The sequence below is a fragment of the uncultured Desulfobulbus sp. genome, from assembly GCF_963662935.2.
Lineage (GTDB): Bacteria > Desulfobacterota > Desulfobulbia > Desulfobulbales > Desulfobulbaceae > Desulfobulbus.
The window spans coordinates 518,496-576,166 of record NZ_CAXXTL010000003.1 but is presented as its reverse complement, the minus strand read 5'-3'; the positions used below and the strand labels follow the sequence as shown (position 1 = coordinate 576,166).

Sequence of the window (57,671 nt, the reverse complement as noted above, 5' to 3'; positions counted from 1 at the left end):
GTCCTCGGGTGGCTGTGGTGAGTACCACCGGAATGGATGTCGATCTCCATCTCGGCCAGGCCGCAACCATCCTCATCTATGGTCCCAGGGCTGACGGTCTCACCTGTCTGCTCGAAACCCGTCAAGCTCCGGAACCAGGCAGCGGTGAGTCCCGATGGGAGCAGTTGGCTGATACGCTCCACGATTGTTTTGCTCTGCTGGCCGCCAGCGCTGGCGGGCGGCCTCGGGAAATGCTCGGTGCCAAGGGCATCCGTGTCATCTTGACCGAAGAGAATATCGAGGGCACGGTGGATGTGCTCTATGGCGGCGGCAAAAAACAGAAATGTAAAAAATGATGGTTTCGTAAAAAGTCTATTTCTGTCATTTCGACGAGCACAGCGAGGAGAAATCTCATAATAATTCTAGAGATTTCTCGCTGCGCTCGAAATGAAAAAACGTAGAATTCTTCCTTTTTGCGAGTTCATTAACAATAACACAGAGAATCAGGTGGAGGGGAGGGGCTGTTGGCGTTGTGGATTTTTTCTGGAGAGTCCATTGGGTTGCCTTCTCACCCATCAAAATGATGATAAACTACACAACTTCTACATAAGTTATTTAAAGGAACAAACATCATGGCTATCCCCGAAAGACAGATACTGGTTTGTCAGAGTTTTCGCTCTAAAGGCGATCCTAAAGGCATTTGCCACAAACAGACCGACGGATTCCTCCAATACATCGAAGAAGAAATTCTCGATCGCGGCCTGGATATGCAGGTGGTGGCCACCGGCTGCCTCAAACAGTGCGAATCCGGACCAATCATGGTGGTGCAACCGGAAAACTGGTGGTTCAAGGGCGTGACCAGCACCGAGATCATCGACGCCATTCTCGACGGCCTCGAAGACGGTGAGCCGGCAGCCGAGTATCTTATCGAATAGAATAGGAAAAATCCCTATGCCCATCATGCGCAAGGCCAGGCATGAAGATGTGGATCAGCTGGTGACGCTGCTTCGGCTTCTTTTTTCGATTGAAGAGGATTTCAGCTTCGATGAGGCCAAGCAGCGGCGGGGGTTGGTGATGCTGCTGCACAATGACCGGGGCTGCATCCTGGTGGCCGAAGTCATCGGACGGGTCATCGGCATGTGCACCGGCCAGTTGGTGATTTCTACAGCCGAGGGTGGACCGGCGGTTGTGGTAGAGGATATGGTGGTCGATCCTGCGCACCGTCGCCGCGGCGTGGGGCGGTCTTTAATGAAGGCCATGGCCGGATGGGCTGCGGAACAGGAGGCAACCCGCCTGCAACTCCTGGCCGATAAAAATAATTCGCCAGCCCTGTCTTTTTACGAGGGGATAGGCTGGCAACCAACGGCCCTAATCTGCCTGCGGCAATACAGTTAATTTGGCATCCGAGATTTGCGTCTCGCCGCCGTACTATTGGAGAAACTCATGGCCAATTTGCTCCATCCCGCCCTGGTGGGCTTTGCCGACATCCGGCCCCAGGCAATAGACGACTGGCAACAGTACAAGCTGGAGGGGCGGCAATATCTCAATCTGGCGGAAACCGCCCATCGCAAAAAGAACAAGACGTTCACCACCGAGATCCTCTACAATCTCATCGCCATGGCCATTGAAAAATTGGTGATGAGCGGACTGATGGAGATTGGGCGCCTGCCCTTCAACCACACCATGCATGACCTGGTGGAGGCAATGGAACAGTGGATGCCGGAAACTATTCGGGGCTTGGAAGAGTCGATCCGCAACCTGGATAGTTACCAGGAAATCTGCGACCCCTATGCCTGCAGCATCAAGATGCCAACCATGGCCGAAATCGAAACCATGCTCATCCTGACCAGGCAACTGGAACAGCGGCTCGAGGCTTCAACTGCCTGAGGGTCTTTATTCGCATTTGCATTCAACATGTCCTCGTCAACATGTATATTTCACGCGGTCACAATCATTGGATTTGTCATTCCGAACGCATGTGAGGAATCCCGAGATTTCCCCTCGCTGTGCTCGTCGAAATGAGATCCGAGTAGATGCAACAATTCAGGATTCACATCGTGGGCCATGCCCGCGAACAAGGTTCAGTCTTGCGCAGCAATCTCTCCCATCCAAGACACAGGCTTTTCCGACTGTGGCTTTTATATGACAGAATGAGACTTTTTACGAAACCATCAAACTTCTATTTTCTATAAATTAAGTCTGGATAGAGTGTTGCCGCGCAATCGGGACAAATCCCATGGCTGAATTCTACATCGGCATGATCCCGGATGTAGATTTCAATTTGTTGCCAGTACCCATTGTCATTGCGAATTTTTTTACATGACGCGCAGATAGGCAACATGCCGCTGAGTTGCTTGATATCGAGGAGTGCCTGTTCCAGCTCCGTATTGGTCGATTCCAGATTGTTTTTCGTCGCAGTCAGTTGGGAGTTAAGCTGTTCCAATTCCTGATTTCGGTGGTGCAGTTCTTCTTGTGATCGAATTCGCTTCGTTATTTCCTGTTGGAGTTGGGCATTAAGCTGTTTCTCTTTTTCTTTTTCCGTCGATAAAACCGAATTCAGAGTCTCGTTGTGAATGCTCAGTAAAAGTCCGCGTAAGCTGGCGTTATGCATCATCTTGCCTGTTTGAAAAAGAATGGCGGCGAAGACAAACCCCAGGAACCCCAGGACCGTGAAGACCAGCCCTCCTTCTGCAAGCAGTCGAAGGGAGAGCGGGACCGCCGTCAGGACGAGATAGGAAATATAGGCAGGGGGCCAGGTGCAATACTTGGCAACGGCCGAAGCGGCTAATGCCACGATACAGATGGGCCAGATCACCTGATGCACGGGCGAATTTTCGGGCCACAAAAATAAGGGCGGCAAAGCCCACATCACACCGGATGCGACCACACCCGCGACATGCATTCTTGCCCACCAATAAATGGGCGCACCTAACGGCGCCTTGCGTTGGAAGGCGGCCACCAGAAATCCACGTGCGAGGCTGAGCACAACCAGTGTGCCGGACCACAGCAACAGTTTCCACTGGGGAACAACGTGCCAAAGAACAACGCACACTGAAACCATGATAACCATGATACCGGCCAGGCCACCCCAGGTTTGCCCATACAATTGCTGAATCTGTGCCTCCTGAACCTTGAGGACAACTTCAGCGCTTTCTTCGCTTTCCCATTTCTCAGTTGTTTTGTTCATTTCTGTGTTCTTGTTCCCAACAGTGAGCGAGTCAAGCCTGGAGTAGCCTGGTTCTAGCCCTGATGGTTGATATTTTGGTCAATGAAAAAAAACGACCGGAGTTTCCGGCAAAAGTCCTGGAATACCCACAAAAAGCTCAGGTCCGACAAATTGAGTGCTTTGCTGGTTTGACATGCCTCATCCCTGTTCGAGGGAGGTGTCGAGCCACAATGTCATACTTTTGCAAAAGACTCAACTGCCTAAAGCAAGGAGAGTGAGGTGAATGTTCCAGGATGGAGAACTGGACAAGCGTCAGAGAGGCAATCCGGAGATGATTTTCACGGGTGTGCCGAATACCATCCGCTGCGCCGCATCGATCCCGACAATCTCGGCGGCGGCTTGCATTCCAGAAGAGAGAAGGGGTTTGCGCCAAGTGGCAGAATGGGCATCGGTTGCAATGACGTCCACTACTCCGGCGCGCAGTAAGTGTTGTGCACACTGCTGGGATTCCTTACCGAATTCACCGGTCAAACTGCCAGCCGTCACCTGCACATAAATATCGTCACCGAGCAAATCCAAGAGTAATTTTGGATTGGCGCTGATTGACGGGTTGCGTTCAGGGTGGGTGATGATGGGTTTGTAGCCGTTGACGATAAATTGATACAGGATATCGTCGGCGTTTTTTGGGAGTTGTGTGTGGGGAAAATCAACCATGATATATTCGGTGTCGTTGATGGTAAAACCTTGCACATCTGTGGGCTTGAAGACAACGGAAACATCTGCTCCCCGCATGATGGAAAGGGGAATTTTCTCCTTGCGCAGCAGATGATTCAACCAGGCCACTCTCCTGGTGATCTCTGCAGGATCATAGAGTTTCTCGTTGAGATGCGGCGTAGCCACGATTCCGGCAACGCCGTCGGCCGCCGCCATCCTGGCCATGGCCATGGATTCGTCAAAGGTTTTCGGACCATCGTCAATGTCCGGTAGGATGTGGCAATGTATGTCGATCATGGAATAATTGGATCTGAGGTGGTCGTCCCCCAAATAGAACAATCTGGCTGCATGCGGGTTATTGAATAAGGTTGAAGGCGTCGGAAGGAGACAGCATGGAGATGCGCGATAGGGTCTCGTCCGCTTTCCGTTTCGATTCCGGATCATTCTGTGTCCGTAACACGCTCCAGACCGTCTTTAAGGCATGAAGCGCCATATCAGGATCCCACTCTTCCAGGCGATACGCATCATAATCCTTCATCAGCTCGCAGATATGCGGAATAGCCAGTTTCTCCATGCCGGAAAGCGTCAGCAACTGAACCATTGACAGCCGCCAGAGGTAACGTTCACGCCCCGACCTGCTGGCCTGCAGTAATGTCTGCATTTGGGAGAGCCCTTCCCCTTGTTTGCCGCTGTTCATTAACGCACGGCAGCAGGAAAATTCTGCCGCAACTTTTAAAGCGAGATCATCGCCACTGGCGGGTATCTCCACCTGACTTGCCGCACCTCCACTGCTGTCCAGAGTGCGCAGCCAGCTCTTGGTTTGACTATCGGCAAAAGGGGTACCGTCGCTGAAGGTGTAGTTCTCTATTTCACCGAAATGGCGTGTAAATCGGGCTGTTTCTTCCTCGACAACCTGCTTTCCGTCTCTGAACACTTCTCCCATCATGCCCAGCGCTTCTGCCACCAAGCGGTTCATGTCGAGCCAAAAGGGGTAGCGGCGGATAGTATAACACCCACTCTTTACCACTCCCCCCCAGTTATCGGCGCCTTTCATGGCGGCAAGCGAATTGGTTATCTGACGATCCGGCGGTGGAATGAGCGTTCTTTTGTCGGTTGCGGGCGGGAGTTTACTGATTTCGAACCAGGCAGAGAGGAGGTTGAGGCGATACCATGCCGGTTCCGGAGTTGGGCCGGCAAGCATGAAATCCACAAGCAGGTAATTTTTTTCTATCACCGATGCCAGCAGGCTGTTGGCATCATTTTGATTCGTCAGGGTGTGTAACGAAAATGAAGCAGCGGATAGTGCCTGCGGTTGCGACTGTTGTTCAGATTGCTTTGGCAGAGACTGCTGCTCACTTTTTGTAGCGGGTTGCGCTGTCGGCTGTGGCGCTGTTTCGGACGATTCAGGTTGTGCCTCGGTTTCCACCGGAAGGGCTCGGACAAATTCCAGTATTCTTCGCAGCGAAGGGGCATCAGGGCATTTTTCGGAGATTTGGTCGTACAGCGCCTCAACCGTGGCGGAAAGTTCCTGTTGTGTTTCCGTTGAAATCGGGGCTGGATCGGTGACTTCCCCTAACAATGCCTCCGTCCGCTCCACCCACCAGCCCAGAGCCTGGGCGCGTCCACGCATGCGCTTGACCGGGGGAAACATGTTCTCCCAGAATTCATGCATCAGGTCATTGAGGAGGACCAGACCGTTCAAAAGTCCCTGCGGCACCCCTTCGGTCCGCAGCAAAGCGAAAGCCAGATAACTGGCAACGAGAATATCCTTGGATCTGGTTTCCAGGATATTCGTGGCTATTTCAACGACTTTCTTCCAGTTGACTCCACCTGAACCTGCCGATGGCTTGGCGTCGATTTCAGCCTGCAGGGTCTCGAAAAGAGGGTCATACCGGATGTCATCCCCAGCAGTGTTGGTACTATTGATGGGAGAACGCCCCAGGTCGCGGATAATCATAGAGGCCTTAATGCTGACATGTCGTTATAATTGGCGGAACAGCCACCGGGTCATTTTCGGGCAGATTCAGCAGCTCATGGTGTCCCTCGAAAAGATATTGAATCCGTATCTGGCGAACGTTCATTGCCCTGAGGTCATTTCCATTCCTAGGAAAATCCTCGGGAGTAAAGGTGCGCTCACCGTTTTTGAAGTCGGAGAGGAAAGTGATAAAGCTCAGGCCGCCGCTGTACTTCCGCTCCAAGTCTAAGGCTCCGAGTTTAATGCGCAAAATCGTTTCGTCACAATCTTTAAAATTCCATTTGAACAATTTCTGCACCGGGTAATTCATGTTGTTGAGCGATTGGAGATCATCTCCGCAGGCAAGACTCAGAAAGGCCGATTCCGGTTTATGGGTCGCCTCCTTGTTGACGTGAATCGGATAAGCCTTGATTTTGACAATATAGCTCTCCTTGGGATCTTGGCGGCTCAGATTTCCTCGGTTGAGGAAATCGATGAACTGTGGGTTGAATGCAACCCGCTGTCCCCTGACTGATGTCGGTTGGTATCCTTGCGGACCGCCTCTGATAAACGGCGCAGCCGGCCCTTTGACAAATTTCAATACAATGCCCTGCGGTCCGAACAGCAGTTGCTGCAACGAAGATTCTCCGACCGCACTGGTTTCAGCCAAAACCTGAGATTCCCACTGTTCCTGTAACGAACAGGCCGCCTTCCTCGAGGCAATTATGGTAAAGAAATCGAGAGACGAGTTAATTATGTCCCAGTAAATTTTATCATCTCCCACATGACGCATCTGGGCCTGAAATGATTTAAAGGTTTCCTGAACCTTGGAAAACGGCGACGGTGCCAAGCCACCGGGCTCGGTGCTCGAAGGCATTGCTGCTGCGGAACCAGCGTTGGAAAACATATCAACTGCCAGGCGCATAGTAGTTGCATCGGTATTGATCCCCTTGGCCATATCCTGGAGAGCTTTTCGAAAATCCCCATAGGCATTGACCTCATCAAGGAAGGACTTGGTTTTATCCTTGTTGGGCAGTTCCATTTTTTTATCAGCCAAATCTTTGAGGAGATTCTTGCTCTTTTCCACCACTGCATCTGCGGCTTTACTGAAACCGTCAGCCTGCTTGTTAAAGTCGTTTTCACCCACCCGCACGCGAATTCGTTCATGTTCTCTTGCAAGTTTCAACCAGGGGGGAGTATTTTTTCCCTCTGCAAAGGGCTCAAGCTCCTTGACCATTCTTTCGATGAAAAGTTCGGCGGGGATTTTGTCGATGCCGATTGCGGCTGCCTGCACGTGCATCTCTTGATTTGAAGAAAAGATGGAAGCGCCTTGGGAAAAGTCCCGAGCAAAATTTTCCCAGACGGTGATGTACTGATGCTCATAATCGGCATTAAACAATCTGATTTGCTCATCCAGCGTTGAAGATTGGGACATCACTGAGTAAATCTGGCCTATAAAGCCATCCAATTTCTTTTTTCCGGCTATGGTGAAACAGGGCTCGATAAAGATGTCGTTGATATCTCCACTCCCTTCCCAAAACGAGCGCAAGGTGATGCGATTATCGACTTCGATACTGTCGATCCATTCCATAACCCAACTCAGATCATATTGCCCGGAACGTCCCGTAAGGATTTTACTCAGCTGCATCGACAGTTTTTGCTTGTTGATGGCGGCAGGTGTCAGATCGTCCTGCCAAGCGGAATAGTACAGGTAGATATCCTGGTATTGCCGTGCCAGTTCCGGAGTAACCCTGCTGTCCAGCAGCACAAGAAAAGCGCCTGATGGTGCCGGTAGTTTTTTCATATATTCCAGATCTTTCTTTTCCAGTCGGGCGTTTACAAACTGTAATCGGCTGACGATATTGGCAATATAGGAACCGCGTTCTCTACCGGGTGTTTCGGGAGTAATTTTTGCTATATTCGCATCTAACTTTGCACTGATAGTTTTATCGTAAAAGAACTGACTGAACATGTTGCAGTAATTATCTTTAAGCTGGGTCACGGCCAACTCGCTCTGGGTCAGTCCGAATCGGGGCACCCACCAGTGTCTGTTGCTCTCTTCCATGATAAGGATGATGGTCCGGAACCGGTCCAGGATCAAAATATCTTCCAGGATGCTCCCGGTCAGATACGTTGGCGCCTTGAATTCGGCCACATACTCGTTGATGACATGCCGGTTCAGCATGTACGAGGTACTCGCAAGACCCAGTCCGCCGCCAAGAATCGCCAACCAGGCGATCATCCCGAGCCCCCAGTTGACGCGGAAATGTCGCACCGTTGCCCGGAGGGAGGTATGCAGCCAGCGATCAGCTGTCAGCACCCCGTCAAAAAAATCGAACAGAAACAGACTCCGCTTGGTTCCGGGAAGGACGTCCGTTAAGAGGAAATCTGAACGAGCGTTTCTAGTGGCTGGCGCATCCAATGTGTAGGGCGCTGATCCAAGAGGAGGTTCCTTTTCCTGCAGCGAATCGGCATGCGCAGATTCCAGGCATTGAATGGAACGGGAAACAGGTGTTCCGCTCTGCTGGGCGCTGGAAAAAAATATCCCCCGCATGAGAGGCGATTCTTGATAGGGGTTCGCTCTGAATATCCCCTGCATGAAATTTTCAAGCCCCTGTTGTACCTTGCGAATCTCCTCAGGAAGGAGCAACAGGCCGGCACTGTTCCCCTGAACCTTGTCCAGCAGCATGAACCTCATATCCCTGAGCCGCTCGCAGATATTGTCCAGCGTCAGGCGAATCACATCGTTGATCGGTCGGGTGCAATCATCGTTGATGACCCCCATCGGCTGCTTGAAGAACGATTCGGGGAGGTTCTTCGCCATCTGCTCCATGCCGTAAATCTGATCGCATTTTGTCACCAGAATGTAGACCGGAAACTTGGCGCCTAAAACCCGCATAAGCTCGTCAACCCGCAGCCTGAGAGCACGTCCTTCTTCCGCCAGGGTGTCACCGTCCGCCTCTAAGAGTTGGTCTGCGGCAACTGTAATCACCAAGCCATTGAGCGGTTCCTTTCTGCGAGCTGCCAGGAGCAGGGTGAGCAGACGCTGCCACTCGTCGTGGTCAGCGGTGTCTAGGGCAGGGCTTGCATATTTTCCGGCAGTGTCCAGGATGATGGCGTGTTCGGTAAACCACCAGTCGCAAAAACGGGTTCCAGAACCGGCCGGATTCATAACCTCGGGGAAAGGGGAGGGGAGCCTTGCGCTCCGAATTGCCGAAGTTTTGCCGCTGCCACGCGTCCCCAGCATCATGTACCAGGGCAGCACATACAGGGGATCACCCTTTTTGGCCAAATGCGATTCTTTTAGAAGAGAGAGTGAATCAGCCCACTGCCGTTCAAGGCTCAGAAGATGTTCAACAGAACTGTTGTTGGCAACATCCGTGAGCGGCTTTTTCTGTTCAATCACCTGTTTGACGAACTGTTTTTCCCGGCGCCTGATCAGGAGTTTTTTCAGACCATACCATCCGAGAACAAGCCCTATGGCGAGAAGGATCAGCGAAGCCCCGCTCCAGAGTGGCCACTCCTTGATGTACGTCATCCAAAATGCCCCGAAAAGGACGCCGATCACAGCTGTACAGATGAACAGAAATTTGCAGATTTTGAGCAGAAGATTCATGCTATTTGGACTCCAGATGGATCATTTTTTCAACCATGCCATCAAGCAGAGTGCTGTACGAATAATAGGTCAGGGTGAGGAAAACAAGCGGAGCCAGGATCATGAACAAGGTGACGAACGAGAAGGCAACGCGGGGCAGAGCACGTCGGCGGGGCGCTGATTTTTTGGGGTACGATGCAGGAAAAAATTGCTCCTGATTGCCGGGTGTGAGCAGGGTGTGTTCCCTTTTGAGCCGTGAAAACTCTCTTTGTTTGATCGTTTCCAGTTCGCTTGCCATCTCTGGCGAGAAATAGCGCCCCTTGAAGCCAAGGGCCAGACAGTGGTGAAAAACTTCGCGCACCTGGAGCTCGGACTCGCTCAGGTTATCCATTCTCGTATAGAATTCTTCTCCAGCCCTGTTGGTGGAGTAGAACGCCCGCTGCAGCAATTCCCCCAGCCAGAGGTCGGACTCTGGCAGGTTTGAGTTGAGTATGGCCTCGTCTATCCAGGCGCAGACTGCAAAACGGGCTTCGTTGTACTCCTGGGGTGCAAAACCGGCATGATCCGCTCTTTTTCCACTTTCATCCAGCAATCTGTGGATGATTTTATTTGCCTGCGGCAGGGCGACAGACGCATCGCTACCGGTGCCGACCATGTGGGCGGTGTATGCAAGAGGTTTTAAGAAGCAGTCGATGAGCCGCATACTATCTCCTGATGACCATGAGTTCTACTTTGAGGTCTTTGGGCGCGCCCTCCCAGTGCATGGCAAGGCTCTGTTCGTTGACAACAGACTCCCATTGCTTGTCGGTCTCGTTCAGCCGGAAGAAAGAGCTGTTGGAACTGCTCAGTGCTTCGCGTGGGGGTTGGGCCAGAAAACTGAGTTCAATCCCGGCCAGTGCTCTTTTGGTAATGGTCGGCAGGTAGGACAGGGAAGTGACCCGGGCGAGGTGGGCAAGTGATTCAAAGATCTGTTTCAGATCCAGTGACGTCCACAGCACCAGATAATAGTGATTGCGCGGTTGAAAAATATCCTGGCTCAGTTTTTCCGCTCTAAAGATGTCGCCATCACGCTCCAGCGGGATGATGTACTCAGGGCCGGAAACAAAATCAGACAAGGCTATTTCTATGGCATTTTGCACACGACTGAAACAGTCCCACAGAGCTGTGTGGTTGTAAGGCGGCACTGTTTCGCCCGTCAATATTTCTCCCATGACGTCAATGGAAGTGGAAAAGGTCGAGAGTTCCGCCACCAACTGCCTCAGCGCCAAATAGGCGTTATATGGGTTGGCGGTTCCGGATTCGCACATCTGTGAAAGCACCGGAATGTGACGGTTCAGGCAAGAGAGCGCCATGAGATAGGAAATGTAGCGAGATTCCGACTCGCCGGTCTCCAGGTTTTTCAGTCTTTTATACCCTTCGAGTTGTCGTCCCCTTGCGGCCAGCCGATCGCGAATATCCCGCACCATGGCAAACAAACGGTCTGAGGAGCGCAACGACAAGACAGGAGGAATGAAACCGGGCAGCAACCGCACTCGCTCGGTTATTCTCTCCAGTCTGGCGATCGGAATGATTTCGTAATTGTCCAGCAGGGCCTTTTCGGTTTCCCAGAACAGTCTGAGTTGATACTGCATCCCCTGCACCTGCGCCGTCTGTCCGTTGAGATAGAGATCCCGCACTTCTTCCGGAGCCGAGGCAGTGATAAAACGAGTTTTGATATCGGCAAGTCCCCGCATTTCTTCAACAACAGTCACGTTGGGCTCCATCTGGCTCATGGTGCGCAGGCCAAGATAGATCGTGATCGGTTTGTCCCAGTTTTCCCAGGCATCAACAAACGAGCGCGGCTCTAGAACCGCGTTGCCGGGGAAAAGTGCATAAACCCCGCTGGGGAAGAGGAATTTTCCACTCAGGATTTCAAATGACATCGTGGAAAGCGCCGACTCCTGGATGTTCATTTCGGCAACACCCCAGAAATACGGTTGCAAGAATTCCCATAAAGGAGAAAGGCGTGATTCCTGAAAAAGGTCATTGAGCTGCAAATGCTGGGGCTGCAGGAAAAGCCCGTGTCGCCAAAAGAGTGGCCGAGTGAATTCCATATTAATTGCTCCCGTACTGTTGGATCATGTTCCGTCCAGCAAAGATGTTAATATTGAGCGTCCCGGGTGAAGCGAGCACCTCCTGCTTGCCTGGGGTTACCTGAACAGGGACCTCGAACAGTCGCGTTACCTGATCGGGATCGGATTGGAAGTAACCGGCCACAATACCGACAAAACGGCTGTTTTCAGCCCGGTCGATCCTGATGACCCGCTCTTCTCCCGGCTGGAAGAAAAATTGATCGAACGAAGTCACGGAAGGATCAAAGCGGTGCGCTGCCATGATTTCAGTGAGTTTTTCGCGATTGACGCCATAGCTCAGGTACACACTGGGGTCGCTCATTTGGTAGACAGCGACCGCCAGGGTGTGTGGTTCGTCGTCATAATAGTTGAGCGTAGCATCCGCCTTGAAGCGGATTTCGATAGCCTTGGCGGCAAACGTCCACTTCACCTGGGGCACGGGATAATTTTTCTTGAGCTCCTCATTGGCTATTCTGGCTTTTTCATTAGCCTCCTTGGCTGCTTCCAGGGGTGTGAGCGGTGGGGGGGTTGGTTTGTCGGCAAACCATGAGCAGCTTGAGACAACCAGCATCTGCAACAGTAATAGGGCAAAGAATATGAGCCGCATGAATTACTTATTGTACCCCACAGTGCAGAAGGTGCTGTACAGAAAATAGTTATGGACAGTGTACTGGATGGTATCCGGTTTCTGCACCAGAGTGCTCTCTCCAAAAGGGCCCATTCCGAGGAAATACGAGGCGCACTGTTCTTCCACCTTGTGCATGATGGAGGTATCAATCGGTCCGGTTCCGGTTATTGTTTGCGTGCAGCTGACCGCAAGAAAAAGCAGGGGCAACACTGCTGCAATACACATTTTTTTCATGCTCTTCTCCTTTGGTCTGCGGTGAATGCTATCACCAATCCACACCCCTGGTCAGGAGATAATCTTTAGCCTCTTGCAGGTTCATGCGAGCGGCGGCCTTAATATCTGTCATTCCCGGTTCTACAATATTGAGCTGCGTTCTGAGCAACCCGCGGCTGTAATAGGCCCGTGCAAAATCTGGCTTGATGTCGATAACTTTGGTGTAGTCGGAGATTGCCGCAGGAATATTGCCGGATTGTTCGCTCAAGGAGCCTCGCCCGAAATAGGCATCGGCCAGGCGGCCATCGAGTTCGATCGCGCGCTTGTAGTCGGCCTGGGCCTGTTCCGTTTGGCCGACTTGCTGGTTTGCCAGGCCACGATTTGCAAAAACCTCGGCACTTTGGGGGGCAAGTTCGGATGCCGTGTTGAAATCCTCGAGAGCCGGCCGGTATTTACCTGAAGCCAGATAGGATAACCCGCGATTATAATACATGAAGAACGGTTGAAACGATCCCGCCACTTGATGGAGTTGCACATCGGGATACCGATAACGATACGAGGACGTGCTCTGATCCGGCTTGATCAGACCGAGCGCGAGGCTGTAGTCGCTGATGGCCTGATCGTAATTGCCGCTTTTCTGGTAGGCGTATCCCCGGTTGCTGAATATCGGTGCATAGTTGGGGTCAAGGCGGGCTGCCTTGTTAAAATCGTCTATGGCCTGGCGGTATCCGCCGTTCTGCATATTGGAATAACCCCGATTAAAATAGTCCTGCGGGTTGTCTGCCCGTAACTCAAGGGAGCGGCTGAAGTCCAGAGCAGAATCACGGTAGCTCCCCATCATCTGCAGCGCCTTTCCCCGGTTGGAATACACAACCCCATCCTTACCGGCGGTTTCGATGGCCTTGCTGAAATGGGTGATTGCTTCCCGGTATTTTCCCTGCTTTACCTGAAAAATTCCGGCCTCCAGAGAGGCAGTGCCAGACACGACCGTCCCGGATGAAAGCACCGTGTCGAAATCCTTAGCCGCGCAGGTATCGTCTCCCTTGGCGGCGCAACTGACTGCACGGCCGAGATACGCCTGGTAATAGGTTGGGTTGGCGGCAATGGCGTCGGAATAATCTTTGATGGCGCTGTCGTAATCGCCCGCTTGAAAGAAGGCGGCGCCTCTGCCGGTCAGGTATTCCACATTGCCAGGGTCGTACTCGATGGCCTGGGTGTAATCTTTGATTGCGTCCGCCGGATTGCCAAGCTTCAGATTCGCTCTGCCGCGGGCCGCCAAGGCCAGCGGATATCGGTGGTCCAGGCTGATTGCCTTTGAAAAATCCTTTGAGGCATTCAGCGTGTTGACCTCTTCAAGAACGAGCCCGCGCTGGTAGTGAAAATCAGCCCGGGTTGAATCGGCCTTAATGGCTTTCCCATACTCGACGAGCGAGTTGTTGAGCTCTTTCAGCTTGAAATGGGCATTGCCGAGATTGGCATGTATGGTTGCCGGGTCATACCCCGCGTCCAGCGCTTTGGTAAAATCGGCGATTGCCGCCTCCGGCTTTCCCGATTGAACCAGCACAATACCCCTGCCAAACAGCAGCCCCGCTTTTTCCGGCTGTTCCTCCTGGGAGGACGGTGAAAAAGATCCTGGAGCGGCTCCTTCTTTTTCCGCAAGCACCGCCAAGGCCCGGTCGTAGTCCGCCAGCGCTTTCTGATAGTCGCCGGTTTTCAAATACGAGGCCCCACGGTTATGGTACGCTTCGATCCGATTTGGATCCATGGCGATAAGTGTACTGAAGCGGGTAATGGCTTCGGCATAGTCTTTCTGGTTGTAACTGTCGATTCCTTTGCGGAACAGGTCCCTCATCGCGTTGCTGCGGATCATCAGAGCCAAGGCGCGGGTCGCCGGCGTGACGCCGTCCGCGTGGGTGCTGGCGGAGATCAGCGTCTCCCCGCTCTCGGTATCCAGAAATCGAGCGGAAAGTATGGCAATGGCCTCTTCGCTGTCTGCGGTTGCGTTCTGGAGGCAACTATATGAGCCCACGACAACAACACGAGCACCGAGGCTTTTTCCCAGACGGGCAAGTTGAGTATCGGACGGAATGTTCACAAGGTTTATCTTCGCTTTTGCCGCAGCCTGTTTCACTTTCTCCGGGCTCAGCACCGAAAAACCGATTGCGGTCAGATTGGCGGCAAAACGGCTGGTGATCAGATCATTTGCGCTCTTTTGTTCGGAGTTGACCAAAGGGAGCAGGGCCACAACCTGACCCGGATGGTATGTATAATTCAGGCTAAATGTCACCAGAGAATCGTGGCCGCGCAAGGTGCTGTCGCGGGCGCAGGAAGTCAGCAGAAGTACTGTGAATATAAGGAGAAAAAGCCTGGTCATATGGACTGGCACAGTTACCACATCACCACATGAAAGTAAATTCAATGTTCTTGCCGCAGGACTCCCTGTGTCTCAGCATTACATCGAGAAGAACACGACCTTGAGCGTCACTGCTGACCACCTCGAAAGTGATGGCGCCGGCAGGCAGCACCCCTTTGAGGCGGGGATGTCGGGAAAACACCTCGTTTAAGACGCCCGCCAGGTGATCCGGCTCGCTGCTGGGTCCGGATTTTTGGCGCAAATCAATAAGGGTGTGGATGATTGTTGAGAGGATCAATGGCGCCAGCATTGACTCCCCCTTGATGGTCACGGCTTCCGCCAAGTGAATGCCTTTGCCGCGCGACAGCACCAGCGGGAGCAAACCGCTCGCCGCCATCTGGCGGGTGCGGTCGCCGGTGATGGCGGTTTCAAGCGGCGTCCAGCCCGCAATGTCAGCATCCTGGACGCGCAGCAGTTGAGAAGCAATGCCCAGCGGGCTACCGGTTCTCGCATGCGATTGCATCAGAAGTGCGGCAACCCCCCAGACAGGGGCCAGGAAGTTCGGCTTGCTTTGCCTGAACAGTTCGGATGACACGTCGCCATGACTGGAAGGGGTCAATGAAAAACGGTTGCACGCGGCTATCGTCCAGAAGGCTGCGGGCTGGGCACGGAGCGCCTTCCATTGAGCAAAGGAAAAGCCCTCCAAATGATGGGGCAGATAGGGGAGATGCTCCAGGCCGGACCAAGCGTCCAGGTGAAAAAAATCCGGGCCAAACCAGCAGATTGCCGGTGACATCTGCCGTTCAGCCAGATTGGCGGCAGCCTCCAGCAGCAGTATGCCGACCGGGGTCGCATCAAACGGCGCATCCAGCACAAGAAGATCCGGCGGGTCATCGTCCAGCAGTTGTCCGCTTGATGCCAGCACTTCAGCCGCATTTCCCCGGGTCACCGGCACCAGGGCAAGGCGAAGCTGCTCCGCACCGGCCGCCTCGAATAGCAGGGCAACACCCTGCCACGCCGCTTCCATCCGCCGGAAATCGTCATCGGCGGAAATCCGGGTCAGAACCCCGGCGATAATCGCATCAGCCTCATTCCCCTCTGTATCAGCCCGCCTGGTGCTTTCCTCCCTATCTCCAGGAAGATCGACCATGTCGAGAATGCTGTCGAGGGTTGTTGCCGCTGCAGTTGACTGTGCCTGCGCAGATACGCGGCTTCCATCCCTCAGCGCCCTGAGCCATGGGGTCCTCTCCACCATGGCATCAGGGGCGAAATCTGCCAGCGAGGTGAATTCCAGCAGTATCCCCGCTTCAGGGGAAAGTGATTTGGGCAGCGGAATATACAGTGAAGGGCGGAGTAGGGCCAATCCGTGATCGGCGGATTGAATCGGGAGAGGTTGCGTGGCGGCCGTGTTTGCAGCCATTTCCGCAGGAAGAAACGGAGCAAAGGCGACAATAGAAAAAGGGTGCTCAGGTATCTGCATTGGGTGGATTTCCAGGGACCGCATCAGACGAGCCGCACTGTAAACAACTCCGGCTCGTCACCCTCCGGAAACGCCCCAAACACCAGTGCCTCCGGCATACCCTTGACCTTGGCATAATAGGATGTTCCGTTCGGCACTTCATTCTGCACCGCCCAGGCGATACATTCCCGCTCGCCGAGCGTGAGCTGGATACCCTGCATCGGATAGTTCAGTACAGTATTCTTCGGCAACGTGCTCGCCGGGCCCACCGCCTGAAAGCTGATCTCGCCGCCACAGGTCCCAAAGATGACCCCTTTCCACCCTCCTTGCGCCGGCCCGATCTCAAACCATTGCCCCACCTGCTGATCCCCCGTAATATCGATACGGTAGTCATGCCGGCGGGGAGGGGCGGGCACACTGGTTTTGGCGACAATTTTTGCGCACAGGGCCGGCTCGTCAAGCGTCAGCAGGTGGGCGCCGGCAAGCGGAGTGGGGAGGTCGGTACTCTTTGCCGCGGCTCCGCAGGAGATGAGGAAAAGAGGAAGGCCAGGGCGGCGAGCGGCGACGGAGAGCGCGAGCAGCGACAGGCCATAACGCACGGAAGCTTTGGCCAGTTCTTCAGGTGGCGCCACCACCAACCAGCCTGCCAGCGCCGGATTGATCAGCATGTCCCGTGAATCCTGCCAGCCCATGCGTTCGATGTTGTCATTCCAGAGAGAACCGGCGACGTCGAAACCGTACGGCCCAAGCTTGGCGCTGACCGCCGAGGGGATGCTCCGATCAGAGCTCAGGGAAGTGAGCCAGAGCTGTTTTTTCATGCAGGTATCCTCTTTCTTGTTGTATGTGGGTTTATCTCGTGCACAGCATGGGTGTCCGGAGCTCCAAAAAACATCAACTCATGATCATTACCTTGGTTTGGCTGGGGGCGCAGTTGAGGCCGACCGTGTTGCCTTCGTTGAGCTTCATGGTGTCGGTCAAGCGCACCGCCGGATTGCCTTCGATCTTGACTTTCATGCTGGCCATGATGTATTCCGCCGCCCCCATGATCTTGGCGGAGACCACGCCGCCACCGCCGGAAGCACCGGGCTGGTCGCCGTTGGTGGGCTCTGTCTTGGAGGCCTTGGTCAGCGCCAGCGCCCCGACGATGAACACCTTGGTCGCCGTTGGCGTGGCGGATGAAGGCACACCGATATCGGGATAGGGGATCGGTGACACCGCCGGTCCGACGACGGTATTACAGACATCCGGGGCGGTTATGTTCTGCATTCCGCCTGCAATGGTTGTAGCAAACATTCCTTTCTCCTGTTTCTGGTTCCATCATCCCAGGTGTATTTTGTCGCCGTCGATCTTGACTCCATGTCGGGCCACCAGCGAGGCGTCACCGGCCTTCAGATCAAGGCGATTTCCCGCGCTGATGTTGATCTGACCGGCCTTGGTGCTGTCCGTCCGTGCCACCCAGCGGAAACAGTCCTTGACTCTCTGGGTAATCCGCTCCGCAACAGTGTCTATGGTTGCGGCCACCAGCGACAGTTTCCCTGCCTTGAGGGCGGCAACACAGGCGGTCAGTGACAGCTCGGCAAAGGACGCCTCGCCCCGCAGCCCTTGCAGCTTGATCGCCGGGGCTGCAATGCTTGCCGCTGCTGTTCCGACAACATCGACCGTCTCGCCGGCAAGCCGCAAGGCTCCGTCCGAGGCGCAGAGGGTTGTGTCGCCAGGCAGCATGACGCGACCGGCATGGCCGCAACGCTCGAGAACGGTCAGGATGTACGTCCCTGCCGCCAGGTTGCGGACAATCAGCACGGTGTCGTTCACCTCCGGCTCCAACAGACATCCGGCGGCCTTTTTGCCCCGCAGCGTCCGGGCGCCGGTTGTCACCAGCAGGAATTCGCTGTTGTCCCTTTGGATGACCCGCGCGGTGTCGATGGTTGCTCCGCTTGGCTCCAAATCGGGCATGCCCGGCGTCTCGGGATGCCTGAACATGAGTACATTGTTCCTGTCAGCCATTATTTGTCTCCTGTTGGATGTTGAGCGGCGACACCCAGTTCTCCCCTTTGGCCAGTTCCTGGTCGGTTTCCCTGGCGCCCTGCATCTTGGTGCCGGCAAGTCTGGCTTCAGAGAAATTTGCCCGGTGGAGATTGGCCACGGACAGGTCCGCTTCGGAAAAATCGGCGCCGGTGACGACCGCCCGGGAAAAATTTGTATAGGCCAGCTTTGCGCCGATTAATACTGCCTTCTTCAGCGAGGCGCCGACAAAGAGCGATTTTTCCAGGCAGGCATGCGCAAACCCGGCTCCATCGAGAACAGCCCCGGAGAAGTTGGCCATTGTCAACACAGCTCCGGAAAAGTCGGCCTTCTCTGCTCGAGCATCGATAAACCCCGCAAAGCTGCCTTGTGCTCCAGTAAATTTTGCCCCGTTCAGGTTGGCGCCCGTAAACCGGCACTTGGACAGGTCTGTTCCAGAAAAATCAGCCTCTTGCAGCGAGGCCTGCTCGAAGACAGCGAGTGTCAGCCTGCATCCGGGAAACTTCACTCTATCCAGAGCAGTAGCGGTAAAGATGGCGCTGGTGAGATTGTTGTCATTGAAGAGGGCGCCGAGCAGGGGGGTGGCGATCACTGTGAATCGTTCCAGGTTGGCTTGGTTGAAGTCGAGTTTTCTGGTCTCGCACTGGACCAAGGTTGCATTGTAAAGACTTGCACCGACAAACAGGGTGTCGGCCAGACGGCACGAGGCAAAAGAGGCGTTGGTGCACTCTGTGCTGTTGAGCAGTGCGCCGCTGAAGTCGCACTCCCGGAACTGGCTACCGACGAGGCTGGAACCCGACAAGTCTGCCCCCCGTAGGGAAACCCTACTGAATTGTTTGTCGGACAGATCGAGACCTGTCAGGGATAAGCCGGACAGATCCAGATCTACAATGTACTGGTTGCAGTGCAAGAATTGGAGCGTTTCATCGCTCTTCAACATTCGCGTTCCTTTCTTTCCATTTTTCTTTGGCCCGGAGGGTGTCAGGATATGATTGTCACTATTGTAATTTAATAATTGCCCCCGCCTGTATAGATACAGACGACAGGAATTGAAAATTACCTGTATTGGCGCTTACTGTACATTGATTGGTGTTAAGATCTAATTTTGCAAAATCGCCGGTTGTGTTCAGTTTTACTTGATCTGCATTCATAGTCAATTTCGATGCTGCAGCTGTCAGCTCGATGTTTCCGGCGACAACCGTTTGCTTGATGTTTCCGGTAGTAACCTTTTGCTCGATGTTACCGGTGATAACCTCTTGCTCGATGTTTCCGGTGGTAACCGTTTGATCGATATCACCTGTTGTCACATTTTGTCCGATATTACCGGTAATCACTCTTTGTGTGACATTCCCCTCGCCAACATTTAGCTTAATTTTGCCAGCGTCCACTTCCATCTGGATATCTCCAGTGGTCACTGTTTGCTCAATATTTCCGGTAATCACTACTTGTTCGATACTGCCGAGGCTCACCTTTTGCTCAATATTACCGGCAGTTACTTTTTCTTCGATCCCGGTTGTGCCAAGCTCAATGGTTGAATTGTACAAAACTTTATCGGCAGCTTTGCATAACGCAGAGTTGGCATAAAGAGAAAGGGCCACATCCAGTGCCATGAGTATCTCGTTTATGCTGGTGATTGTGGCTGTGTTTGCCTTTGACGCCTTGCCCATTGCGGCAGCAGCAACCGTTGTGGCGGCAGTGAGGGCGAGCATGGCCGTTGCCGCGGCCCAGATTGGGGGGGATGTGCCACCAGCCTTAACCAAAACCGAATTTTGCCCGGTCAACTCATTATCTTTGCAGATTGAATAGACATCGCCCCAGTATAAATCCACTGTGTTGGCAACCGTCATATCCATCTTGGTGCCAAGAAAAACTTCCATAGCCGAACCGGCGGTGATGGAGGTTTCCGAGCCAAGCATAATATCGTTTGCTATTCCAACCGTGACCTCGGTACATTCCCCCAAAGTCAACGAATTCTCCCAGGCACTGGTTATTTCTATCCCTGCTCCGGTATAGATAGAAACGCCGGAATTTGCTTCCTCCTCTTCTTGTTCGGATTTTTCTGTCTCCAGCTCAGTATTGATTTCGTTAATCTGGTTCTGTAGTTCCTGGTTTGTTGGCGGTTCTGTCTCACTCGTCTCACTGACAAGGCCCAACCGGAACGAGGTGTTGCTTTTCGGCGTCTGCAGCAACATCCCTTCGCTGCCTTGCTGATCCTCCATATGCAGTTTGTTGCCGCCGGCCGTGGTGATCCGGCTCTGGGTGGCATTTGCCGAATTGACTGGGCTCGGGGTGATCGGATTGGGCACGGCAGCGGCAATAATCGGCCGGTCCGGGTCGCCGTCAACAAAGGTCAGCAGCACCTCGGTCCCCTTATGCAACGGGAAGTGCATGCCATGGTTTTCACCGGCATAGGGCTGCGCCATCCGCAGCCAGGAGGAGGCCTTGCCGCCCATGGTATTGTTCAGGTCGAAGGGCAGGACCACCTTGTACCGCCCCTGATTATCGACCTCGGCATATTGCCCGCTTCCGGCCGCATCAATGTGGGCGTTCATCGTGCCGGGAACACGGGGCTTTTCAGTGACCCGCTCAGGCCGAAACTGGCTGCTGGAACTGATCGCGGTGAAACTGTTGTGGTAGGCCGAAAATCGCTCGCGGCTGGAGCCGGCTACACCCAGCCCGGAGGTGAAGAGGAAGGTCTGGTCGCCATTGTGGGTCAGATCGGTGGTCAGATAGGTGTCGTTAAAATCAGCGCGATTATGGCCAGCCAGTTGAAAAAGGTATCCCGGCCGCAGGTAGGGGATCAGGCTCTCTCCTTGAAAAAGCCGTGCCCTGCACATAAGCGCCTCGGCGCGCATCTTCGCCAACTGGGCGCCTTCCTCGGGTGTCGAGAAATGCTCGCCGTAGATAAAGACGTCGCCAAAGCCCCGTTCGGAAACCACATGTTCCACGGACAGTTCCAGCGAGGGCTTGCGATAGTTGTAATCCTTCAACAGCACCTTTGCCGGCAGCATCTTCTGGCTGCAGACCAGCGATTTGACCACCTCCTCGCGGGACGCTTCATCCAGTCCGGAAGGCTGCGAGTAGAACATCTTCGTCCCCTCGGCCATGACCGAGTGGAGCAGGGCCGTATCGGTGATGATGAGCTTCTCGCACTCCGCGCCCTGCTCAAAATAATAATAGATGCCCTCCCGCTCCATCAGGCGAGAAATGAAGCTGAAGTGGCTCTCGTTGTACTGACAGATATATTCATGCGGCTGATATTGGCCGGTCAGTCGCAATTCATAGTCAAGGCTGGTGAGGCCGCCGTCTTGCAGGGCAGCTTCGATGATCTGCGGGATGGTCTTGTCGAGAAAGATCTGGTTGTGGTGCGTCAGGGTCTGACGCCAGAACGCCGGGGTCAGGACGGCACGGTAATGGGTGAGCCCCTGGGCGGTTTCCATCTGTTCAAAAGCCGACAACATGCCGTTGAAAACGATGTTGCCGTCGTCGCGCAGAATCGAGAGGGCAGCGCGGGATTGAATCACGCCTTCAAGATCAATCCCGTCGTTGTCCGACACCAGGGTCACATCAAAATGATAGAGCTTTGAAAGCCCTTCCGTTCCGGTAAAACTGACCACGTCAAAGGTGTCCGTTGCCAGCGTTCCAGCCTTTGAGACAAAGCTGAATTTTTTTCCGATTGATGTCATAGAACTGCTCCTTGGTAATCGGGCACGTTATTGAGCGGACCGTGCCTGTGCTCGCCTGAAATCCGTTCCCTGGATGTCGCTTGCCACTATTATTGCGCCATAAAGATCTGTACCGAACATGTTTGCCTGTTTCAGGTCACATTGGTTCAACCGCGCATGACGGAACGAGGCCTTGAAAAAATTGACCCCGCGCAGATCGCAGCTGGTCATGACGGTCTTCATAAAGTTTGTCCCCCGTGCGGTGGCATTGACCAGGTACACCCGCGCAAACGTAACCCTGCTGAAATCGGCGTCATCCAGCACGGCCCCGGCCATACAAGCCCCAGAGAGGCTGGCGCGTTCCCAGCAGGAACGGGTCAGGTCAGCCCCGGAAAATAGGGCGCCAGCAAGGTTGGTCTCCTTGCTGGCCCGTGAGGCGATCAGGATAGCCTTGCTGAAATCCGCGCCCGTTCCCTGGACCCCATCAAAGGTTGCCTGACAACCGTCTGTTTCGCTGAAGCAGGCATGATCAAGGGTTGCGCCTGAGAAATCAGCCGCTGTGATCACTGCCCGGTGCAGGTTGGCGCCTGTCAGGTCGGCCTTGGAAAAATTGGTTCTGACGGCGGTTGATCCGACAACCTTGCATTCTTTGAGGGTGGCTTTGGCAAACAGCGCTCCGGAAAGACAGGCTGTGGAAAGATCGGCGTCGGCAAAATTGCATCCGGTAAAATCGCCCCCGGAAAGATCAGCCCTTTTGAGCTCCACCAGGGAAAAGGTGGCGCCAACGGCCTGAACCCGCATCAGGTTGGCCTGGGCCATGCGCGCCCTGCTGAAATCCGCATCGGCCAGCACTGCATCGGTAAACACCGCCCCGGTGAGAATCGCACCGGTAAACGTGGTATTCGCCAGAATTGATCCTGAAAAATCTGCGTTGGCAAGATCCCGGCCGCTGAAATCCATGTCGCTCAGATCGAGCCCGCACAGCTTTTGGCCCTGGGTATGCCGCTTCATCACCGCATCAACGGAATCAAGGGTTTCTTCAGTTTGATCAGCAGCGGGCGGCGCAACCGTCCCTGTCTCCTCTTCCGGCGCCTCCGGAGCAGCAGCTTCGCCTGCGGTTGGCAGGGTGGCCGCCAGGCTCGTCAACCCGGCAATGATCGTGCCGAAGTCCAGCGTGGCGGGGTCGATGTCGGGTAGTATTTTGGCCGCTGCTTCCTGAATGTTGATGCCGGATTTTTTCAGTTGCGCTTCCACGCTCTGAAGCGCGTCGGTCAGGGTTTTGATCTCTTGTTGAGGATCCTTGGGGGCCGCCTGTGGGGACAGATATTTATTCAGCGCCTCCTCCTTGGAAATGCCCAGTTTTGCGAAAACAGCGTCGGCCTGCTGGTGGGCATCCGCAATCACCTTGTCCAGTTCAAGCTGGCTTGGCGCGACCGTCGGTTCCGGCTTCGGCATGACCTTTGCCATGGCCTGCTCGCGGGTCATCCCCAATTTGGCGAAGACGGCAGCGGCCTGGGCATTGGCCTGGGCAATTTTGTCGTTCAGATCCGTCATCATTTTTTCGGCTTCAGGAGACAACGGCGGCGGTTCAGGCGGTTGCGGCAGTTCTGGGGGCGCAGCGGGCGGCGCTGCAGGCGGAGGCGGCTCAGGCGCGGCAACGGGAGATGGTTCGAGCGGTTCCGCCTTGACCGGGGCTATTGTGGCGAGAAATTTCTGGTGATAATAATCCAATGGTTGCGGCGGCGCGTTCAACGGTTCCCACTCGGCCATCAGATGCGTCACATCGTCCAGGGTCTCGTCGGTGACCGTTGCTGTTCCCCGGAAGAGCAGAACGCCGCAATCTGCCCCCGGGAAAAGCCAGACCGTCTCCGGCCGAGCCTCTATTTCGGTGAATGTTTCTTTGCCCTCAACCACGCGGTTCACAAAAAGGCGCGCGCGCAGCCCCGGCAAGACCGAGGTGATCTCCGCCTTCTCCGGATGCATATTCTCAATCCGGAGGAGCTCATCACCTTTGAAAAACCCGGTAAGGCGTTGATCCGCAGGCGCGGTATTGAAATACTCCGGATCGGTATTGGTGGGATAATGGGGCCAGCGTTTTTTCAGCCAGGCATCATCAAAGGTTCCTAGCAATCGTTTCCGTTGCGGCCAGAAGGGGTTGAGGGTGTTGAATCCCGCCGGTTCCGGACGGTCTTTGGGAGAGGTCACCAGGTGACGGGGATCCTGCACCTGCGGCAGCGGCATCCTCCCGTCTTGATCGGGTAGCATGCCCATCCCTGTGGGGTTAAGCTCCCACCCCTCGCCGCCAAAAGCATTGGCCCAACTGACGCGCGTTTCCTTAAACGGTTCCGGGGCAGACGGCAGCCCTGCCGCGTTCCAATATCTGGCGCCACTTACATTCAGGGTCTTGCTCAAGCCGGCAACCGTCACTCTGACTTGGAGACCTGTGACCGCCTGAGGCGAGTGGGCCGCCCCATACACCAGAAATTCCCCCCGTTTTTTGGGATACCCCAGGTCAAGCGCTTCTTCCTCCCCCAATTCTCCCGCCACGACCTGCCACATTTGGGCTTCCTCAAAAAGGCGGTCATCTCGTGTTTCCAGAGAAAAACAGGCCATGGCGGCGACCGAGAGGCAGCAGTTGTCCCCCAGCATACAAGGAGAAAAAAGCAGGCCAAGATTATCGGGCTTGATGATCTTCACGAAAGCTTCAGCCCTGCTCTCAGGAGAAGTTCATGCTGAAGCAGCCATCGGCGCCAATATCGAGGTTGACGGCCGAAGGCATGCCGCCGGTGGTCATATGGGCCAGGATTTCCTGCGAAAGTTGCGGCATGATGGTGCCGCGAACAATATAGTCGATGTTGCGGGCCCCGGTTTCCACTTCGGTGCAGCGGGCGGCAATGGTCTCCACCACCGTTTCTGAATAACTGAATTTCATCTTGTTGTTATTCATCAGTTGTTTGGCCATTTTATTGAGTTTCAGCCGCACGATGCCGCTCATCGCCGATGCGTCCAGGGTCATGAACGGGACGATGTTCATCCGCGCTAGCAAGGCCGGTTTGAACCAGTTGGACAGGATCGGACGGATAGCCGGGACCAGAACATCCATGCCGGGGCGCTGGCCGTCGCGGGTCATCTCAGTGATGATGTCGGTCGCTAGATTGCTGGTCAAGAAGAGGATCGTGTTGCGGAAATTGATCTCGCGCCCCTCGCCGTCGCCCATGACCCCCTTGTCAAACACCTGGTAAAAGAGGTTGAGCACATCGGGATGGGCCTTTTCCACCTCGTCGAGCAGAACCACGCAGTAGGGGCGATTACGCACCGCCTCGGTGAGCATGCCTCCTTCCCCGTAGCCCACATAGCCGGGAGGCGAGCCGATCAGACGGCTGACGGTATGTTTTTCCTGGAACTCGCTCATGTTGACGGTGACGGTGTACTGTTCGCCGCCAAACATCATGTCGGCCACGGTCAGGGCGGTTTCGGTTTTGCCGACGCCGCTGGGGCCGACAAACAAGAAGACCCCCATCGGCTGATTGGGATCGGCGATGCCCGATTTGGTTGATTTCATCACTTCGCTGACAATGGAAAGGGCGTGATCCTGGCCTTTGATGCGGGCCTGCAGCTCTTCCTCCATCCGCAGAACGCTCTGCGCCTGATCACGCAGCACCTTACCCAGGGGAATGCCGGTCCAGTCGGAAATAACCAGGGCAACCACATCCGGGTCCACCTCAAACTTGACCATTGGCTCATCCTTCTGGATGTCCGCCAACGCAGCCATGGCGGCCACCAGTTCTTTTTCCAGCTCTTCCGGTGAAACCGGAGTTTCTCCTTCTGCCACCGGCGCCTCTTTTTTCTTCAGTTCCGCCAGGCTGTTACGCAGCGACACGACTTTGTCGACCGCCTCTTTTTCGCGCTTCCAGCGTGCTGTGATCTCGGTAAGTTCACTACCGAGTTTGGTAAGCTCTATCTCAATCTCGGCCAGCCGCCCTTCATCGAGCACGACCCCATGTTCCTGGTCACGCAGGCGCGCCGTCTTTTCCCTTTCCAGAGCTTGGATGGCATGCTCGCAATCCTCCAGCCGGGCGGGCTTGGAGGCCATGCTGATTTTGACCCGGGCGCAACAGGTGTCGATCAGGTCAATTGCCTTGTCCGGCAGGAAGCGCCCGGTGATGTAGCGGTTGGAAAGTTCTGCGGCGGCGATGACCGCGTCATCCCGTACATTGACGTTATGGGATTTTTCGTAGGCAAGCTTGCATCCGCGCAGAATCAAAATGGAGGTTGCAACGGTCGGTTCGTCAAGTTTAACCGGCTGGAAACGCCGCGCCAGGGCCGGGTCTTTCTCGATATATTTTTTGTATTCGGAGTAGGTGGTGGCGGCCAGGGTTTTCAATTCGCCGCGCGCCATGGCCGGTTTCAGCAGATTGGCGGCATCGCCGCTTCCGGCCGCGCCGCCGGCGCCGATCAGGGTATGCGCCTCATCAATAAACAAGATGATCGGTTTAGGGGACGCCTTCACCTCGTTGATGACAGATTTAAGGCGATTCTCAAACTCCCCCTTTACCCCAGCTCCGGCCTGCAGCAGCGCCATGTCCAGCCCCAAAATCGACACATTCTTCAGGCTGTCCGGCACGTCGCCCAAGGCAATCTTCAACGCCAGCCCCTCGATCACCGCCGTCTTGCCCACCCCGGCCTCACCTACGGCGATCGGGTTGTTTTTCCGGCGTCGTCCCAGGATGTCAATAATCTGGCGAATCTCATTGTCACGGCCAAAAACGGTGTCGACCTTGCCGTCACGCGCTTTCTGGGTGAAATCCTCGCAGTATTTGCCCAGGGCGCCGCTGGCCAGGGGACCGGCTGCGGCGGCTGAACCCGCCTCTGTGCCTGCAGGTGCGGTGTCTGCTGTTTCGATCGAGTTGGCCAGGATCTTGAAAAACTGCCCTTCCAGTCCCTCCCGGCTGATGGTTTCCAACAGGTCGGTGTAGTTGCCCCCCGCATAGATGGACGACTTTGCCAGCAGCGCCAGCAGCAACGCACCGGAACGAATGCTGGCCTCGCCCAGATTGACCGAGGCCAGCAGCCAGGCCTCCTGAATCCATTGCAGCAGAAGCGGCGAAAAAGCCGGCTTGCCGGCGTTGCCGGAACGCATCTCTTCCAGAGTTCGATCAAGGCTTTTGCGCAACGCGGTGCTGTTAATCCCGAACTGTTTGAGAATCAGATACCAGTCGGCACCGGTTTCATCCAGCAGGCGGGAAACAAGGTGCTCAACCGTCACCTCATAATGCGAACGGGAAACGCAGAGTCCGGCAGCCCCTTCGAGTGACCGTGTGCAAAACGGGTTAAGACGTTTGAGCAATGGTTTTATTTCTACACTCAGCATGCATTTCTCCTGAAATTTCAATGATGATAGGGAGCAGAGACGCTGGCCTCGCACCGTGTTGTGATATACCCTTCGGAGCCGTCGTCGGCCAGCCAGCTGTTCACCCCTAAAAGAGCGCCGGACTGTTCACCCAGGCTGAGGGCCGGTATTCCCGCGCGGTCAAAAAGCACCTCGAAATCGTAGGCAAGCGGGGAAGTGAGATACTGATCCACCAGAAAAACAGCCCGGTTCAAAACCGTTCCCCCAGGCAAACAGGCCGAAAACTGTTCCGGTGGCACCGGTCCGAGAATGATGCGAAATTTCCCCATGCAGTCAGCGATTTCGCTTCCCATGTACAGGTCCGTACCCATGGTGGCGTTCGTTATGCCCAGGGAATTGCGCTGGTCTGCAGGCACAGGCACCATTTGCGGAATACACTGCCTGATATGCACCGCGATGCCCTGCAACGCGTCGCTTAACATGGTTTTTAGGCCAAGTGCGGAACGCGGGTGCTGGCTCATGAGGCCGGCATACCGTAAGAGCGATCTTCGCGCCTCTTCCTCAGCCGGCGTTCGGTCGCTTGAACCGCCCATGCCCATCAGGCAGTAAATGCGTTGCAGAGACTCGCGGTCTTTTTCTTCGCATATTTGCAGGAAGAGATTGTATTTGAGCAAAGAGCGGACAAAGAGCGGGTAAATCGTCGAGTTGACGATATCTATGAAGTCGCGCGTGACGCTTTTGTCGTCTCCTGCCTCGATAAGGAGATCTTCTGTATAAAAAGACGGCAGAGGCGAGGAGGTGCCATAGAGACCGAGAAACGTCGTGTTGACGACGAAACGATGCTCGCCGTCTGCCAGGGGAACCGCCTCAATACCGGCAATATCGGCAGAGGGAAATCCGAGCGTCAGTTCCGGGCGGATGCGAAGAAAACGACCCTCCAGGGACGCTGCGTCTTTGAGACCGCCCTCCTCTCTTCGCTTAAGGATAAGCCGGAGGAGTCGGATCGCCTGAAAGAAGGAGTACGCAGGACCTTCCTTGAGCAGGCTCTGTTCTAAATTAGAAAATGTTCCCCGTTCCTTGCTGGCCATGTGTACGTTTCCCCGGTGTTCACTTCTCTGACAGTGAGGGAGGTGAAGGAATTGATTGTTGAGTACCAGCCGAGAAACCGGTCAAGTACTGATCCGAACAGATACATGTCGCCGATGCCGGCAAAATTATCCCTTTTGAGGTGCAAGGTGATGGCAATGCCGCGAGCCATAATGCCCTGCATCAGGCGGTTGATGCTTTGAATTTCCACACGTTCTATGCCGGCGACCCGCTTCTTGTTGGCAAGGATTGACGCCTTGTCGCGCCCTTCAGTGAACACGTAAAGATCGAGTATGGTCTTGAGCGCTTCAGGGCGATCAATGGTGAGCAGGTTGATCGAGGCATGGGAAAGAAGCCGCCACAGGATGCTGGCGCCCAGCGGCGGCTGGACATTCATGGTCGCGGGACGGATATTGCTGAATTCCAACAACTCGGGAGAGGTGGAGGTGTGGCGGCAGATATCCCCCAGGCCGAGGTTTTCCGGCAACGTGGCATTGGTGCACAGCAGCTTGAGCGACAATACTTCCTCGACCGGAGCGGTTTCCACTCCGGGATAGGCCACCGAAATGTATGTTTCGAGGCTGTCGTCAATAACCGATTTGGCAATGCTGATGTTGTAAACCGCCTGCGCCTCATACTGGGGAGAGAATTGCTGGAAGGAAATATATGCTTTTTCCTTCGAGGTCCCCTGCATGAATCCGGAAACTTTTTCAACCTGAATAATCTGATAATCCTTCTGTTTTGCCCCGGATGGGCGGATGAGATAGCGGCTTTTGCGATGATCGTAGCGGATCGGCTCCGCGTCATGATGAAACAAATTGATAATCGGGGTGGCAAAGAGGAGAAAAGAATCCTGTTTTATCGGGACCGGAACAGCGGGTTCCTGTTTCAGTTGCAAGGAAAGCGAGAAGCTGGAACCGCGCCCCCTGCTGGTCCAGCGTTCGATCCCCTCGATATCCACGAAGAGAAATTTTTCCGGCAGCATGAAATATTCCTGCAGGAGGCGGTATGCTGGAAACGACTGTCTAGGGTAATGGAGCAGCGCATCGTCTTGACCAAATCCGACAGGTTGGATGGCTGATGCGGGCAGAATGCAGGGTTTGCCATCCGGGGATGACAATTCCACCTGCGCCACATTGGTCATTAGGTGATAATAGAGGTCGCTTCCCTGGGGTATTCCCCCGGCAAGATAGAGCCGGATTCGTTTCTGGTTCAAGGCGGCCAGTGGAATGCCGGCAAGTTCAAATTGTATTGTTATCCTGGGGGGCAGACCGGCCCGTTGTTCCATCGCCGCATTTTTGATCCTGAGCGGCAGCGCTTCGATGTCAAAACAGGTTCTGAATACGCACGAGGTGCCGTCAACCGGGACAGACGCAACCTCGGTGCCAGCGGGGACCAGCAGGGGTTCGCGCAAGGTCGGACGGGGGGTAAATGCCAGAATGGAGGAAGACGGGACCGGCCGCAGATAGTGGGGAGCCAGCAGGTTCATAACGCCATGCAAAAGCTCAGGGAATTCATCGTCCAGCTTGTGGCGGACAAGACCAGTCAGGAAGGCGGTTCCCTCAAGGAGCCGCTCGACATCGGGATCCGAAGTCTGGCCGCTCAACATGGGGGCAAGGGCAGGGTGGGCTTGGGAAAACTCCGCACCCAGCTCTTTCAACAGCGTCAACTCTTCCTGGTAGTAACGGTTAAACATGGAGATTGCCCCTGTCTCAGACTATGAGGTAACTTTTACCTGCCCGTCGGAGTCAACTATGGTTTCAAAAACTATGGGTGTCCCTTTTTCATCGAGAACCAGTTTGGCAGAGATGGAAAAACGGAGCGCCAACAGGTCGTCCTGCTGTGTCCTGAAATGAACGGCTACATCCTTGAGACGGGGTTCATATTGAACAATGACGCTTTTTATTGCCGCTTCCAGTTCCGGGATTGACTCTGAGGAGAAGGAACTCGAGATGTTGGTCAAATCCGGAACACCATATTCCGGATCAATTTCCACCGACCCTTTTTTGGTGTTCAGCACTCGGATCAGGTGTTCCAGCACAGAATTGACAATGGTGCCGGAATCGACATCAAGACGCCTTTCCGGATTTTCCTCCATTATGCGTATCCGCTCCAGCAGCCGCTCTTTTTTTATTATTTGCATAAAGTACGTCGTTTCTCTGTCGAACCGGCAGCGTCAGCACATGCAGGAAAGATCGCCCTCTCCACAGACGTGGAGAGGGCATGGAATCATGGCAGCTTAGGATTTAGGTTTTGTCCAGTCATCATCGGTCTGAGCCAGAGTCGAGCCTTTTTCATCAAGGGAGATCCAGGTGATCTTGCCGTAGGTGAACATGATTTCTTCCATGTCGTGATACGGTTCATTCTCTTTGAGGAAGGTCATCGGTTTGTACGCCTTGATCGAAACGATAATGGCCTTTTCAAGCTGAACCTTGGCATAGATATATTCGTTGCCGCTAGTGCCGATGGCGGTGTAGCTCAGTTCCCATTTGGTGATCTGCTCGCCTGATGTCAGCGCCTGATACAGTTTGGGTGAAGCGAGATCTTTGTGCTTGGTGATTGAGATAGGTCCATGGACGCGCTGGCCGGTTGCAAGACCTGTATGGACGTCACGCGGGATGTGGACTTCATGCTCCATGGCGTAGACCAAAATCGAATCTTTGTACGCTTCCTGGGTGCAATCGCCCTTGATGTCGCTTTGTTTGGCTCCGGTCAATGTTAAATAACTGGTGTTCGCCATCTGCTCGTTCTCCTTTTATTGGTAGTTGAGAAACATGGTCCCTTGGGACCGGATTGGTTACGAGTGCTTACTTGTCGAGCTTGCCCACCAGAGAGAGGGTGAAGGAGGACCCCATGTATTTGAAATGGGGCCTGACCATCATGGAGACCCGGTACCACCCAGGTTCTCCTTCAACATCCTCTACCTTAATCTGGGCGGAGCGGAGCGGTTTTTTCGCTCGGGTGCTCGCCGTCGGATTATCCATTTCGACAACATACTGCCCGATCCACTTGTTCAGTTCGTCCTCCAGTTCTCCCCGCTCTTTAAACGAGCCGATGTTTTCCCGCTGAATGACCTTGATATAATGCGCCAAGCGGTTGACGATGAACATGTAGGGGAGTTGGGTGCCCAGCTTGTAGTTGAGTTCCGCTTCTTTTCCTTCCTTGCTGATACCGAAATTTTTCGGTTTCTGGCATGACTGGGCTGAGAAGAAAGCGGCGTTATTGCTCCCTTTCCGCATGGTGAGAGCAATGAATCCCTCTTCTGCCAGTTCGAATTCCTTGCGGTCGGTAATGACGATTTCGGTCGGAATCTTGGTTTGAATGGCACCCATGGATTCGTATTGATACAGTTCCAGATTCTCAACCGTTCCCCCGCCCTGTGGTCCGATGATGTTGGCGCACCAGCGGTAGTTGGCAAAACTTTCGGTCAGGCGGGTGGCAAAGGCGAAGGCGGCATTGCCCCACAAAAAACGATCGTTTCCTGCGGAGACGCTTTCTTCGTAGGTGAAACTTTTGGTCGGGTTGGAGGACGGACCATACGGAAGGCGGAGAAGAAAATGCGGCACGGTAAGGCCCACATAATGGGAATCCTCGGAATTCCTGAATGCCTGCCATCTGGCATATTGAGGACCTTCAAAGATAGATTTGAGATCTTTCAAATCCGGAAGCTTGGAAAAATCATCGATGCCGAACATCTCTGCACTGGATGCTGCAATGAATGGAGCGTGCGACATGGCCGAAACCGCGGCCAGATCCTGGAGCAATTTAATATCTTGTGGTCCTGGGCCAAATTCGTAGTTGCCGATTATGGCAGCGTAGGGCTGGCCACCGAACTGTCCGTATTCGCGGGAGTATGCGACCTTATACAGACCGGACTGAACCACCTCGGGAGCGTCGGAAAAATCGTCGAGCATGTCCTGTTTGCTGAGGTTCATGATCTCGAGTTTGACGTTTTCCCTGAAATTGGTCCGATCAACAATAAATTTCAGCGAACGCCAGGAGGATTCCATTTTCTGAAAATCCGAGTGATGCAGGATTTCATCCAGCTGGCGGCTCATCTTCTTGTCCAGCTCGGCAATCATTTCGTCGCAGATCAGGGCGTTTATCTTCTCCACTGATTTGCCCGGCTGAAAAATCTGCGCAATCAGCGCTTCTACACCTTTTTTGGCGACCGAATAGGACTCATTCTCTGGAGTCAATTTGGTTGCTGAAAGTATGTCGTCTATCAGAGAGATACTTTCAGTGGTTTCAGCACCCTTTTCTTCAACTTTCAGTTCTTCAGCCATTGTTATGCCTCTCCCTTTTTCTCGCCGATCCCCATCTCATTGAGAATTTTGTCTCTCAACGCAGGGTCATCAATAATAGACTGAATTTTCTTCCTGAATTCCGGTACGTTCCCCAATGGCCCTTTCATGCCCTTGATCGCTTCACGCAATTCCATCATCTGTTTGAGCTCGGGAACCTGCTGGACAATGGAGTCAGGATCGAAATCCTTCAACGAGTTGAACTTCAGATTTAACGTCATTTTTTCGTCAGGCTGGTCGGTAAGCGTATTGGCTACGCTCAAATCAACCGCTAGATTCTGTGCTTTGAGGACGTCGTTAAAGTTATCTTTATCAATGTTAATGGGGTCGCGTTCCTCAACACTCCTGTCGTCCTTTGCTAGGGTGAAGTCACCCACTATTAACATTTTTAACGGAAGTTCAACTTCTTCCTTGGCATCGCCGGTTGCTGGACGATAGGTTATGTTGACTCGTTCCTTGGGTGCTACCGATTCTTCTTGCATGTGTGCTACCTCCCAGTTGAGATATGATAAAACATTGTGAGCCCGGTCAGCCGCCGTTCGTCTTCTACGCCACAACTGGAATTGTAGGGGTAACTAGATTTGAAAGTAAAGCTAATTTCCCCAAGAGAATATTTTGTTGAGCATTGTGGAATACTAATCCCTTAAAGCTGGAAAACCGCGTCAACTCTGGCCTCGTTAATTACTCGTTTCGCGGTTATTATCGCCACAACCTGTTCTGATGAACCCCGGTTGGCTTCAATTGGCCGGGGTAAGGGCAGTATGCACCAAAGGTCGTTCTCGGGAACGGGAGGGCCTTTTTTAGGTCACTCGTTTCGAATAGATTGTTCAAAAAGACCGTATTTTCGAGGGGCTATATCCATCCGGCGTGTCATCCAGAGGTCCGCCATTTGCGGCATGTTTCAGCCGTGGGGTGGCCTGTCCGGACCACTTTTCAATGGTACTCCTTCCCTTCGATTTTTTACGGGTACGGGTGATAGTGTCCTGGATGAAATCACACTCAAAAACCACAATATTGGTGCTGGTCTTGTACATGATTTGGTAGTTGGTCTGCCCCGGGGTTCGAATGATCAGATCGATAATGGCGAGTGCCTGGGCTGATGAGCCGAACCCATCGGGTTTTGTCCCAAGGTTCACGGCTACCTGGGCAATGGCTGGTACTGAAAAAAGAAATAATACTATGCAATTGATTAATATTTTGTGGATCATAATGAAATTTATCCCCTTGCGATATCCCGAGTATCAACCGGCATCTTGAAGTGCTGAATAGCGCTGTTCAACCTGATGAAGTATTTCCGATCTTCCGGCCTCTCCAAGATCAACACAAACCCAGCCCGCCTTCCTGTCTGAAGCGAATAATACAAGGCCAGTCCATGGCTACTCGGCCCCCTTTTTTCCAATGTCAAACTTAATGCCGTGGGTTTGACGTGATACAGTCGGCCTGTGTCTTGTTGGCAAGTACAACCTCTGCTTCCCTTTATGTTCGGCGTACCATTGGTTCTGGTAGTATCCTTCAGGGAAGGAGTGAGTGGTAAGAGAAGTGGAGGTGCAAAGAAGAATTATCTCTGTGGGCATATCGTCATTTTTTTCTTACACAGAGAGGGGTGTCGGCAGGTGGATGGAAAAAGTCGTACCTTGCCCTGGTATCGAGTTGAAATCAATCCGGCCGCCGTGCTTATTGACAACGATATCATGCGCTATGGCCAAGCCTTGTCCAGTCCCTTTGCCAACCTCCTTGGTCGTGAAGAATGGATCAAAAATGCGTGGCTGGATTTCTTCAGGGATACCACCACCATTATCGCTCATCTGGATTTCAACCCAGGTGGCTTTTTTGCGGGTAACAATGGTAATGCGGCCTAACACACCCTGCACATCTGATTTGTTATGGTCTTGAATTGCATGGGAGGCGTTAATGATCAGGTTAAGGACCACTTGATTCAACTGGTCTGAAAAACATGGCACCAGGGGCAGGTCAGGATCAAAATCGGTGATCATTTCAGCCACATATTTCCATTCGTTGCGGCACACTAAAATTGTATTTTCAAGGTCGCGGTTCAAGTCAGTGGCGACCTTGTCATTGCTGCTGGGATGACTGAATGCCTTCATTGCAGAAACTATTTGGACAACCCGATTAATGCCGTCATGGGTTTCCTTGAGGCTTTCTGGCAGTTCCTGCAGCAGGAAATCGAGATTAATGGTTTGGCGGATTCAACTCTGAAGTGCAACAACCATCGGCGGCTTAGTATAGTTCACTTTTGTCGCGAAGAATACCTCATGCGGCGAACGATATCCCAATACTTTTCGCGGTCGATGGTTGAGTCGGTCAACCGCTCGCTGCACCTGCTCCTCGCTGATATTGCTCAAGTCCATGCGCTTGGGGAAATACTGCCGCAAAAGACCGTTGCTGTTTTCGTTCAGGCCGCGCTCCCATGAGTGATAGGGATGGGCAAAATAGATCGAAGTCTGGAGCGCCGCTGCTATGCGTTCATGCCCAGCGAATTCTTTGCCGTTGTCGAAGGTGATGGTGTGACAACGGTCTTTGTGGGGCTCCAGTAAATGCGTTGTCACAGCGGTCACTCCATCGGCGTGCTTGCTGCGAATGTGGCCCGCCAGCACATAGCGGGTTTTCCGGTCTGCCAGGGTGACCAAGCCGCCTTTATGATTTTTGCCGATAACGGTGTCCCCTTCCCAATCGCCCACTCGGCTCTTTTGCTCTACAATTGCAGGACGTTCGTCAATACTGACACGGTTTTTCAGCACGCCGCGCCTTTCTTGCCCGCTTGCATACCGCTTGCGATGTGGTTTCTGGCTTCGTCAATGCTGGTGCAGGTCGCCGCCGTTTTTCTTGTCTGCATAGATGTGGCGATAGACGGTTTCGTGACTGATCGGCAAGCCGCCTTCCAAAGCAAGCCGATGTGCAACCTGTTCCGGACTGAAGTCCGCTCGGACCAACCGTTCGACATCAGCCCATTCATGCAAAGAGATACGCTTGCCATTGAGGCAGCTTCGTTTGCGTTCGTCACGAAACGACTGCGCCTGTTTTGTTCCGCCTCAGTTGGAAATGGACATTCAAGCTGTTTGCATTAAGGGGTTATGGGGAGCCGTATTATCTCCCCTTGGGGTGATTGGCCCGTAGGCACGAAGTCGTTTTTTCTTTCTCAGTTCCCGGGCTTTTTCCAGTTTTTTGTCTCGCTCTTTGAATATTTCCTGTTCTCTGCCGTTCAATTTGTCCATCGGCGCGATATATCCGATGGCGCTGTGCAACCTGACGTTGTTGTAGTGATGGATAAACCCTTCAACCATTCTTCGGGCATCGTCAAGGGAAAGCGGGACACCGGGACGAATACATTCCCCCTTGATGGTTGCGTGGAACCGTTCCAATTTGCCGTTGGACTGCGGATAATATGGCGATGTCCGCACATGCGTCATTCCCGAGATACGGATGAATTCTTTGAAATCCTTGGCAATAAATTGTGGCCCGTTATCTGAAATGATCCTTGGCCGGGCTTCGGGAAAGTGCTCCTTGGCGCGTTGCAGGATGATCTCCACATCCATTTCCGTCATCTGTTCCCTGATCTCCCAGTGGACAATGAAACGACTGCATCCATCGAGAATGCTGCACAAATAATAAAATGTGCCGCAGATGTTGATATAAGAAATGTCCACATGCCAATGGTCATGGGGCCTGAGCGGTTGCACAAAGCCGGTGCCCTTGAGGCTTTTCTTCCGGTTCCATTTCTGCAGCAACCCTGCCTGGCCTAGAACTCGCCAGGTGCTGCTGGGGCTGACGGCAACGATGTCCTGATCCAGTAGCATAAACGTCAACCGCCGATACCCCTCAAGGGAATTGTTGACAGCAAAATTGACGATCGCTGCCCGTTCCCAAGGTTCAAGCCAGAAATCCCGGGGGATCAGCCCATTATGTTCGTTGGCCTTGCCGTACCGCTTGATCCATGCATAAAACTTGCTCCTGGAAACGGCCAGCCAAGCGATGATCTCTTGCAGGGCCACTTCAGCTTTCTTGCTCCAATGCTTGCTGAAATCAACAACGGTATCACGTGTATCATGAGGAACCCTGAAGAGGTGCCGATTATTGAGACAGGTGTATAAGCAATGAACCAACCTATTTTGCAAGGAGAAGTTCAATGTCAAACCCACCTCATCGTCCACGTCACAGCGCAGAATTTAAGGCCACAGTAGCCCTGGCCGCACTGTCGGAGTCCAAGACTCTGGCTGAACTGGCTACTGAGTACCGGGTTCACCCGACCCAGATCACCCGCTGGAAGCAGGATCTGACCAAGAACGCTTCTGAGCTTTTTGGCAAGGGCAAGAAGAAAGAAGTCAACCATGAGGCCGAAGTGGCCGAGCTCCACCGTCAGATCGGCAAGCTCAAGGTTGAGAACGATTTTTTAGCCAATCTGCCCGGTCTGAACTTGGCCGGGCGCAGAAACAACAGGTGATCGCTATGGGACATCCTGAAGTTTCTGTTCAGCGTTGCTGCCAGCTTTTCGGACTGCCTCGTTCCAACTATTACCGCGGCCTTGGCTTCGGTCTACGTGTTGGTGATTTGGAACTGATGGCCCGGATAGACAAACTCTATATTGAGCACCCCTGGATGGGGAGCCGTTCCTTTGCTGATCACCTCACAACTCCCGAACTCGTGGTGGGAAGAGGTCGTGTCCGTCGCTTAATGCGGGTCATGGGCATCGAGTCTTTAGCTCCCAAGCCGGGCACCAGCAGGCGACAGCCGAAGCATCCGGTCTATCCCTATCTGCTCCGGGGAGTGACCATTGACAGGCCCGATCAGGTGTGGGCGACTGACATCACCTACATCCCTATGGCTCGGGGTTTCATGTACCTGATCGCGATCATGGATTGGGCCACCAGAAAGGTTCTCGCCTGGCGACTATCCAACACTCTGGACACCAGATTTTGCGTTGAGGCTTTGAAAGAGGCTCTCTTTAAATATGGCGCTCCTGAGATATTCAATACTGATCAGGGGTGCCAATTCACCAGCGAAGCGTTCACCTCAGTCCTCAAGGCCTGGAACGTCAAAATCAGCATGGACGGCAAAGGACGATTCAAGGACAATATCTTTATCGAGCGACTTTGGCGCACCCTGAAATACGAAAGGATCTACCTGAAGTCATACGAAACGGGAACTGAGCTTGTCAAGGATCTGACTTCCTGGTTCGGCTGGTATAATGAGAAAAGAAAACATTCGTCACTTGACAAGCAGACTCCAAATGAGGCTTATTCAAAACGAATCGAACAATTGAGCAAGGCAGCCTGAGGCCTGTAACTGTATAATAAAAGCAACATTGCTTATTTCACACCTCAGGATGTCTCACAAACCCCGACCACCTCACCCAGCTACCATTCAGAGCTCCCCAAGTTCTTTTTTTAACTGGATATGCTCCTCCAGTAACTCGGAAAGAACCTCGTGTTTCCGACGTAATTTATCTTCAAGCTGATGGATTCGTTGTTCTTGTACCTTCTTGGAGTCTTTGTTTTCTAGGGCAAAAGCAGCAGCTCCCTTTTCGAAAAACTGCTTTTGCCAACCGTAGAATGTATTCGGCTGCAGTTGGTATTCATCGCAGAGATCCGATACCGTTTCCCGGCCAACCAGGTGGCGCTTGAGGATGATTACCTTCTCTTCAGGGCTGTAGTTGTGACGTTTCTTTCGCATGGACTTTCCTCCGTTCATAATGGTTTATCATGAACAGCTCAAAAGTCCTATTCCCGTTGAACCAAGACAGTTTCGGACGCCAGCCGCGTTGGCCTTTGTTGCGGCTCAACTCCCTTGAAATCGTTGATTTGTTGACTCCAAGATAAAGAGCGATCTGGCTTTGATCCAAACCAGCTTGTTTCAATCCATAGATCTGGTATCGTTGCTCACTGGCGAGCTGCTTATAGGGCTTCATCGGTGCTCCTTTTACTTGGTCGTTTAAGTGGCTTCGATCTTAACGCAGCTCGCCACTTAAATCCTCTCACAAAAGTTGCACTTCAGAGTTGAATCCGCCTCTTTATGTACGCATATCTCGTCTTCTTTCTTGGAGTACATGATGCCGCTGTATCCTGCCAATCCAATCCTGATCATCGATGACAATGCGGTCTCGATCCGCATACTGACCACAGCTTTACGGTCGCAGGGGATCAATCACCTGGTTGAATGCCTGAATAGTCGAGACGCCGTGGTTTTGCTGGCGCAGGGGCAGCATGACCTAGTGCTGCTTGACCTCACCATGCCGGATGTGTCGGGCGAGGAGATTCTCAGCCTGATTGGCGAACACCATCCCGAATTACCGGTAATCGTCGTCACTGGGGTAGAGGATGTGGATACCGCTGTCCGCTGCCTGAAACAAGGCGCTATCGATTATATGGTTAAGCCTGTTGAAAGGAACCGGCTGATATCGGGAGTACGAAGAGCCGTTGAAATCAAGGAATTGCGCGATCAATCGCGTGTGCTCAATCAACATCTGCTCTTAGGCAGGCTACAGCAGCCGGAGGTATTTGCTGGCATTCTCACCAACAACAAGGCAATGCTCGCCATCTTCCAATATCTCGAATCCATTGCGGTTAGTCGTTTTCCAGTACTGGTCACTGGTGAAACAGGGGTAGGCAAGGAGCTGGTGGTGCAAGCCATTCATGCTATCAGCAAGGTGCGGGGACCTTTGGTCTCTGTCAATGTCGCTGGGCTTGATAATACGATCTTCTCCGACACCCTGTTTGGCCATGTCAAGGGCGCTTTTACTGGGGCAACGGAGCGACGGCAGGGGTTGATCGAAAAAGCTGCTAGCGGCACCCTGCATTTAGACGAAATTGGTGAACTGAGTCATGAGTCGCAGATAAAATTGCTGCGCTTGCTTCAAGAAGGAGAATTTCTGCCGATCGGTGCAGACACAATACGGATGGCTGATATCCGAGTGGTGGTATCGACCAATCTGAATCTCGCCATGCTGCAGAAAACCGGGCGATTCCGTAAAGATCTCTATTATCGCCTCTCTGTCCACCATATCCATGTGCCGCCGTTGCGTGAACGGCGCGATGACATTCCCTTGCTGCTCAAGCATTACATCGCTCAAACCGCAGAGGCACTTGCCAAGTCACCTCCCGTCCTCTCCGATGATGCCCTGTTCGCGTTGATCCACTATGATTACCCCGGCAACATCCGAGAATTGAAAACAATGATTCAAGACGCCGTCAGCCGCAACAGGACGGGTCGACTCACCCTGCAGCATTTTACCGGATGGTTTAGTGAACAGACTGCATCCTTCCAAGCCAGCACAAGCCAAGCATTGGCAACCGATGGCTGGTTGTCCGACAGGCAAACAGAATGCCTGCCCACCCTGGAACAGGCCACCAGGCAACTGGTGGTCGCTGCCCTGGAACGGTGCAATGCCAACCAATCGGAGGCTGCACGGGTTTTAGGTATTTCCCGTCAGCGCTTGGCTCGAATCCTCGAAAAACATCCCCACTGAACTCCCTTTCCCCTTGGCTGTACCATTGCAATGCACTGTTACGTTTTATAACAACTGATAAGTTTATAAACATATCATGATGTTGCTCTGAAACGTGCCTCTACCTGTTATAAAACGTAACAGATGAAATGGTGCCGCTATTTCTTTGAATCACCCCACTTTACCAAACGTTTTCAATGATTTGGCAGCGAGTGCTCTTCTGGCGCAGGTCTTGCTCAAGACGACCAGAATCACGGAGTTGGAAGAACACAACGCAGGACACCACTACGGAATGCCCCACCTGGTATTTTGCCATAAACAATGGCCATGAATACAGCACAATTTCTTCAGAGCAACAAGGCTTCAGATGATGCCATCGATATCATCGACGCCTTAGAAGAATCGTTGGAAATCTCTATAGCTGATATTGTCCTCAATCGAGTGTTCATAGAGCGGCATTTCTCTCACTATGGCCTGTATGTTCATGGCAACAAAAAAGAGTTTTTATTGATATTGAGATATCTGATCTTCAATTCCATAGAAGCGATGAAAGGTCTCGCACTTAAAGTGCTCAAGATCAGATCACAAACGAATCAAGACGCAACAAAAATTTTTATCAGCTTCAGGACAAGCAACTGTACCTCTGAACATTTGGGCCTCAACAAGTCCAACCGCTGTGTCCCCAGTAAAAAAAACGGCTACTGCCAGTGGCTAGAAATTACAGAGAACATCATCGCGTGACATGATGGTGCATTCAAGGTGCACGGTCAGTGGGGCAAAGGACTGAGTGCCACCATCGAGCTGCCTCTCATCAATGATGCCCACTAATTTTAATTTCAAACTGCCGCCTCCATAAAATTGGAACACCTATGATTGCTCGTTCATTGCCACACAATTCAGGCCCGGTAGCTCAGTTTTCATTGATTACCAATGGGAATCGGACAGGCCAAGGCGCTACAATTTCGTGGCAATATACGTATTTCTACCTATTGACTCACAAAGAGCTCGCCACCTACACTGAAAAAACCTAACCCTGAATCTCCAGCCTGTGGGTACTTTGAGAACCTAAGGGCACAATGCAACCAGTACAACAAGAGAGGAACTCGATGTTCAAAAACCTGAAATTGGCAACCAAAATACTGTTTTCGTTTGGCTTAGTGGCTGCCGTGGCCCTTTTAGTCGGCCTGGTGGGCGTGTACAGCTCCACCAATCTCTCCAAGGCCCTCAATTACATGGGGAAAAGCCGAGTGACCGACCTGCGTTCCTTGTCTATCCTCAATTACGAACGGATGGTCATCCGCGCGCAGACGCTTGAGGTGATCCTGACGCGGGAAAGGGATGACCGACAAGCGGCCCTAAGAGCCATTAAGGAGCAGCGGATGGCCAGTTGGCAGCGCACGGACAAGGTTTGGGAGCAGTTGCAAGCCATTCCTCGCAACAATGAACGGGGTAAGCAACTGATCGCCAAACTGAGTGAACGATACACGGCATGGCGGACTATCTACGTGGAATTGGACAGAGCAATCGACGGGCTTTTCGCCGCAGGGAATGGGGCACAGGTGGAGGGATATACTAGCTACCAGGAGGTAGTCCGCCGCATGGTTCCCTTATCGGAAGCCTACGGTCAGGCGCTTGAGGATTTGATCGCCAACAACACCACCACCACGGCCCGAATTATCGAAGAGAACACCCTCTCGGGACAGAGGTTTATTTGGGCTAGCGAGGTGATGATGATGGTCGGATTGGCACTCTCTGTTACTCTCGGTGGTCTCACCTCCCGGGCCATTACCCGTCCGCTGAAGGCGGCGGTTGCCGTGGCCGAGGAACTGAGCCGAGGTAACCTGACTGTCTCGGTCAAAGCTGAGAGCAACGACGAAATCGGACGACTTCTGGGCGCCATGGGTTCCATGGCAGCCAACCTGCGCACCATGTTCACCGAAATTGCCAAGGGCGTGGAAACCGTAGCTTCCTCCTCCAACGACATGGCGGCTGTGTCCAAACAGTTGTCAGCTGCGGCCAAGGAGACCTCTGATAAGTCGAGCTCGGTCGCCGCAGCCTCCGAGGAGATGACCGCAAATTTCCAGTCGGTATCCGCTGCCATGGAACAGTCCACCGCCAATGTCAATATGATCGCCTCCTCCACCGAGGAGATGACCGCCACAGTCAACGAGATCGCCGAAAGCGCCGAGAAGGCCCGGGGAATCGCCGAGGCGGCGGTGAAGCAGTCGCAGTCGACTTCTATCAAGATGACCGAGCTTGAGGAATCGGCCAGGAAGATCGGTCGGGTGACCGAGGCCATCACGGAAATCTCCGAGCAGACCAACCTGCTGGCGCTGAATGCCACCATAGAGGCGGCTCGGGCAGGCGAGGCGGGCAAGGGGTTTGCGGTGGTCGCCAATGAGATCAAGGAACTGGCACGGCAGACCGCAGCCGCCACCGTGGATATTAAGAACCAGATTGGCGATATGCAAAGCACCACCAACGCGACCATAGGGGATATCGCCCGCACCTCCGAGGTGATTGTCGAAATCAACATGGTGATCAACGCCATCGCCACGGCGGTGGAGGAGCAGTCGGCAGCCACCAGCGAGATTGCCGGCAACATCGCCCAGGCCTCGCAAGGCATAGCCGAGGTCAATGAGAATGTGGCCCAGTCGTCTATGGTGGTGAGCGACATCACTCGTGATATTGCCGGCATCAACCAGCAATCGGGCCAGGTGGGCGACGGCTCCGGTCAGGTGCAGGCGCGGGCCCAGGGACTGGCCGCCCTCGCCGTGCAGCTCGAACAACTGGTAGCAAAATTCACCATCTGATTTTTCGAGATGGCACCGATGCTCCCGGCCGGCAAGGCCGGGAGTTGCAACGCACCCCCCAGGACAGCCCTTTTTGCAGGTTTTGTCCCAGAGGTCAGCATAAGATTCAAACGAATTGAAACCACCGGCCATCATCGTCCAAACGGTCCAACCTGGCTCGGCAGTAATCCGGCCGGCGCGTTCCAGCAACCAACAGCAGGAACCTATCATGTCCCACGAAGATCAAGAAATCCTTCAGGTATTTATCGAAGAGTCGGTCGAACATCTAGCCGATATTGAAACTGATCTTCTGGCCATCGAAAAAGATGGCCAGAAGATCAATGAAGCGCGAGTCAACAAGGTATTCCGGGCAATCCACTCTATCAAGGGCGGTGCCGGATTTATGAACCTAAATACACTCCAGCATCTGGCCCATGATACCGAGAATGTTCTCGGCCTGGTGCGGCGGCGGAAACTGGCTCCCACATCAGCGGTGATCAACGCACTGCTCGTTGCAAGCGATCAGCTCATGCAGCTGCTGGTCAATGCCAGCATCAGCAACGAGGCGGACATCAGCGCTGCCCTAGCCGCACTCCAGGCCGTTGTCACCGGAGATCCGCTACCCTCTCCAGCAGCACAACAAGCCGATACTATAGCGGATTGTCCCGAACTCGAAGTTGCGCACACAGCCCCTGAAGTGGCGATAGTCAAAGCACCATCACCAGAGCCTGTCCAGCCTGAGATGGTTCCGGCAGAATCTGTTTTCGATACCGCTGACGAACCCCAGACGGTCAAGCAGGAAACCAGCATCCGGGTGTCGGTCAACCTGCTCGACCAATTGATGAACCTGGCCGGCGAGCTGGTGCTTTCCCGCAACCAATTGCTGCAGACCATCAGTTCCGGCCTGGTTCCTGAGGCCGAGGCTGTGGGCCAGCGCATCGATCTGGTGACTTCCGAACTGCAGGGAGCGATCATGTTGACCAGGATGCAGCCGGTAGGCAACGTGCTGGACAAGTTTCCCCGAGTAGTGCGTGACCTGGCCAAGAAACTGGGCAAGGAGGTCGAGCTGACCCTAGTCGGCACGGAGGTCGAGCTCGACAAAACCATCATCGAAGCAATCAGCGATCCCCTGACCCATCTGGTGCGCAACGCCGTCGATCATGGTATCGAGACGTCTGAAGAAAGGCGCGGCAAGGGGAAATCGATCACGGGCTCCTTACTGCTCAAGGCCTATCATGCCGCCGGTCAGGTGGTGATTGAAGTCACTGATGACGGTCGCGGTATCGCCGTCGATCAAGTCGCCACCACCGCCGTCGGCAGAGGGCTGATCGCCGCCGACCAGGCAAAGCTGATGTCGGCTAAGGAGAAAATCAACCTCATACTCCTCCCCGGATTTTCAACCGCTGCTCAGGTGTCCGACGTCTCCGGCCGAGGGGTGGGCATGGATGTAGTCAAGACCAATCTCGACCAGCTTGGCGGTACCCTCGACATTGATTCGCTGCCCGACAGAGGGACCCGGATTGCCATCAAGCTGCCGCTCACCTTGGCCATCATACCCAGCCAGATCATCATGACCGGCGACGAGCGGTATGCTATCCCTCAGGTGAATCTCGAAGAGCTGCTGCGCATCCCCGCCGCCCAGATCAAACAACGGATTGAACGGGTTGGTGATGCCGAGGTGGTCCGGCTGCGTGGCAACCTGCTTCCGCTGATCCGGATGGCCGAAGTCCTGGGGATTGAACCGACCTATTATAATGAAGCGGAAGAGCGCACCAGACCCGATCGCCGCCGCAACATCGCAGACCGGCGCTCACCGGTCTCGCCGCTGTTCGAACCCACAGCCACAAGTGCGAAAGCAGAGGAGGAGGGTGAACAGCGGCAACAAACCAGGGATCGGCGGCAGAGTACCTCCAGCGCACTTAATATTGTGGTGGTATCCAGCGGGGCGCTCAAATACGGCCTGATTGTTGACTGCCTGCTCGATTCCGAGGAAATCGTGATCAAACCTCTGGGCCGTCATCTCCAGGGATGCCAGGGCTATGCCGGGGCCACCATCATGGGTGATGGTCGCATCGCCCTGATCCTTGACATTGCCAATATCGCCCGCATGGCTGGCCTGACCTCGGTTGAAGGGTCACGACGCGCCGGTGAACTGGCCCAGGAAACGCATCTCGCCACCCAGGACCGTCAGGCTCTGCTCCTGTTCTGCGGCGCCGGTGAGGAACGATTTGCTGTTCCCTTGAGCCTGGTGGACCGGGTCGAGCGGATCAAACAGTTACAGATCGAACAGATCGGCGGTCGCCGGGTGCTGCAGTACCGTGGCGGCAGCCTGCCGCTGCTGAGCATCGACGAGGTGGCCTCGGTGTTGCCGCTGGCAGATCAGGAGAATCTGCTGGTGATCGTCTTCCACATCATGGGTAGGGAGGTTGGGCTACTCGCCAGTGGCCCGGTCGATGCCATTGAGGTGGCCACTGCCGTCGATGCGGTCACCCTCCGGCAGACCGGTATCATGGGATCGGCCATTATCGACGGTACCACCACGATGCTGGTCGATATCTTCGAACTGGTACAGACTATACATCCAGAATGGCTTGTGACCGAGGCTGAGGTCGGCGAGGGGGAGACAGCACCGGTGCTGCTGATCGTCGATGATTCCGAGTTTTTTCGCAGCCAGGTGCGGCACTATTTTGAGCAGGCGGGGTTTCAGGTCCTGGAGGCGATTGATGGCATCGATGCCTTGCAGGTCCTGGAGGCCCAGTATGAGTCCATCAGCATGGTGGTCACCGATATCGAAATGCCCAATATGGACGGTTTCGAGCTGACCCGCCGGATCAAAGGGTCTCGCCAATTCGGCCATCTGCCGGTGATTGCACTCTCCACCCTGGCCACCGAGGAGGATCAGGCCAGAGGTGAGGCCGCTGGTGTGGAGGAATATCACATCAAACTGGATCGCGAACGGCTGGTGGACTGTGTCTTCCGCTATACACGCACAGTAGTGGCCGCCTGAGCACTACCTTTTCAACAGAGAGCAACGATGACCGCACCACTTGTACACAATACTTTGACCGAACTGGCCACCTTTCAGGTTGGTGAGGCCCTTTGCGGTATGGAAATAAACCACATCCAGGAAATCATCCTCCTGCCCGAGTTCACCCGGGTGCCTCAGGCACCTACAGATGTGCTCGGTATTCTCAACCTGCGTGGCCAAATTGTTACGGTCATTGATCTGGCACGGCGCATGGGCTTGGGCACCACCGTGCCTACCGACCAGGCGCGGGTGATCATCGTTAACACCGCGGGCGGCAAGGCGGGCATCCTGGTGCATCGAATCAGCGACGTGGTCAGTGTCCATCTCAAGGAGGCTGAGCCGGCGCCGGCCAATCTACGAGGTATCCAGGGGCGCTACTTGACCGGGGTCTGCAAACAGGAAAAGGAATTGATCGGCCTGCTGCACCTTAACAGAGTGTTCGGCCATGAAGAAGGCAACGAACCGAAGGACTGAAAAATGAGCGCACCCATGGACAAGGCAACTTTGAAACCTGTATAATACAGTCTATTGCATCCTGAAAAAAGCAAGGACGCCCAGGGCAAAGAAGGGCGAGTGTAGTCCTGTGCACGTTGCAGGATGCTCCATGGCTAAACTTTTTACCAATGCATTGGAGACACTGATGCGCTTAACGTTGCCCCTGCATGCTGTTTTTCCCCGACTAATCACCTATCTTTTTGTCCTGCTGACGACCACCGCCTCCGTTGCGGCCACTGCGCAGACCGAAACTATTCGTTTTGCCCCTCTACCCATGGAAAATCGGGAAACGGTGGTCAAGCAGAATCGACCCATGGTCCTCTACTTGAAAAAGGCGCTTAATGTGAACATCGAGTTCGTCTTTACCGACAACTACGCCGACATCATCAAGTCCTTTGCCCAAGACAAAATCGACCTCGCCTACCTGGGGCCGCTGCCCTATGTCGAACTGCGGGCCAAGGACGACAAGGCTGAACCGCTGGTTCATTTCAACGAGGCTTCGGGTAAGCCGATGTACACCTGCGCCCTCGTTACCCTGGCCGACTCGCCGCTGAAGCTGCAGGGATTGAAGAATAGCAGAATTGGCCTGACCCAACCTCTCTCCACCTGTGGATATCTTTCGGTCAACGGCTTGTTGCAGGAACAGGGCAGCCGCCTGGAAGACAACCGCTACACTTACCTTGACAAACACGATGCCGTGGCCTTGGCCGTGGTGCGCGGTGAATTCGATGCCGGCGGCCTGAAAACCGCGATCGGTAAAAAGTACGGGCACCTGGGACTCAAAATTGTGGCCGAGACAGCACCCATGCCCTCCTTTGGCTTAGTGGCGAACCGGGCGACCATGTCCGCATCCACCATACAGGCCCTGCAGAACGCCCTGACCAAACTGGACCCCGCTGCCGATCAAGAGATGCTGGCCTCGTGGGGGGAGAATATCCGATACGGAGCAGTTGCCGCCTCGGACAAGGATTATGATGTGGTCCGCAAGTTCAAGGGCACTAGCGAAATCCCCGTCGCCAACAAGAATCAATGAGCCGCCAGCGTTGGAAGAAAATCGAAGACCGTTTCGGGTTTCCGGCCCTGGTATTCTGCTGCACCCTCAGCATTACCCTTTTTCTCTACACCAACTGGCAGCTCAAAGAAAAAAGCCACTTTTCAGAACATCAGGCTATTCTTGATACCGCCTACCGTGCCAGTGTGCAGATGTACCGCCTGGCCATGGAAGGGTTGTATGCCAATGCCCTGAACACGCCCCAAGCCCTCGAAATTCTGGAGCAGGGGATTGATGCCCAGGATGAGAGCCGCGACCTGGCACGGGGGCGGCTTTACCGGCTGCTCTACGGCTTCTACGACAGCATGCGGCGGCAAAATCTGCTGCAGCTGCAGTTTCACCTGGCCGATGGCACCAGCTTTCTCCGCTTTCATCAACCAGAACGATACGGTGATCAACTCTTCGACGTCCGTCCGGGTGTGCGAATCTGCAACGCCGAGCAGCGCGTCGTCCAGGGGCTGGAAAACGGTAAGACCGGTTCCGGCTTCCGCTATATTTTTCCTTTAAACCGTAACGGGCGTCATTTGGGCAGCGTTGAAGTAGGAGTGACGGTCAAATCCATCCTCGACGCCCTCAAAGACCTCGACCCCAAAAGGGAATATGCGTATGTGCTCAGTAAAGAATTGGCCGAGGCGCACCTCTTTTCCGAACAGAAATGGCTATACAGTCAGGCCGTCATTCATCCCAACTACCTCATCGAGGATGCCAATGCCGTTCTGCCCAACAGCCCGGCGCCCCTATCCAACGAGGCGAGGGAGCTCAACCGACAGCTGCACGGCCGGCCGGAGGTCCAACGTGCCATGCGTGACGGCCAGACGTTGACTGTCTCGGTAACGCTGCCGGATTCATCCTACACCGTCTCACTGCTGCCTATGCACGATGTCGGCCAGCGGCTATCAGGATATCTCATCACCTATTATAGGGATCCGCTGGTCGACAAGTTCCAGCAGGAATTCTTTTTCCTGGTCGCCTCTACCTTTGCCGCGCTGGTTCTGATCTTCGTCCTGGTTGGACGGCTGAGGGTGCGCACCCGTGCCCTGGCTGCTTCCAAGCAGGATCTGGAGACAACCCTCAATGCCCTGGCCGAGGGGGTCTATGTCCAGAATATCGAGGGCATCATCACCACGGTCAACTCGGCGTCCTGCAGCCTGCTCGGCTATACGCCGGAAGAAATGCTGGGCCAGGAGGCGCACGAACTTTTTCACCGGGACAGCGAACGGGGTAAAACACCCAAGACGGAATGCCCCTTCTATCGTCACATTCATAAGGGTAAACTATACGACGGCGAAGAGTTTTTTGAGGCCAAGGACGGCAAGATGCTCACCGTCGAGGTGGCCAGCCGCCCGATCATGCTCGACGGCCGTGTCGTCAGTTCGGTGACCGCTTTCCATGACATCACAGAACGCAAGAAGACTGAGGCTGCCCTGCACCGGAGTGAAGAGACCGGGCGCAAGCTGTCGATGGCCGTGGAACAAAGCCCTGCCAGCGTGGTTATCACCGACGCCGAGGGGACCATCGAATATGTCAATGCTAAATTTGTGCAACAATCCGGATATCTGATCGAGGAAGCGGTGGGGCAGAATCCAAGGATTTTCAAATCTGGCCTGATGCCGGATGAGGTCTACGTCGACTTGTGGACCACTATCAACGCAGGGAGCGAGTGGCGAGGCGAACTGCAAAACAGGCACAAGGACGGCTCCTTCTATTGGGAAGCGGTGTCCATTTCGCCCATCCGCAATACAGAGGGGGCTATCACCCATTTCATCGCCATCAAGGAAGACATCACCGAGCGTCGGCGCATGGAAGAACAACTGCGGGACAACGAAGGCATGCAGCGAACCCTTATGGAGAGCCTGCCGGTCGGCCTAGTGATCATCGACGCTAAGACCCGGATCATCGAGCAGATCAATCCCTTTGCCGCGACTTTGTTCGGCGCCGACCCGGAAGCCATCGTCGGCAACATCTGCCACCATTTCCTCTGCCCCGCCGACAGGCATTTCTGCCCCATCTCCGATCTAGGCCAGACCGTGGACAACTCGGACCGGATCATGATCGGCGCTAGCGGAGTCCGCATCCCGGTGCTCAAGACGGTGCGCACAGTCAGCATCAAGGGGCAGCTCAAGCTGCTGGAATGCTTCGTTGATATCCGAGAACGCAAGAAGGCGGAGGATTCTCTGCTGGCAGCGAACGAGCAGCTCGAATCAGCCATAGATCGGGCGGAACTGCTGGCCAAAGAGGCCGAAACCGCCAACCAGGCCAAAAGCATCTTTCTCGCCAACATGAGCCATGAAATCCGAACGCCCATGAATGCGGTCCTTGGCATGCTCCATCTAGCGCTGCGAACCGAAATGACCTGCCAGCAGCGCGGTTTCCTCAGCAAGGCGGAAATCTCGGCCAAAAACCTGCTTCGCATTCTTAACGAGATTCTCGATTTTTCCAAGATCGAGGCCGGATATCTACACATGGAGAAGATGCCGTTTTCCCTGCATGAGGTCCTTGACAATCTGATCACGGTCATTGTCGACCGAATCCGGGACAAACCTATCGACCTCACTGTGGGCGTCGAGCCGGATGTGCCGGCCTTGCTGGTGGGCGATCCGTTGCGGCTGGGGCAAGTGCTGATTAATCTAGCTGGGAATGCAACCAAATTTACCGATCAGGGCGAAATTCGGGTGCAGGTTCGGCTCGTGGAGCCCGTCGTGGAGCAGCGGGCACGGCTCCGGTTCGACATAGTCGATACCGGCATCGGCCTAGCACCGGAGCATCTCGAAAACTTGTTCACGCCGTTTACCCAGGCCGATCTCTCCACCACCCGCCAATTTGGTGGGACCGGCCTTGGGCTGTCCATCTCCCAGCGGCTGGTGCAGCAGATGGGTGGAGATATAAGCGTGGAAAGCTCACTGGGCCGGGGGAGTTTTTTTTCCTTTGAGGCCCTGTTCGAGGTGGACGCATCTCAGAAAGAAGTAGTGTTTGCAGTGGACGCCCCGTGCCGACGGGCCCTGATTGTCGACGGGCACGCCCCGTCCCGCAAAGCCCTACGCGACTATCTGCAATCCCTCGGCGTGACGGCCGATGAAGCGGCCACCAGAGCAGAAGGTCGTGCCCTGCTGGAAGAGGCTGCTTCTTGTCAGGTACCCTTTGATCTGCTCTTCCTTGCCGGGGACACGACGGCCACGCAAGATACTGATGTGCTCAGCTTCCTTACGGAAGATCAGCCATATCGTACCAAGCCCGCCGTAGTGCTGCTGATACCATTGCAGTACAGCAACGCCTTGAAGGCGAATGTGTACGACGATGTGGCTGCCATCTTGCACAAGCCCGTCAGTCTTCAAACCCTCTCTGCATTGCTGCGGGGCATGGCATGCGAGCCGCTTGAGCAACCGCAACAGCATGTGAGGCAGGCCGTGACCCCTGTTGCGGAGTGGCAGTTTGCCGGCGGTCGAGTGCTGCTGGTGGAGGATAATGAATTCAACCGGTTGGTCGCCGTCGGTGTTCTTGAAAATGCAGGTCTGGAGGTGCTACTTGCTGGCAACGGAGAGGAAGCAGTGCGAATGGTGGTGGAGGAACAGGTGGACGCCATCCTCATGGACATCCAGATGCCGGTTATGGACGGCATCGAGGCGACCCGGCGCATCCGGCAAATGCCTGGCTGTGAAAAACTGCCGATCATCGCCATGACTGCCTACGCCACCAAGGAAGAGCAGGCAGGGATGTTGGCCGTCGGCATGGATGCCCATGTGGCCAAACCCATCGATCTGGAGCAACTGTTCGCGACTTTAGGCCGATGGCTGTGGCAGAAAAGTGGAAGAGGCATCTTGAGCCATCAGGCCCATGGTACCACCGCACCCGAAGGCGTCACTACTGCAAACACCAGTACCGAGCCGGTAGCCGCCTCTAAGACTTCGGATTTCGACGTTATTCTGAAGGAAGTCGAGTTGCTGCTTTCCGCTCTCCGCTTCTGCAAACCCAAACTCTGCACAGCCTCTCTTGAACGATTGCGCCAGATGGAACTGCCTGAGTTTGTGCTGGCTGCCATAGGCAAAATAGACGGACTCATCAATCATTATGCGTTTGCCCGGGCGCAGGATGTGGCGGAATCTGTGCGTACTGCGGTGATCACCATGCAAGAGGGCCAATGAACATCCTGCCGACGTGCGCCATCCTGGCGGTGGACGACACCAAGTATAATTTGGATTTACTGGTCGACGCCTTGGGTGATCAATACGATCTCTCCGTCGCTATGAGCGGCACAACCGCCCTGCAACTGGCGACAGAAACACCGCCCGACCTGATCCTGCTCGATGTCATGATGCCGGGGATGGATGGATTTGAGGTGCTGCGCCGGTTGAAGGCCAATGCAATCACCCGTGAGATTCCGGTTATCTTTCTGACAGCACTCTCTGAGATCGGAGACAAGGCCAAGGGGTTTGAGCTGGGTGCGGTGGATTACATCACCAAACCGTTTCAGATCGAGGAGGTGTTTGCCCGCGTCAACACTCATCTCAAACTACGTCAGGCCCAGAATTCGCTCAAACAGTTCAACGGCAGACTGCAGGAAATGGTAGCCAAGCAGGTCGAGGAGATCGCCCAGTCCCAACAGGCGATGATATTCGCCCTGGCCAAGCTCAGTCACACCCGGGATGATGATACGGGCCTGCATCTGGAGCGGGTTCAGCATTTATGCAGGATACTCGCCACGGAACTCTCTGGAAGCGCTCCGTTCAGCGCAGAAATCACTTCGCAATTCATCGACGCTATCTACCACGCCAGCCCTTTGCATGATGTGGGCAAAGTAGGGATTGCCGATTCGATTTTGCTCAAGCCTGGCAAACTGAGCGACGAGGAATTCGTGGTCATGAAAACCCACACTACCATAGGTGCCACGACATTGGAGTCGGTGCACAGGCAGTATCCACACAACGCCTTCATTGAAATGGGAATCGATATTGCCAGATATCATCATGAGAAATGGGACGGCAACGGCTATCCCGATCGACTTGCCGGTGAAGCTATTCCCCTGAGCGCCCGAGTCATGGCGCTGGTGGACGTATACGATGCCCTTCGGGCCCGCAGGCCCTATAAGGAACCCTTTTCCCATGAACGGGCCATAACAATCATCGGTGAAGAGAGCGGTCGTATTTTTGATCCACGTATTGTCCAGGCTTTTTGTTCGGTACAGAAACAGTTTGATACGGTGTGTCAGCACCTGGCCGATTCCTCCTGGTTTACATCATCCTAAAGCCGTAAGAATTAAATTCGACGATCCAGGGGCAAGTGATAAATTTCCTCTAAAGTTAACGATTACCAATCGTCAGTTTTCAGGGGGTCGCAAAAGAGGCATCGTTTCTCCTGCGTTGTGGACGAAGCCGAAAAGCACAGAGCGACCTTGGAGACTTCGACACGACAGGTTAGGCTCAACAATCATGGCAGAAAGTAAAAAAATGCAAGACAGTAAAAAGATACCATCTTTGGTCGCTCCTGAATCCAACCGACCATTTTTTTGCGGAATTAGGGAGAAGTTGATCGCGATCTTTGTCGTAATTAAGGTGCTGCCATTGATTGCACTGGCAATCTTCGCGGCTAGACAAATCGACGACCTGGGCAATACCTTCAAGGACAAATCAAACGAAATAGTGGCTGACACTAAAAACTTGGTCAGCGAAACAGGAACCTTGGCTGTCGAAAGCTCAATTGCCGCGCTCGATCTCAAATCAAGGGAGAACATTGAACAGCTTACCACGGATATTGCCGACGCAGTCGCCGATTTTCTCTACGCCAGAGACAATGATATTCGTCAAGCTGCAGATCTACCTGTCAGTGAAAGCTCTTATAGAAAATTCCTTTCTCTCCATGAGAAAGAGGTGGTGTACCATCAGGATTGGGTGCTCAGTGCAGATGGTTCTAGATGGACGCCAAAAAATCAGAAACAAGAGCAGTATCAAGAAGTTACCCCAGGATCAGCCGACAACAATAAAGATTTCCACTACAATCCACCCCATCGGATCGGCCCGACCAAGGTGCAGCCTCTCTACCACGAGATGACCTTTGTCGGTCTCGACGGTCAGGAGCAGTTGAAAATTTCGGCAACCGACCTGCTCAAACGCGGCCTGCGCAACATTTCCCAAAAAGATAATACCTGGTGCAAGGCGGAAAACTACTTTGCCGAACTAGCCAAGTTGCAACCAGGTGAAATCTATGTCTCCAGGGTGATCGGCGAATATATACCATCTCCGATCATCGGCAACTTCACGCCCGGCCAAGCAGAAAAAATGGGGATTCCTTTTGCTCCTGAAAACGCAGGATATGCAGGCAAAGAAAACCCCGTGGGTAAACGTTTTCAGGGCATCATCCGCTGGGCCGCTCCGGTCTTTAAAGATAAGAAAAAAATTGGGTATGTCACCCTGGCGCTTGACCATAGCCATATCATGGAATTTACTGATCATGTTGTTCCCACCGCCGAACATTATTCTGATATTTCCGATGCCGGCGTAGGCAACTATGCCTTCATGTGGGATGACCAGGGCCGTAACATTTCCCATCCCAGGGACTATTTCATCGTCGGTTTTGATCCGCAAACTGGTGAACAGGCAGTTCCCTGGCTTAGTGCTGAACTTTTTGGGCTGTGGCAGTCCTCAAACGGTTCATTTACTGAATTCGAGCGGGCGGCACCTCGTTTCAATGACCAGAAACTGGAGAAAAAGCCGGAAGCTTCCCTGACCAAGGCGGGCATGGTGGGTCTGGACTGCCGCTACCTCAATTTCGCGCCGCAGTGCGCCGGCTGGTACAATCTCACCCAGTACGGAGGTTCCGGTTCTTTTCTCATCAGTTGGAGCAACCTGTGGAAACTAACGACAGCTGCCTCCATCCCTTACCACTCCGGTATCTACAAAAACAGCCCCAGAGGTTTTGGATTTGTAACTATTGGTGCCAATGTTGACGAATTCCATAGTTCAGCCAATACAACGGCTGCTCAGATAAAAACCATCACCCAGGAATATGAAACCGAACTTGAATCGAAACGCCACGACACGCTGGCAACCATTGAAATGCGATTAAGGACGACCATTGCCAACCTTTCCATTTCCACCGGAATCATGATCATCTTGGTCATTGTCATTGCCATCTGGATGGCTGCAACTTTGACCGGCAAGATCACCGTCATTATCCAGGCCATCAAAAGAATTACCTCTGGTCAGTTCGAATCGCACCTTGAGGAGGCAAGCAGCGACGAATTGGGACAACTTGCACAGGCACTCAATGATATGTCCGATCAACTCCAAAAATCCATGTTTGAAATTCAAACAGCCAGGGAGCAGGCGGAGAGATCAGATCAATCCAAGAGCCTTTTTCTAGCTAACATGTCCCATGAAATCAGGACGCCAATGAATGCCATCCTCGGCATGACAGAGCTTGCGATGCGTGCCAGGTCGGATGACAAACGGCTAAACCTGATGAAAACAGTGATGCATTCCGCCGAAAGTCTGCTCAGCCTGCTTGATGACATTCTCGATTATTCCAAGATGGAGGCGGGGCAGTTGCACCTGAACGAGGCGCCTTTTGATCTGATCCGACTGCTCGAAGGCATCGTGTCGACTATGAACTTACCGGCGGTGGAAAAAGGACTGCAACTAAGCATCAAGTTCGACGATCAGTTTCCGCGGACCTTTATTGGCGATGATCTCCGGCTTAGACAAATCCTGCTTAATCTGGTTGGTAATGCTATTAAATTCACCGCTGCAGGTAGTGTGACCATCAGTGTAGATCAAAACGAAGCATTCACAGATGGTAAACCGATTGGCGTACATTTCGTCGTTGCCGACACCGGCATCGGTATCCCTCCCGAAAAACTCTCTTTGATCTTCGAGAGTTTCGAGCAGGCCGACAGCTCTTATACTCGACAATACGGAGGTACCGGCCTAGGGCTCTCCATCTGCAGGCAGTTGGTCAGCCTAATGGGCGGCAAAATATGGGTCGAAAGTCAGATGCAGCATGGCAGCGCCTTTCATTTTACAATTCCCATGCAGCCCTGCGCAGCAGAGGTGCTGCCTAATGAGTCCACATTGAAAGCCCAACAACGACCCGCGATTAAGGGTCTGTGCATTTTGGTGGTCGACGATAATGAGGTCAACCGCGACGTCGCTAGTATGACACTGGCAGAGGATCATGCGGTGACCACTGCCTGTAACGGTTTAGAGGCCCTAACCGCCCTTGCCGTAAGAAATTTTGATGTAGTACTTATGGATGTGCAGATGCCTCTGATGGATGGTCTCACCGCCGCTAAAATAATTAGAGAGGCTGAAGCAGGAAAATCAATCATAGTTGACTTGCCGGGCAATACCAACACCATGCTTACCCGAAAACTGAGCGGCAAACATCTGCCAATAGTAGCGATGACGGCCCATGCCATGGAGAGAGACCGTGATATGTGTCTGGCCGCAGGTATGGATGCTTACGTCACGAAACCGTTCTTGCCCAGTGAACTGGTCGATGTGCTCATGAGCGTGCTTGCCGATTATCCTATTCCTAATAAGAAACAAACTGAGCCATTGGATAACTCTGATGCCCTCCCAACGCAGACACTGCCGCCGCAACCCACCCTCGAGGAAGTGAGGGTCTACCTGGAGGCCACGACTTTGCTCACTCCCGCAATGGTCGATAAAATCCTCCAGACCGCCAAAGTAAGCATTATCACACAGCTCGATTCAATGGTCGAGGCACGGAGCAACAAGGATTACCCGATGCTCACCAGGGCCGCCCATACTCTTAAGGGAACGTTGCTGCAATGCGGATTGGCCGATTGGGCAGCAAAAGCGCAGCAAATTTATGATGGCATTAAGAACCAGCGGGAATTGCCGCTAGTCGAGAAACTGGAGGAGTTGCGACAAGGCATGAGCAAGCTGCTTGATAAGCAGGAGTCATTGCCCTAAAAATTTTGGAAATCTTGAAATTTAGTTCAGTAAGCCCCGGTAGCACTCACCGGCACATTTTTTTACGAAAATCATGCTTTTCTGACAGTTAATCCTATCGGTTTTGTGCCGTTACACGTTGTGGCCATGCGCTCGATCGCGTTCTTTAGCCATTTTGCCTCTTTCTGGGCGCACTTATGGCTCTGTGGAAGAACATCTCGACCACCATTTCGGCTTCAATCCAGCAAGCAATCCAACAATTCGCCTAGAATCCGGCGATAATTAATGACCCTGAACTTGAAAATAAAAAAGGCGACCATTTCTGGTCGCCTTTTTTATTTTAAGGGCTTGCCTTTCGATATGTCAAAAAATGTCAAATTTGTTTTTTACTTATATGCTGCAACTACTTGTTTTAATTGGCTGGGGGACAAGGATTCGAACCTTGATAAGCGGAGTCAGAGTCCGACTTATACCATTTAAAGTCAATACGCTTTCACTGATAACTACAATAAAATCAAATTATTAGCCAGCGTCGTGTTGTTGATGACTGTTGTTCATTGCAGGCTATTCTTTGCACCAAGTGCACTGAAAATGCACTGAAATTTCTTAAGCTGGGACGCATCCTGTCCGGTTACGCATTAGCCAATCTGATGGGGTTAATTCAATCCGATAAGGGATAATCGAGGGGGTACGCTTTCCGGTATCAACGCGTTCAAACGTCCCCCGGCATTCTTCAACACCTTCACGCACATAAATGATGTAAAGAGAACGGATCAACCTATCAATCGTTTTTGAGATAGGCTTTTTTCCGTTCTCTATCCTCGAAAGATGCTCAGCTGCAATCCCAAGCATCATGGCAAATTCTTTACCGTTTTTCCTCATCTCTTTCCGGAAAAATATAACCTCTTTTCCCGACAGCTCTTCTTCCTTTCGGCAAAGATCTTCACCAATAGCCCGGTGGAGCTGTTTGATTTGGGGGAACTCAGTATATGCCTCCCCACACTCTTTGCATTTGTATTGTTTGATCCCGACGAGGTAAACACCATCGAGTCCACACTGTGTATAATGATACGGAACGCCCATACTGACTTCAATTTGTGACGAATCGCATTGGTAACAATTTTTCATAATCCCCTCAACAGACCGTTATAATCATTTGCTCTCTGTCGCTCAGAACAGCAGAAATGACAACTCCTTGTGTCTTGGTTCAACGGGAATAGGACTTTTGAGCTGTTCATGATAAACCATTATGAACGGAGGAAAGTCCATGCGAAAGAAACGTCACAACTACAGCCCTGAAGAGAAGGTAATCATCCTCAAGCGCCACCTGGTTGGCCGGGA

The 57,671-nt window shown here is 53.6% G+C and carries 44 protein-coding genes and 2 pseudogenes (2 of these 46 cut by a window edge); 15 read left to right on the top strand and 31 right to left on the bottom strand.

Annotated features, from left to right (window positions below):
- From ACHZCX_RS21310 to ACHZCX_RS21295, 4 genes are all read left to right on the top strand, one after another.
- Positions 1 to 335: the 3' end of a NifB/NifX family molybdenum-iron cluster-binding protein gene (locus tag ACHZCX_RS21310; RefSeq protein WP_319589215.1), read on the top strand. It extends 823 nt beyond the left edge of the window; the window shows 335 of its 1,158 coding nt (coding positions 824-1,158); its start codon lies off the left edge, out of view; its stop codon occupies positions 333 to 335.
- 276 nt (positions 336 to 611) lie between these two features.
- Positions 612 to 914, top strand: a complete 303-nt coding sequence (locus ACHZCX_RS21305) for a (2Fe-2S) ferredoxin domain-containing protein (RefSeq protein ID WP_319589214.1) — start codon at positions 612 to 614, stop codon at positions 912 to 914.
- A gap of 16 nt (positions 915 to 930) precedes the next feature.
- Positions 931 to 1,374 (top strand): GNAT family N-acetyltransferase, encoded by a 444-nt coding sequence (locus tag ACHZCX_RS21300; protein WP_319589213.1) that lies wholly within the window; start codon positions 931 to 933, stop codon positions 1,372 to 1,374.
- A 48-nt stretch (positions 1,375 to 1,422) separates the two neighbouring features.
- A complete protein-coding gene (locus tag ACHZCX_RS21295) occupies positions 1,423 to 1,866 on the top strand; it encodes a hypothetical protein (RefSeq protein WP_319589212.1) in 444 nt (147 codons plus the stop codon).
- Positions 1,867 to 2,158: 292 nt separating this feature from the next.
- Here the strand turns inward: ACHZCX_RS21295 and ACHZCX_RS21290 are convergent, their stop codons facing one another.
- The 28 genes and pseudogenes from ACHZCX_RS21290 to ACHZCX_RS21155 all read right to left on the bottom strand — a co-directional run bounded on the left by ACHZCX_RS21290 (position 2,159) and on the right by ACHZCX_RS21155 (position 36,609).
- Positions 2,159 to 3,085, bottom strand: coding sequence for a hypothetical protein (locus ACHZCX_RS21290; RefSeq protein ID WP_319589211.1), 927 nt, complete (start codon positions 3,083 to 3,085; stop codon positions 2,159 to 2,161).
- A 372-nt stretch (positions 3,086 to 3,457) separates the two neighbouring features.
- Positions 3,458 to 4,156, bottom strand: coding sequence for a CpsB/CapC family capsule biosynthesis tyrosine phosphatase (locus ACHZCX_RS21285; RefSeq protein WP_319589210.1), 699 nt, complete (start codon positions 4,154 to 4,156; stop codon positions 3,458 to 3,460).
- Between the two features lie 58 nt (positions 4,157 to 4,214).
- On the bottom strand, positions 4,215 to 5,816 hold the full coding sequence (tssA, locus tag ACHZCX_RS21280; protein WP_319589209.1) for a type VI secretion system protein TssA: 1,602 nt from the start codon (positions 5,814 to 5,816) through the stop codon (positions 4,215 to 4,217).
- Positions 5,817 to 5,823: 7 nt separating this feature from the next.
- Positions 5,824 to 9,429 (bottom strand): type VI secretion protein IcmF/TssM N-terminal domain-containing protein, encoded by a 3,606-nt coding sequence (locus ACHZCX_RS21275; protein WP_319589208.1) that lies wholly within the window; start codon positions 9,427 to 9,429, stop codon positions 5,824 to 5,826.
- Position 9,430: 1 nt separating this feature from the next.
- Complete coding sequence (locus ACHZCX_RS21270) at positions 9,431 to 10,111, bottom strand: DotU family type IV/VI secretion system protein (protein ID WP_319589207.1); 681 nt, start codon at positions 10,109 to 10,111, stop codon at positions 9,431 to 9,433.
- Position 10,112: 1 nt separating this feature from the next.
- Positions 10,113 to 11,501 carry a type VI secretion system baseplate subunit TssK gene (gene tssK, locus ACHZCX_RS21265; protein WP_319589206.1) on the bottom strand — a complete coding sequence of 463 codons (1,389 nt, stop codon included), beginning with the start codon at positions 11,499 to 11,501 and terminating at the stop codon, positions 10,113 to 10,115.
- A gap of 1 nt (position 11,502) precedes the next feature.
- Positions 11,503 to 12,126, bottom strand: a complete 624-nt coding sequence (tssJ, locus tag ACHZCX_RS21260; RefSeq protein ID WP_319589205.1) for a type VI secretion system lipoprotein TssJ — start codon at positions 12,124 to 12,126, stop codon at positions 11,503 to 11,505.
- Between the two features lie 3 nt (positions 12,127 to 12,129).
- Entirely contained in the window at positions 12,130 to 12,381 is a 252-nt protein-coding gene (locus tag ACHZCX_RS21255) for a hypothetical protein (protein ID WP_319589204.1), read from the bottom strand.
- A 31-nt stretch (positions 12,382 to 12,412) separates the two neighbouring features.
- A complete protein-coding gene (locus ACHZCX_RS21250) occupies positions 12,413 to 14,734 on the bottom strand; it encodes a tetratricopeptide repeat protein (RefSeq protein ID WP_319589203.1) in 2,322 nt (773 codons plus the stop codon).
- 22 nt (positions 14,735 to 14,756) lie between these two features.
- Positions 14,757 to 16,193: a type VI secretion system contractile sheath domain-containing protein gene (locus ACHZCX_RS21245; RefSeq protein ID WP_319589202.1), complete on the bottom strand. Its 1,437-nt coding sequence runs from the start codon at positions 16,191 to 16,193 to the stop codon at positions 14,757 to 14,759.
- A gap of 23 nt (positions 16,194 to 16,216) precedes the next feature.
- On the bottom strand, positions 16,217 to 16,990 hold the full coding sequence (locus tag ACHZCX_RS21240) for a hypothetical protein (RefSeq protein WP_319589201.1): 774 nt from the start codon (positions 16,988 to 16,990) through the stop codon (positions 16,217 to 16,219).
- Between the two features lie 73 nt (positions 16,991 to 17,063).
- Positions 17,064 to 17,465, bottom strand: coding sequence for a DUF4150 domain-containing protein (locus ACHZCX_RS21235; protein WP_319589200.1), 402 nt, complete (start codon positions 17,463 to 17,465; stop codon positions 17,064 to 17,066).
- Positions 17,466 to 17,489: 24 nt separating this feature from the next.
- Positions 17,490 to 18,176, bottom strand: coding sequence for a DUF3540 domain-containing protein (locus ACHZCX_RS21230; RefSeq protein WP_319589199.1), 687 nt, complete (start codon positions 18,174 to 18,176; stop codon positions 17,490 to 17,492).
- Positions 18,169 to 19,134, bottom strand: a complete 966-nt coding sequence (locus ACHZCX_RS21225) for a pentapeptide repeat-containing protein (protein ID WP_319589198.1) — start codon at positions 19,132 to 19,134, stop codon at positions 18,169 to 18,171. The genes ACHZCX_RS21230 and ACHZCX_RS21225 overlap by 8 nt, the downstream gene beginning before the upstream one ends.
- 58 nt (positions 19,135 to 19,192) lie before the next feature.
- Positions 19,193 to 21,880 carry a type VI secretion system tip protein TssI/VgrG gene (tssI, locus tag ACHZCX_RS21220; RefSeq protein ID WP_319589197.1) on the bottom strand — a complete coding sequence of 896 codons (2,688 nt, stop codon included), beginning with the start codon at positions 21,878 to 21,880 and terminating at the stop codon, positions 19,193 to 19,195.
- 27 nt (positions 21,881 to 21,907) lie between these two features.
- A complete protein-coding gene (locus ACHZCX_RS21215) occupies positions 21,908 to 24,556 on the bottom strand; it encodes a DUF2169 domain-containing protein (RefSeq protein WP_319589196.1) in 2,649 nt (882 codons plus the stop codon).
- Positions 24,557 to 24,575: 19 nt separating this feature from the next.
- Positions 24,576 to 27,134 (bottom strand): annotated as a pseudogene (gene tssH, locus ACHZCX_RS21210) (type VI secretion system ATPase TssH); the annotation flags it as partial.
- 113 nt (positions 27,135 to 27,247) lie between these two features.
- Positions 27,248 to 28,297: a type VI secretion system baseplate subunit TssG gene (gene tssG / locus ACHZCX_RS21205; protein ID WP_319589194.1), complete on the bottom strand. Its 1,050-nt coding sequence runs from the start codon at positions 28,295 to 28,297 to the stop codon at positions 27,248 to 27,250.
- Positions 28,261 to 29,991, bottom strand: a complete 1,731-nt coding sequence (tssF, locus tag ACHZCX_RS21200; RefSeq protein WP_319589193.1) for a type VI secretion system baseplate subunit TssF — start codon at positions 29,989 to 29,991, stop codon at positions 28,261 to 28,263. Before tssF ends, tssG begins: the two co-directional genes overlap by 37 nt.
- Before the next feature lie 21 nt (positions 29,992 to 30,012).
- Positions 30,013 to 30,438, bottom strand: a complete 426-nt coding sequence (gene tssE / locus ACHZCX_RS21195; protein WP_319589192.1) for a type VI secretion system baseplate subunit TssE — start codon at positions 30,436 to 30,438, stop codon at positions 30,013 to 30,015.
- Between the two features lie 96 nt (positions 30,439 to 30,534).
- Complete coding sequence (tssD, locus tag ACHZCX_RS21190; protein ID WP_319589191.1) at positions 30,535 to 31,035, bottom strand: type VI secretion system tube protein TssD; 501 nt, start codon at positions 31,033 to 31,035, stop codon at positions 30,535 to 30,537.
- Positions 31,036 to 31,102: 67 nt separating this feature from the next.
- On the bottom strand, positions 31,103 to 32,581 hold the full coding sequence (gene tssC / locus ACHZCX_RS21185; RefSeq protein WP_319589190.1) for a type VI secretion system contractile sheath large subunit: 1,479 nt from the start codon (positions 32,579 to 32,581) through the stop codon (positions 31,103 to 31,105).
- Positions 32,582 to 32,583: 2 nt separating this feature from the next.
- Complete coding sequence (gene tssB, locus ACHZCX_RS21180) at positions 32,584 to 33,081, bottom strand: type VI secretion system contractile sheath small subunit (RefSeq protein ID WP_319589189.1); 498 nt, start codon at positions 33,079 to 33,081, stop codon at positions 32,584 to 32,586.
- A gap of 345 nt (positions 33,082 to 33,426) precedes the next feature.
- Complete coding sequence (locus ACHZCX_RS21175; protein WP_319589188.1) at positions 33,427 to 33,807, bottom strand: hypothetical protein; 381 nt, start codon at positions 33,805 to 33,807, stop codon at positions 33,427 to 33,429.
- Between the two features lie 381 nt (positions 33,808 to 34,188).
- A complete protein-coding gene (locus ACHZCX_RS21170; protein WP_319589187.1) occupies positions 34,189 to 34,704 on the bottom strand; it encodes an ATP-binding protein in 516 nt (171 codons plus the stop codon).
- Positions 34,705 to 34,806: 102 nt separating this feature from the next.
- Positions 34,807 to 35,388 (bottom strand): annotated as a pseudogene (locus tag ACHZCX_RS21165) (IS30 family transposase); the annotation flags it as partial.
- Positions 35,389 to 35,412: 24 nt separating this feature from the next.
- Positions 35,413 to 35,577, bottom strand: a complete 165-nt coding sequence (locus tag ACHZCX_RS21160) for a hypothetical protein (RefSeq protein WP_319589186.1) — start codon at positions 35,575 to 35,577, stop codon at positions 35,413 to 35,415.
- A gap of 90 nt (positions 35,578 to 35,667) precedes the next feature.
- Entirely contained in the window at positions 35,668 to 36,609 is a 942-nt protein-coding gene (locus tag ACHZCX_RS21155) for an IS3 family transposase (protein WP_319585209.1), read from the bottom strand.
- Between the two features lie 134 nt (positions 36,610 to 36,743).
- On the opposite strand from ACHZCX_RS21155, the gene ACHZCX_RS21150 reads away from it, so the two are divergent.
- Positions 36,744 to 37,891, top strand: a protein-coding gene (locus tag ACHZCX_RS21150; RefSeq protein ID WP_319585211.1) for an IS3 family transposase whose coding sequence is annotated in 2 segments (ribosomal slippage) — positions 36,744 to 37,002 and positions 37,002 to 37,891 — 1,149 coding nt in all. Because the reading frame shifts where the segments join, the coding sequence is not laid out codon by codon here.
- Positions 37,892 to 37,978: 87 nt separating this feature from the next.
- Here the strand turns inward: ACHZCX_RS21150 and ACHZCX_RS21145 are convergent.
- Together ACHZCX_RS21145 and ACHZCX_RS21140 are read right to left on the bottom strand one after the other, a co-directional pair.
- Entirely contained in the window at positions 37,979 to 38,287 is a 309-nt protein-coding gene (locus tag ACHZCX_RS21145) for a transposase (RefSeq protein WP_319589185.1), read from the bottom strand.
- A complete protein-coding gene (locus ACHZCX_RS21140; protein WP_319589184.1) occupies positions 38,256 to 38,522 on the bottom strand; it encodes a helix-turn-helix domain-containing protein in 267 nt (88 codons plus the stop codon). The genes ACHZCX_RS21145 and ACHZCX_RS21140 overlap by 32 nt, the downstream gene beginning before the upstream one ends.
- A gap of 138 nt (positions 38,523 to 38,660) precedes the next feature.
- Here ACHZCX_RS21140 and ACHZCX_RS21135 point away from each other — a divergent pair, with 138 nt between their 5' ends.
- From ACHZCX_RS21135 to ACHZCX_RS21095, 9 genes are all read left to right on the top strand, one after another.
- Positions 38,661 to 40,079 carry a sigma-54 dependent transcriptional regulator gene (locus tag ACHZCX_RS21135; RefSeq protein ID WP_319589183.1) on the top strand — a complete coding sequence of 473 codons (1,419 nt, stop codon included), beginning with the start codon at positions 38,661 to 38,663 and terminating at the stop codon, positions 40,077 to 40,079.
- Positions 40,080 to 40,385: 306 nt separating this feature from the next.
- Positions 40,386 to 40,799, top strand: a complete 414-nt coding sequence (locus ACHZCX_RS21130) for a hypothetical protein (RefSeq protein WP_319589182.1) — start codon at positions 40,386 to 40,388, stop codon at positions 40,797 to 40,799.
- 365 nt (positions 40,800 to 41,164) lie between these two features.
- Positions 41,165 to 42,871: a methyl-accepting chemotaxis protein gene (locus ACHZCX_RS21125; RefSeq protein ID WP_319589181.1), complete on the top strand. Its 1,707-nt coding sequence runs from the start codon at positions 41,165 to 41,167 to the stop codon at positions 42,869 to 42,871.
- A 208-nt stretch (positions 42,872 to 43,079) separates the two neighbouring features.
- Positions 43,080 to 45,857, top strand: coding sequence for a chemotaxis protein CheW (locus tag ACHZCX_RS21120; RefSeq protein ID WP_319589180.1), 2,778 nt, complete (start codon positions 43,080 to 43,082; stop codon positions 45,855 to 45,857).
- Positions 45,858 to 45,884: 27 nt separating this feature from the next.
- The gene (locus tag ACHZCX_RS21115) at positions 45,885 to 46,352 is read left to right on the top strand and encodes a chemotaxis protein CheW (RefSeq protein ID WP_319589179.1); all 468 of its coding nucleotides are present in this window, start codon (positions 45,885 to 45,887) and stop codon (positions 46,350 to 46,352) included.
- Positions 46,353 to 46,482: 130 nt separating this feature from the next.
- Complete coding sequence (locus ACHZCX_RS21110; RefSeq protein WP_319589178.1) at positions 46,483 to 47,406, top strand: PhnD/SsuA/transferrin family substrate-binding protein; 924 nt, start codon at positions 46,483 to 46,485, stop codon at positions 47,404 to 47,406.
- Positions 47,403 to 51,563, top strand: coding sequence for a PAS domain S-box protein (locus ACHZCX_RS21105; protein ID WP_319589177.1), 4,161 nt, complete (start codon positions 47,403 to 47,405; stop codon positions 51,561 to 51,563). The genes ACHZCX_RS21110 and ACHZCX_RS21105 overlap by 4 nt, the downstream gene beginning before the upstream one ends.
- Positions 51,560 to 52,663 (top strand): two-component system response regulator, encoded by a 1,104-nt coding sequence (locus tag ACHZCX_RS21100; RefSeq protein ID WP_319589176.1) that lies wholly within the window; start codon positions 51,560 to 51,562, stop codon positions 52,661 to 52,663. Before ACHZCX_RS21105 ends, ACHZCX_RS21100 begins: the two co-directional genes overlap by 4 nt.
- On the top strand, positions 52,566 to 56,351 hold the full coding sequence (locus ACHZCX_RS21095; RefSeq protein ID WP_319589175.1) for an ATP-binding protein: 3,786 nt from the start codon (positions 52,566 to 52,568) through the stop codon (positions 56,349 to 56,351). Before ACHZCX_RS21100 ends, ACHZCX_RS21095 begins: the two co-directional genes overlap by 98 nt.
- Positions 56,352 to 56,936: 585 nt before the next feature.
- Here ACHZCX_RS21095 and ACHZCX_RS21090 read toward each other — a convergent pair.
- A complete protein-coding gene (locus ACHZCX_RS21090; RefSeq protein WP_319589174.1) occupies positions 56,937 to 57,458 on the bottom strand; it encodes a hypothetical protein in 522 nt (173 codons plus the stop codon).
- Positions 57,459 to 57,579: 121 nt separating this feature from the next.
- Here ACHZCX_RS21090 and ACHZCX_RS21085 point away from each other — a divergent pair, with 121 nt between their 5' ends.
- Positions 57,580 to 57,671, top strand: partial view of a transposase gene (locus ACHZCX_RS21085; protein WP_319585208.1) — the 5' portion only. The gene runs 235 nt beyond the window's last position; the window shows 92 of its 327 coding nt (coding positions 1-92); it begins with the start codon at positions 57,580 to 57,582; the stop codon falls past the right edge of the window.

Excerpts from the sequence above, each read along its gene's own strand:
- ACHZCX_RS21245 (WP_319589202.1), bottom strand. The coding sequence starts at position 16,193 with ATGCAGATACCTGAGCACCCTTTTTCTATTGTCGCCTTTGCTCCGTTT.
- ACHZCX_RS21125 (WP_319589181.1), top strand. The coding sequence starts at position 41,165 with ATGTTCAAAAACCTGAAATTGGCAACCAAAATACTGTTTTCGTTTGGC.
- tssE (WP_319589192.1), bottom strand. The coding sequence starts at position 30,438 with ATGCAAATAATAAAAAAAGAGCGGCTGCTGGAGCGGATACGCATAATG.
- tssI (WP_319589197.1), bottom strand. The coding sequence starts at position 21,880 with ATGACATCAATCGGAAAAAAATTCAGCTTTGTCTCAAAGGCTGGAACG.
- tssD (WP_319589191.1), bottom strand. The coding sequence starts at position 31,035 with ATGGCGAACACCAGTTATTTAACATTGACCGGAGCCAAACAAAGCGAC.
- ACHZCX_RS21090 (WP_319589174.1), bottom strand. The coding sequence starts at position 57,458 with ATGAAAAATTGTTACCAATGCGATTCGTCACAAATTGAAGTCAGTATG.
- tssK (WP_319589206.1), bottom strand. The coding sequence starts at position 11,501 with ATGGAATTCACTCGGCCACTCTTTTGGCGACACGGGCTTTTCCTGCAG.
- ACHZCX_RS21240 (WP_319589201.1), bottom strand. The coding sequence starts at position 16,990 with ATGAAAAAACAGCTCTGGCTCACTTCCCTGAGCTCTGATCGGAGCATC.
- tssB (WP_319589189.1), bottom strand. The coding sequence starts at position 33,081 with ATGCAAGAAGAATCGGTAGCACCCAAGGAACGAGTCAACATAACCTAT.
- tssA (WP_319589209.1), bottom strand. The coding sequence starts at position 5,816 with ATGATTATCCGCGACCTGGGGCGTTCTCCCATCAATAGTACCAACACT.
- ACHZCX_RS21275 (WP_319589208.1), bottom strand. The coding sequence starts at position 9,429 with ATGAATCTTCTGCTCAAAATCTGCAAATTTCTGTTCATCTGTACAGCT.
- ACHZCX_RS21250 (WP_319589203.1), bottom strand. The coding sequence starts at position 14,734 with ATGACCAGGCTTTTTCTCCTTATATTCACAGTACTTCTGCTGACTTCC.
- ACHZCX_RS21300 (WP_319589213.1), top strand. The coding sequence starts at position 931 with ATGCCCATCATGCGCAAGGCCAGGCATGAAGATGTGGATCAGCTGGTG.
- ACHZCX_RS21230 (WP_319589199.1), bottom strand. The coding sequence starts at position 18,176 with ATGGCTGACAGGAACAATGTACTCATGTTCAGGCATCCCGAGACGCCG.
- ACHZCX_RS21255 (WP_319589204.1), bottom strand. The coding sequence starts at position 12,381 with ATGAAAAAAATGTGTATTGCAGCAGTGTTGCCCCTGCTTTTTCTTGCG.
- ACHZCX_RS21305 (WP_319589214.1), top strand. The coding sequence starts at position 612 with ATGGCTATCCCCGAAAGACAGATACTGGTTTGTCAGAGTTTTCGCTCT.
- ACHZCX_RS21145 (WP_319589185.1), bottom strand. The coding sequence starts at position 38,287 with ATGCGAAAGAAACGTCACAACTACAGCCCTGAAGAGAAGGTAATCATC.
- ACHZCX_RS21225 (WP_319589198.1), bottom strand. The coding sequence starts at position 19,134 with ATGTTGAAGAGCGATGAAACGCTCCAATTCTTGCACTGCAACCAGTAC.
- ACHZCX_RS21100 (WP_319589176.1), top strand. The coding sequence starts at position 51,560 with ATGAACATCCTGCCGACGTGCGCCATCCTGGCGGTGGACGACACCAAG.
- ACHZCX_RS21235 (WP_319589200.1), bottom strand. The coding sequence starts at position 17,465 with ATGTTTGCTACAACCATTGCAGGCGGAATGCAGAACATAACCGCCCCG.
- ACHZCX_RS21175 (WP_319589188.1), bottom strand. The coding sequence starts at position 33,807 with ATGATCCACAAAATATTAATCAATTGCATAGTATTATTTCTTTTTTCA.
- ACHZCX_RS21110 (WP_319589178.1), top strand. The coding sequence starts at position 46,483 with ATGGCTAAACTTTTTACCAATGCATTGGAGACACTGATGCGCTTAACG.
- ACHZCX_RS21120 (WP_319589180.1), top strand. The coding sequence starts at position 43,080 with ATGTCCCACGAAGATCAAGAAATCCTTCAGGTATTTATCGAAGAGTCG.
- ACHZCX_RS21170 (WP_319589187.1), bottom strand. The coding sequence starts at position 34,704 with ATGAAGGCATTCAGTCATCCCAGCAGCAATGACAAGGTCGCCACTGAC.
- tssC (WP_319589190.1), bottom strand. The coding sequence starts at position 32,581 with ATGGCTGAAGAACTGAAAGTTGAAGAAAAGGGTGCTGAAACCACTGAA.
- ACHZCX_RS21140 (WP_319589184.1), bottom strand. The coding sequence starts at position 38,522 with ATGAAGCCCTATAAGCAGCTCGCCAGTGAGCAACGATACCAGATCTAT.
- ACHZCX_RS21130 (WP_319589182.1), top strand. The coding sequence starts at position 40,386 with ATGAATACAGCACAATTTCTTCAGAGCAACAAGGCTTCAGATGATGCC.
- ACHZCX_RS21105 (WP_319589177.1), top strand. The coding sequence starts at position 47,403 with ATGAGCCGCCAGCGTTGGAAGAAAATCGAAGACCGTTTCGGGTTTCCG.
- ACHZCX_RS21135 (WP_319589183.1), top strand. The coding sequence starts at position 38,661 with ATGATGCCGCTGTATCCTGCCAATCCAATCCTGATCATCGATGACAAT.
- tssF (WP_319589193.1), bottom strand. The coding sequence starts at position 29,991 with ATGTTTAACCGTTACTACCAGGAAGAGTTGACGCTGTTGAAAGAGCTG.
- ACHZCX_RS21115 (WP_319589179.1), top strand. The coding sequence starts at position 45,885 with ATGACCGCACCACTTGTACACAATACTTTGACCGAACTGGCCACCTTT.
- ACHZCX_RS21270 (WP_319589207.1), bottom strand. The coding sequence starts at position 10,111 with ATGCGGCTCATCGACTGCTTCTTAAAACCTCTTGCATACACCGCCCAC.
- ACHZCX_RS21295 (WP_319589212.1), top strand. The coding sequence starts at position 1,423 with ATGGCCAATTTGCTCCATCCCGCCCTGGTGGGCTTTGCCGACATCCGG.
- tssG (WP_319589194.1), bottom strand. The coding sequence starts at position 28,297 with ATGGCCAGCAAGGAACGGGGAACATTTTCTAATTTAGAACAGAGCCTG.
- ACHZCX_RS21285 (WP_319589210.1), bottom strand. The coding sequence starts at position 4,156 with ATGATCGACATACATTGCCACATCCTACCGGACATTGACGATGGTCCG.
- tssJ (WP_319589205.1), bottom strand. The coding sequence starts at position 12,126 with ATGCGGCTCATATTCTTTGCCCTATTACTGTTGCAGATGCTGGTTGTC.